The organism is Nostoc sp. NOS(2021) (assembly GCF_017115025.1).
In the GTDB taxonomy this organism is placed as follows: domain Bacteria; phylum Cyanobacteriota; class Cyanobacteriia; order Cyanobacteriales; family Nostocaceae; genus Nostoc.
On sequence record NZ_JABXKM010000130.1, the window covers coordinates 1 to 57671 of the forward strand.

Genomic DNA, 57671 nt, shown 5'->3' on the forward strand with positions numbered 1-57671 from the left:
TGCAAGAGGTGTATTGTAGAGAGGTTGCAATTGCAACGTCTCCACCAAAAGATTTGTCCGATTCATTAATTGAATCGGTATTAGTATCCAGCTTGTTTGTCTACGACATTCCGCAAGGGTTTACCAGTTTGGTAGCGTTTAAGATTGTCAATAAACAGTTGTGCTATGCGCTCTCTCAGCCGTGGTGACAGGGCTGAACAATGGGGTGTGATAAAGGCGTTTGGCAACGACCATAAGGGACTTTCCGGCGGCAGAGGTTCGGTTGCAACCGTGTCTAATCCAGCACCCGCGATCCATCCCTCACGTAGTGCAGTAAGTAATGCGGCTTCATCTACTATTGCACCACGAGCGATGTTAATTAAGTAAGCAGATTGACGCATAGAGCGCAATGCAGCTTCATCGATCAAGCCTTTAGTTTCTGGAGTTAATGGTGTAGCAATAACTACATAGTCGGCTGTTGGGAGGAGCGATCGCCACTCATCAGCACCCACAACCTTGTCAAAATTCGGTAAGGGTTCAGGATGGCGGCGACTACCCCAAACTGTAACTCCAAAGGCTTTGGCACGAGATGCGATCGCTTGACCGATATTACCAGTGCCGAGAATTAATAAAGTCGCGTCTGCCAACTCTTCGAGAAACACTCCTCTTACCCAAGTGTGTTCATCCTGCAAAGTTTGCAATTTCCGCAGATTCTTGGCGTGATAGAGCATGAATGCCAGTACAAATTCTGAAATTGGAATTGCATGAACTCCTGCGCCATTAGTGAGGATAATGTCCTTTTGCAAAAAATTTGGTGTGAGGATGTGATTCACGCCAGCACTCGGTGACTGTTGCCAACGCAGCGCGGGTGCTGCTGTCAACACTTTGTCAAGGGTAGAGGTTTTCAGGTAAAATCCGTTGACATAAACTTCTGCATCACTGACATCACCATCGAGATTACCTTCACTATCCACCTCCACAACATCTATATCAGATGGTAGGTGTGGCTCAATATCAGCAATCAGATGATCGGGTAAAATTAGTTTCACCATTTGCTACTCCCTGATTCCATTTTGGATTTTGGACTTCGGCGTGAGCGCTCAGTCGAACGCTTTTGGATTTTGCAAACCAAGGCGCAGCACCCCTTCATTTTGAATTACGAATTACTTAGTATCCTGCTTTCTTGTCTACTACATTTCGTAACGGCTGACCAGCTTGGTAACGCTTCAGATTGTCTATAAATAGTGCTATTGAACGCTGTTTACTTTTTGGTGAATGACCGGAAGTATGAGGTGTGATAAAGATATTAGGAAGTGACCACAAAGGACTTTCTGGTGGTAACGGTTCTGAATTAACTGTGTCTAATGCTGCACCTGCAATCCAACCTTCAGTGAGCGCTTTGATTAATGCCGATTCATCGACTACGCCACCGCGAGCAATATTAATTAGGTAGGCATGTTTGGGGAGCGATCGCAATACAGATTCATCAATAAATTCTTTGGTTTCTGGAGTTAGTGGTGTCGCAATAACGACATAATCAACCCCTGGCAAGAGCGATCGCCATTCATCAACACCCACTACTTTATCAAAATTTGGTAGCTCTTGGGGATGACGGCGACTGCCAATAATTCTAAAGCCGAAGGGTTTAGCACGGGCGGCGATTTCTTGACCAATACCACCAGCGCCAATAATTAGCAAGGTCGCATCTGTCAACTCTTGGATGGCAAAGCCTCTTTTCCAGTGACGTTCTGCTTGTAAAGCATATAATTCCTGTAGGTGTTTGGCATGAGCCAGTATATAAGTGATCACAAATTCTGCGATCGGAATTCCATGCACTCCGGCCCCATTTGTGAGGATAATATCTCTTTTCAAATAAGTTGGTGTCAGAATGTGATTCACCCCTGCATTGGGTGCATGATGCCAACGCAGTGCAGGTGCTGCTTCTATTATTTTATGCAGCGTCGGACTTCTGGATAAAAACCAACTGAAATAAACTTCAGCATCGCTAGCATCCCCGTCTAAATTTCCTTCAACATCTACGCTGACAACCTCTGTATCAGGCGGTAGATGAGGCTCAATATCAGCAATGAGATCAAGCGGTAATATCAGTTTCATGGTAGATTACCTCTTCTTTCTTTACAGGGCTATCTTTGGAAATTGTCTCTGTTTGATCAAAAAATTAAGTGCCATTTTTTTCTTGACATAAATTATGATATTTAGTAAGAATTCATCTCTTTTTATTTAATCTGTAAACACATCAACTCCAGATCAAAATATTGATTATTAAATTTATACGCCATTTTCTCTATTCCATATATTTGAAAGCCCAATGATAAATAAAGTTGTTTTGCTAAGAAATTACTTTTAACAATATCAAGTAATAATATTTCTACCTCGTTAATAGCTTTTGCTCTTTCAATTAATTCATTTAGTAATAATTTACCTATACCTTTTCCTCGATATTCTTGTTGAACATACATACTACTGATATATGCTTTATGCCTGAGTTTTATTCTTGATTCTTGCTGAAATGCGACTATTCCAATTAACTCTTTATCCTCAGAGCAGCCCAAAATAAAGTTATTGTTATCTACTGGTATTCTATCCCGAAATTGTTCTATCGTCTTAATTCCTTCTTCATGATACGTTGTGCCAAATGAATCTGGATTTTTATATAAAGCTTCTAATCTGATCTGTCTATAATCTTCTGCATCATACTTTGTTAATTTTCTAATTATCATTAGATTAAATATAAATAATAGATATTTATTGTTTATTTTCAATAAAGCGATATAAATTAATAATTATTATGTTCTAGTTTATCTAGGTCATGAATATAGAAAAAATCACCCAGAGCCGCAGAGGGGAGAGTTAAGAGGTATTTTGAGTGTTCATAAAAAATTTCCGATTGCTATAGCTGCTTTTTCAGAGTAAGTTTTAATCTCGAAGTAGCCTATTTACCGCAGCTACCTCAAGCATTATGTTAATTAACTAACAAAAGCTAAATCTCAACTACTTAACTGCAACAATTGGTTATTTGCCTGACTACCTTCATTGCTCATTACTCTCTGAAGAACTGCTTCTCTGATATTGATAAACACTTCGCTACTTCTATCTCGCGGGCGTGAAAGTCTCACAGGTAGATCGAGAGAAATCTGTCCTTCTTCAATCACTATCACTCGGTCTGCCAACGCCACAGCCTCTTCCACATCATGAGTAACCAAAAACGCAGTAAATCTCCGCTCTTGCCACAAATTCTCAATCAAGTGCTGCATCTCTAGGCGAGTTAGAGCATCCAATGCTCCCAAAGGTTCATCTAGCAACAACAAACGCGGCTGACTGACTAATGCTCTAGCCAATGACACCCGTTGCCGTTGTCCACCAGATAAAACATATGGCCACTCATCAGCCCGATCTTTAAGTCCGACTTTATCGAGTGCCCACAAAGCTTTTTCACGCCAATTACCTTCCAAGCCCAACCCCACGTTCTGAACAACGCGCTTCCACGGCAGCAAGCGGGGGTCTTGAAACATCACTGTTACGGAGCGGCTGAGTCTACGCAGGGGTTCTCCATTCAGTAGTATTCCGCCTGAAGTTGCTTTGTCTAATCCTGACACAAGACGCAATAAAGTACTCTTACCGCAACCACTACGTCCGACAATAGCGACAAATTCACCTGCTTCAACTTCTAAATTCAGCGACTTTAAAACAGTTTTCTTGCCAAAAGTCTTCGTCAAATCCAAAATACTTAGTTGTGTACCTTGTACATTAGAACTCACTTGCAAAACCTCCTTTTTTAGAACAATCGGGATTTAATTATTTGATGAAACATTGAAGAAAGCAAATCACACTCAAAATGAATATAAGTCAAAAGTTAAAATCAAGAATTTGAACTTTTGACTTTGATAACGTTGGCATTTATGACCTTTGATAATTGGGGTTCCAAGCCAAGAATTTTGTTTCTAATCCTCTGGCAACAGCATCTGCTAATTTACCCAGCAATGCATAGATCACAATACTCAAGACCACAACATCAGTTTGCATAAACTCACGGGCATTCATTGCCATATAACCAAGTCCAGAATCTGCCGCGATCGTTTCTGCCACAATTAGTGTCAGCCACATAATCCCCAAAGAAAAACGGACACCAACGAGAATCGAAGATAAAGCTCCTGGAAAAATGATTTGCCATAATAGCTGTGGTGTTTTCAATCCATAGACTTTTCCCATCTCAATCAGTCCAGGATCAACACTGCGGATGCCATGAAATGTATTGAGATATAACGGGAAAAATACCCCCATCGACACTAAAAATAATCTGGCTTGATCACCAATACCAAACCAGAGAATCACCAGCGGAATTAATGCCAAATTAGGGATAGTGCGGAGCATTTGCAGGGAACTATCTAATAACTTTTCTGCTAAATGGGAAAAACCATTGAGCAATCCCAAGCCGAACCCAATGCTGCCACCAACTATAAAACCAGATATCGCCCGCCCAGCACTAATTCCTATATTTTGAAACAGTTCTCCAGTTGAGCCTAGTTTAATTGCTGTAGCAATTACGCCACTAGGGGCTGGTAAAATTCTGGTTGAAAGTAGACCAGTTCTGGAAGAAAGTTCCCAAAGAACTAATACCGTAACAGGCACAATCCAAGGAACTATTTTCTGGAGTTGCGGGTTGTCTAACACCTCGCTCAAAGATATATTGTTGTTGGTTTTGGTGTGTTTAAAGGTAATAGTCACGTCGCTTCGCTCCGAATTCAAAATTCAAAATTCAAAATTCAAAATTCAAAATTAACAATCCCCAAAAATAAATTTACGGGCTTGTATCCTTTTCTGTTTCGGTCATGAAGCACTCGTTAATTGTTTAGCAAATTTTTCATTGGTGACGATTTCACCAACAGGACTCAAGACTGGTAGTGTTAAAGGTGCAGGTTCGCTCTGCAAAGGTAGGCGTGGAAATAATAATTCAGCAGTGCGATACGCTTCTTCTAAATGGGGATATCCAGAGAAAACGAAAGTTTCTACGCCCAAATTGCGATATTCCAGCATCCTAGCGGCAACGGTGTCGGGATCTCCAACTAAGGCCGTACCAGCACCACCCCGCACCAATCCAATTCCTGTCCACAGGTTGGGGCTAATTTCTAGGGTTTTTCGACTACCACTATGTAGTTGACTCATGCGCTGCTGTCCTTCAGAATCAGAACTAGCCAAGTCTTTCTGAGCTTTTGCGATCGCATCCTCATCCACATACTTAATTAGCTCATTGGCAGCATCCCAAGCCGCAGATTCGGTTTCTCGCACAATTACATGCAAGCGAATCCCAAAACGGATTGTTCTGCCTTGTTCAGCCGCCAACCTTCGGACTTCGGCAATCTTTTGCGCCACTTGTTGTGGAGGTTCGCCCCAAGTCAGATAAACATCAATGTGTTTAGCAGCAACTCGCTTGGCAGCAGCAGATGAGCCACCAAACCACAAGGGTGGATAGGGTTTTTGAACTGGTGGGAATAAGAGCTTACCGCCTTTGATATCGAGGTAGTTTCCTTTAAAATCGACTGTTTCCCCACTGACGATACCCCGCCAAACTGTAAGAAATTCATCGGTTAAATCATAGCGATCGTCATGACTAAGATGTAAGCCATCCCCAGCGAGTTGCACCGGATCGCCACCTGTTACCACATTAATCAACAATCTTCCTTTAGAAATCCGGTCAAATGTTGCTGCCATCCGTGCAGCAGCACCTGGGGAAGTAATTCCTGGACGAATTGCCACGAGAAATTTCATCTGCTTGGTGACAGAGATGAAAGCAGCAGCGGTAATCCAAGCATCTTCACAAGAACTCCCTGTGGGTAACAATGCGCCTGTGTAGCCCAAATTATCTACAGCTTGGGCAATTTGCTGCAAATAATCAGGTGTGACAACACGAGAGCCAATATCTGTGCCTAAATAGCGTCCGTCATGAGATCCAGTAGGAATAAACCAAAGAATTTGCATATTTGCCAGGGTATAAGGGCCAGATAATACGTTAAATCGACCGAATTGCCGTAGTTTATAGTCAGTATTTTACAGGAAATTATTTAAAAAACGAGTATAGATTAACGATTCATAAAGAATAACTGTCCACAAAATTGACTTGCTCGCGGATAATTCTATTAATCATGACACTTTTCCTGCAACAATGGCTGTCGTGAAGAATACAAGTTTTGTGTTAATTACCCACACTTTTGCGACTCCGAGGTGTGAGTTCCCTGTTTGACAGGAGGCAGAGCCTCCCACAAGAGCATTACAGGGCAGAGCCTTGTAACGAGAGATAATGCACATTTGGTTATATCTGTCAATGCGTAAGTCCTAAATTATATGCAAACGAATCCCAAAACGTACTGTTGTGCATTGTTCAGCAGCTAATTTTCGGACTTCGACAATCTTTTGTGCTACTTACTGTGGAGGTTTGCCCCAAGTCTGGCTATTTGCGGCTATTGCCTACGGCACGCTACGCGATCGCAGTTGGTTGAGTTAACTCATCCCCCGGCTTCAAGCCGGGGGGAAATCGAAGTCATTAGTCATTAGTACCAATGACTAATGACTAATGACTTTGGAGGCGGGCGGCTATTCCTCCCACCCCTTGAAGAGATGGGATTCCCGCCGATTTTCGTTGATTTAGAAGAATTTTGACATATTTTCCTCTCATGGGAAAATACTGGGTCTTGCATTGTAGCAAGCTCTATGCAAAGATAATTCTACCAAAAGTACGGTAACTCTATCGACTTATCGGCTTTAACTAACAATTGATGCTGTCAAAATATAGCTGATTACAAATTAGTGTTTTCAGCTAATGTTAATTGGCAAATAATAACTTGAATCCAAATCAAGCTTTAGTCAATGTCAGTAGCCATTGATGGACTTTGTACAGCATAACCAATAAAAACGGTATTAGCATGTCTCAGAAGTATCATTTCACATAGAGTGTGCTTTATTTTCCCTTAAAATAAACGAAGCCTTTGGCAATGCAATGATTGTCTCATCCAAGACGTTTATAGTATCTTTTCAAGCGTCAGAATTCCTAATTTCCTGCGACTTTTGGATTGGACATTCAACTGCTTAGTATTGGTTTCGATATATATCGGAGATTTGCACTTTTCTCATCAGTAAAACCTTTGCTAAGTCTATTAGCTAATGGTTTTGCAGAAACATTGCATCAAGGATTTCTGCTGGTTTATTTGTCCAATTTAGAGTTAGGTTATTCATTTTTAAGGTTGAGGATTAATGTCAAATTTTCGCTGGAATTATAGATGCATACTGTTCCTGCTTTCGTTGCTAGATATTCTAACTATCCTGGTTTGTTATCCAGCTAAAAGTCAGGCTGAACTGCCGAAATCTAACGCATCTACTGCTGAAGTAGAAGTTAAAAAACCTCCAGAAGCAGTTGTCAATCAAACAGTAGAAACTTCAATTGCACCGTTAAGTAGTGAAAAGGCTACAAATAATATTACGGGAGCAGTGACACCTGTCTCGCAATTGTTGGAAATTGCACCGCGAACTAGGAAAAAAGCTACAAATAATGTAGCAGGGCAAGTGACATCCGTCTCACAACTGTCAGATATTAAGCCGACAGATTGGGCATTTCAAGCATTACAGTCTCTAATTGAGCGCTACGGTGTAATTGCTGGATATACAGATAGCACATTTAAAGGGAATCGTGCCCTAACGCGCTATGAATTTGCAGCTGGTTTGAATGCAGCTTTAGATCGCCTCAATGAACTAATAGCGACTTCAACGACAGATTTAGTCAAACGGGAAGATTTGGATACCATCAAAAAACTACAAGAACAATTTTCTCCAGAACTTGCTCAATTTCGGAGACGCTTAGATACCTTGGAGACGCGAACTGCGAAGTTAGAAGCAACTCAGTTTACGACCACAACCAAACTTATAGGCCGAGGACAGATTGTTATTGGCTCAGTTCTGGAGGGCAATAATGTCCTCACCAAGAAACCAGCAGCTCACAATATCACACTTCAAGGCTCAACTTCTTTGCGGTTAAATACCAGTTTTAACGGTAAAGATTCACTAGGTATAACACTAGGAGGTGGAAATATTGAATCATTGGGACAAACAAGAGCTGGTTTATTGGGAACTTTTGAGGGGAGAACTGCTGATAATTCCAGTATTACTTTTGCACGCAATCAGATTCTTCTCAGTGGTGTTCGCTATCGCTTTCTACCTTATCCAAATACTCAAGTCAACATTTATGCCTTGTCTGATGGAGCTAGTGAGATAGGTCTTTCTGGCCCCATTAACCCATATTTTGAATCGTCTTCTGCGACTGGTGCTAATGGGATTTCACGATTTTCACGGCGGTCTTTGGTCTATAACTATGGAGATAGCGGTCCCGGAATTGCCATACTCCAAGGATTAGGCAAACAGGTTCAATTCGGGATAGCGTACAGCGCACCAAACGGTAATAATCCCACACCTAATAATGGCTTATTTACAGGCAGGTATTTAGCTTTGGCACAGTTAATATACTACTCCTCTAATAGGAATTTTCGGGTGGCGGCAACTTACGTCAATACTTATAGTCCGGCGAACACCCGAGGTCTAAGCGGAACAAACTTCGGCCCAGCAGTCGGGAGTAACCTGGTAAACAGCACCGTGGCTGGTGCGGGAACTGTAGCCAATCTTTATGGTCTACAGGCGTTCTATCAAATTAATCCCAAGTTGGCAATCAATGGGTGGGTAAGTTATGGAGCACACCGCTATTTAGGACACGGAGATGGCGAAGCTATGGATTGGGCGGTAGGACTGGCATTCCCGGATCTTTTTAGTGAAGGTGCTTTAGGGGGGTTTTTAGTTGGTATGGAGCCGAAAATCATCAGTCTCACTAAGGGTGTAAATTTGGGAGCAGGTGCAGGACAAGCAGATAAAGATACCTCCCTGCACGTTGAGGCATTTTACCAATATAAAATCGGGGATAATATTGAGGTTACGCCGGGTTTAATCTGGATTACTGCACCGGACTCTGATGTTAGCAATCCTGATAGTTTATTTGCTTGGGTTCGTACTGTCTTTAGGTTTTAACCTGTAAAAACTAGTCGTCTGTGTCATTAATCTGAGAGGTTCGTAGTCAGTTAGCGCGGGAACAGGGGGTTTCCACGCCAGTTGCTTCAATCGGACTTACGCAAAACTACACGCTAGTAGGGGCAATTCATGAATTGCCCCTAAGAAGAAAATCAGGATTTCGGCTATTGTTTGCGTAAGTCCTGTTCAAATCGGCACAAAATCACAAAATACTGTAAAAAGCAAGTCTCTTTGGAGAGATCATGAAGGTTATTTTACATAAATTTACGTTTGAATTTGTTTGCTGAAATGCTTGCTTTTTGTCGAAAACTGTGAAAAGCTTTGTGTTATGTTAGAAACTACGGTTTATCTATCAAGATAAAGTATTTCCTTGTTGTATGCCAATCTGGCAATCTGTCTTAAGGAGCCACAATTTGAGGCTACTAGTAAGCCGTCAAGTAGATAGGCAAACAGGTTTCTAAATATTATTTTGCAGCATCGATGGGGTGAAGACTTGATGCTTAAGACTTTATCGATGGGGGGAAATTGTAGATGCTGAAGACGTTAACAACCGATTTTGAACTCGACCTCCAAGCAGATGTGCTTGTGATTGGAGGTGGGCCAGCTGGAACTTGGGCGGCATGGAGTGCTGCATCAAGTGGAGCTAGGGTGATCCTCGTAGACAAAGGATATTGTGGTACGACTGGATGCGCTGCTGCATCTGGTAATGGTGTGTGGTATGTGCCACCTGACCCAGAAGCACGAGAAACAGCAAAGGCAAGTCGGGAATCTTTGGGTGGGTTTTTATCCGATCGCAACTGGATGGATCGGGTACTGAATCAGACCTATGTAAACGTCAATCAGTTAGCAGAGTGGGGTTATCCCTTTCCCACCGACGATGAAGGCAAACCCTATCGGCGATCGCTGCAAGGGCCTGAATATATGCGGCTGATGCGGCGACAAATTCAACGGGCCGGAGTCAAAATTTTAGACAACAGCCCCGCCTTAGAATTACTGGTTGATGACGATGGTGCCGTTGCGGGTGCATCAGGTGTGAACCGTCAGACTGGTGAGAAATGGGTAGTGCGATCGCAGTCCACAATTATCGCAACCGGTGGCTGTGCATTTCTCAGTAAAGCGTTAGGATGCAACGTCCTGACAGGGGATGGTTATTTAATGGCAGCCGAAGCAGGTGCTGAGATGTCGGGTATGGAATTTTCCAATGCTTACGGCATCTCTCCGGCTTTTTCTTCAGTTACCAAAACCCTGTTCTATAATTGGGCAACCTTCACCTACGAAGATGGTACTGTGATTCCGGGGGCAAGTTCTCATAGACGTTCAGTAATTGCCCAGACATTACTGCAACAGCCAGTTTACGCCATCATAGATCAAGCGGCGGAATCGATGCGGCCATCTATGCGTTTAGCACAGCCCAACTTCTTTTTACCCTTTGATCGTGCAGGTATTGATCCATTTACTCAACGTTTCCCTGTGACTCTGCGGTTAGAGGGAACTGTGCGCGGTACGGGGGGAATTCGGATTGTAGATGAGAGTTGTGGCAGTTCTGTACGGGGACTCTATGCGGCTGGAGATGCAGCTACACGCGAACTGATTTGTGGCGGATTTACTGGCGGTGGTAGCCACAACGCAGCTTGGGCAATATCTTCTGGCTATTGGTCAGGGAAATCGGCTGCTGAATATACCCACAGCTTAGGGGAAAATAAAACTCAACGCCGCGTTCATGGTGTTGGAGAGGTAGGATTAGAGAGTGGGAGCGATCGCTCTCAAACATTAGCAACTGATGAAGTGATTCAAGCAGTTCAAGCTGAAGTATTCCCCTACGAAAAGAATTATTTCCGTACAGAACAAGGCTTAACCGAGTCTTTGGGTAGACTAAATCATCTTTGGCGAGAACTCCGCAGTAGCCAGGTAAGATCAGATAAAGAGCTAATCCGGGCGCGAGAAGCTGCGGCGATGGTAGCCACAGCGCGATGGATGTACAGCAGTGCCATCGAACGTAAAGAAACTCGTGGTATGCACAGACATCTAGATTATCCTGAACTTGATGCTAACCAGCAACATTACTTGATTAGTGGCGGATTAGATCAAGTCTGGGTGAAAAGTCAGCCTTTACAGAGTGCAGAAAAGCCTTTATCTAAAATAGGAGCGTTAGTGTGATTGAGTTGGTCAGCGAGTCGCGGTGCATAAAATGTAATATCTGCGTGAACATTTGCCCGACCAACGTGTTTGACCGTGTACCTGATGCGCCGCCAACCATTGCCCGACAGAGTGACTGCCAAACCTGTTATATGTGCGAATTGTATTGCCCAGTTGATGCTCTTTATGTTGCACCAGAAAGCGATATGCAGACTTCAGTCAACGAGGCAGAATTGGCAGAAGTTGGGCTACTGGGTAGTTACCGGGAAAACATCGGTTGGGGACATAAACGCACATCAACAGCAAAAACAGATCAAACATTCCAAATTCTCAAGCAGATGAAATAGTAATGCTGTCGATCGCAGTAGGAACAGGTTCTATGAGTAAAAATAAACTTCCTTCAAGATTATCAACCTCAGTGGCTTGTGTTCTACTGCTACTGACTACAGCATGTAGCCAAGGCGAAACTAAATCGGCTCAATCCATTGATGCCAATAAAGCCAGTAATGCTAGCGCTGTAGCTGCATCTAACAATATTTCTACCCTACGAATAGGTTATGTAGGTAGTTCAGAACCTACAGGGCCACTTGGTTGGGCAAAGAAAAAGGGAATTTTAGATCGTGAGTTGCAAAAAGCGGGATTTAAAGACATTACTTTTGCAAGGTTTCCTAATGGGCCGGATCTAAATGAAGCTCTTGTCGCAGGTCAATTAGATGTTGGTTCTTTAGGCGATACACCAGCCATAGTTTTGAGAGCTAGGGGTGTTGAAACCCGACTGCTGCGGATTACTCAGTTTAATACAACCGCGTGGTTAGTGGCGAAAAAGAATGGCCCGCGATCGCTCGCTGAACTTAAAGGTCAGAAAATAGCTACCCAAAAAGGCTCTTATATGCATAGATACCTGCTGGGTCTGTTAGCTGAAGCTAAAATTGCCAAAGATGTAAAAGTTGTCCACTTGATGACTACTGAGGCAAAAGCGGCTTTAGAACGTGGTGATGTCGCAGCTTATGCAACTTCAAGTGATCTGGGGCCTTTTCTGAAATCACAAGGGTTTCCAGTGCTTGATTCTTCGGCGAATCATAAAGGTTTGTCAGGGACATCATTAGTTGTAGCGACTGAAAGCTTTCTGGCGAAACAGCCTGATTTTCCAGAGAAATTTAATGCAATTCTCACAGAAGCAACCAAGGATTTAAAAGCTAATTCTGAAGAATATTATCAGTACCATGCTCAAATTACTAAATATCCTCTCGACATTATCAAAATATCGTTACCACTCAAACAGATATCAGAAGAACCATTACCAGCTGAGGGTGTGAAACTTTTAGAGGGGACAAAGAATTTTTTAGTTTCGCAGGGTTTAGCAAAGTCGGACTTTAAATTAACTGATTGGGTTGAGAAGAAACAACAGCGTTAATTTTATCTCAATACGCTTGGGTTAAGGCTTAATTCTTTATCAAAGTCAATTTTTTTAACGAACTGCAAAGGACGCAAAGGAGAGGCAGCGCGTTGCGGGGGTTTCCCCCGTTGTAGCGACTGCCGTCGCAAAGGAAGAGAGGGAAGAGAAGGAAGAAATGTTTAACTTAACTTTTTTTATTTGGAAGTCCCCAACAGAAACAGATTTTTGTAATTAAGTCTTTCAAAAGCGCAACTTCCAGGTTAAAAGGTGCAACTCCCAGGTTAAAAGGTGCAACTCCCAGGTTAAAAGGTGCAACTTCCAGGCTCAGAGGCTCAACTTCCATGCTCAGAGGCTCAACTTCCATGCTCAGAAGCTCAACTTCCATGCTCAGAAGCTCAACTGTCAGGCTCAAAGGCTCAACTTCCATGCTCAGAGGCTCAACTGTCAGGCTCAAAGGCTCAACTTCCATGCTCAGAGGCTCAACTTCCATGCTCAAAGGCTTCCAACTTCCCTCCTCACCAATAATTCCTTGATAGTACAGAGCAAGTATCTGTTGAATCAATCCAAAATCCAAAATCTAAAATCCAAAATTGTTTAATTCATTTGAAAATTCCAGGTAAAATGCTATGACTATTGCGTTAGACCGTCTACAAAAAACTAAGTCTGCTCAAATTCGGGAAAAACTGGGTTATCCGATCATTGACACCGATGTACATACCCAAGAGTTTCCCCCAGCATTCTTGGACTATTTAGAGCAAGTTGCTGGAACTGCGATCGCAGAGCGTTTCCAAGAACACTTACCCGGTGCATCTCGCTCTAAATGGTTCAAGCAATCTTGGGATGAACGCCGTGCTAATCGCACCGCCCGCCCTCCCTTCTGGACTCGTCCCACTAACGACGCTTTAAATTTAGCTACCATTAGCTTACCGAAGTTGCTGCACGAACGCTTACAAGAAGCTGGTACAGACTTTGCCGTTGTGTACCCCAACTTGGCAACTTTGGCGCCACACATCGGGAATGAAGAAATGCGGCTGGCTGTTTGCCGTGCAGCTAACACTTACCACGCTGAGATTTTCCGCCCTTATAGCGATCGCTTAACACCCATTGCTTCCATCCCCATGAATACGCCCGAAGAGGCGATCGCAGAATTGGAATATGCGGTAAAAGTGCTGGGACTCAAAGCAATTCAAATCCCTGGACATATCCGCCGCCCGATTCCTGCCTTTGAGAAGTATGGCGAAGAAGTAGCCAACGAAGCTATCTGGATAGATACCTTTGGCTTGGATAGTAAGTATGATTACGATCCCTTCTGGGCGAAGTGCGTAGAACTGAAAGTTGTACCCACCACCCACTCTTCCGGTATGGGCTGGATCAATCGGCGTTCCATTAGCAATTACCAATACAACCATATTGGTCACTTTGCATCGGCTGCGGAAGCACTGTGTAAATCTTTATTCTTTGGTGGTGTAACTCACCGCTTCCCCACACTCAAGTTTGCCTTTTTAGAAGGAGGTTCAGCTTGGGGTGCTAGTTTGTACACCGATTTAATTTGGCACTGGGATACCCGCAATAAAGACCATTTGGTGGAAAACAACAATCCTGGCAATGTTAATTATGAAGAACTGCTAGAACTATATACCCGCTATGGTGGTGAACTAGTACATGGTCGGTTGGATCAACTAGGCAGTGGTTTAGGTTTCCACGCCGACTTAGTATCTCCCCTAGAACCAGGTGATTTGGATGAATTCGCCGTTGCAGGAGTTACGAAGCCAGAGGATATCCGCGATCGCTTCTTGAATCATTTCTACTTCGGGACAGAATCAGATGATACCCGTGTAGCTCAAGCCTTTAACCGCAAAGCTAATCCCTATGGCGATCGCGTTAAAGCCTTCTTGGGTTCCGATTCTGGTCACTGGGATGTACCTGATATTACTGCGATCGCTGCTAATACTTATTCAATGGTTGAACGCAAGATTATCACCGAAGAAGATTTGCAATATTTCCTATCAATTCATCCCTTGGAGTTGTACACCAGCCTGAATCGTGACTTCTTCAAAGGTACGGCTGTGGAGAAAACCGCAGATGAATTTTTGGCTAAAGCTGGCCGCTAATTTCATCTTCTCGTTATGTCCCTCAATCTTGATGATCCCCCCAACCCCCCTTAAAAAGCGTCTATACACAAGTCGTATTACCCCCCTTAATCCCCCCTTATAAAGGGGGGAAACCGAAAATATAGTTCCCTCCCCTTTATAAGGGGAGGCTTAGGGTGGGGTAAAACGAGAGTCTAAACCCAGATTTCAAGCTATTTTAGACTTGTGTATACACCGTAACCTTAAAAAGGGGGGCAAAAAGTGGCTCAATTCCCCCCTTTTTAAGGGGTAGCTAGGGAGGATCTAAAGATACACAAATCTTTTGAATAATTTAGGGTAAACTATCATGACGATTGCTCTAGACCGCCCCCAAAAAACCAGGTCTGCTCAAATTCGGGAAAAACTTGGCTATCCGATCATTGATACCGATGTACATACCCAAGAATTTGAACCAGCAGTCTTGGATTATTTAGAGCAAGTTGGTGGAACTGCACTTGTCGAACGTTTCAAAGAGAATTTACCAGGATCTTCCCGCTTTAAGTGGTACAAGCAAACTTGGGAAGAACGTTTTGCTTATCGCAGCAATCGCCCGAACTGGTGGGGTCGTCCGACAAAAAATACTTTGAATTTGGCTACGATTAGCTTGCCCAAGTTACTGCATGAGCGTTTGCAAGAAGCAGGTACAGACTTTGCCGTTGTCTACCCCAACTTGGCAACGATGGCCCCGAATATCGGCAACGAAGAAATGCGGCGGGCTGTTTGTCGAGCAGTTAACACCTACCATGCTGACATTTTCCGCCCTTATAGCGATCGCTTAACACCCATTGCCGCCATTCCCCTGCACACTCCCGAAGAAGGGATTGAAGAGTTGGAATATGCAGTAAATGTTCTCGGACTCAAAGCAATTCAAATTCCCGGTTACGTCCGTCGTCCAATTCCTGCCTTTGAGAAGTATGGCAAAGAAGTGGCTAACGAAGTGGTTTGGATTGATAACTTTGGCTTAGATAGCCAGTATGATTACGATCCATTCTGGGCTAAGTGCGTAGAACTGAAAGTTGTACCCACAACTCACGCTTCTAGCCAAGGTTGGACAACTCAACGATCTGTCACCAACGCCCAGTACAATCACATTAATCACTTTGCCTTTGCAGCCGAAGCATTATGCAAATCGCTGTTCTTTGGTGGAGTTACCCGCCGCTTCCCGCAATTAAAGTTTGCCTTTTTAGAAGGTGGTTCAGCTTGGGGTGCTAGTCTATACGCTGATATTATTTGGCATTGGGAAACCCGCAACAAACAACATTTGTTGACAAATAACAATCCTGCGATTATCGATAAGGAAGCACTTGTAGAGTTGTACACCCGCTACGGTGGCGAACTTGTAGATGGACGCTTAGATAAAATTGGTGACGGTTTAGGATTCCACCATCAACTATTGGCACCAGAAGATCCAGGCGAACTCGATGAATTTGAACTCGCAGGAATTGAGAAACCAGAAGATGTGCGCGATCGCTTCTTAAATCATTTCTACTTCGGTACAGAATCAGACGATACCCGTGTATCCCAAGCTTTTAATCGTGCAGCTAATCCCTTTGGCGATCGCGTTAAAGCCTTCTTAGGTTCCGATTCTGGTCACTGGGATGTGCCTGATATCACCGCCGTTACTGCCAACGCTTACTCAATGGCAGAACACGAAATCATCACCGAAGAAGACCTCCGCTACTTCCTCTCAATCCATCCTTTGGAGTTGTACACCAGTCTCAATCAAGACTTCTTCAAGGGTACAGGTGTTGAGAAAGCCGCAAACGAATATTTGGCGGCTAGGGATTAGGGACTGGGGACTAGGGACTGGCGACTAGGGGGACAAAGAGGATAATCCATGCCCACTCACCAATCCCAATACCCAATAACCAGTCCCCAATCCCCTATAACGTTCCATGTTCCATTTCCTCTGTTCACTTGTAGCGTGGGCCTTGCCCACTCTACATTTCTCTTAAATAACGAACCGCAGAGGCGCAGAGGACACAGAGAAATGAGAGTTGAAAAAATATCCTAAAACTGACGCAAAAATCCTCTTTATTTCTCCTCCCTCTGCGTCTCTGCGGTTCGTTTATTTGGATAATTTATTGCTTTGAAATTCCTAAAAGGATTATTTGATTATGGTGCTAGATATTACAAAACCAAAGGATTACATTGACCTAGCAACTTCACTATCCAAGGAACTTGCTAAATCCGCAGTTGAAAGGGATGCCAAAGCCGGAATTCCAGAAGAAGAAATTAATAAACTGCGTGAGAGTGGCTTGTTATCACTGGTTGTACCCAAGCAATATGGTGGGATTGGCGCAACTTGGATTGATGCCTTAAAAATTGTCAGAAAACTGTCAAAAGCAGATGGTTCAATTGGTCAGTTGTATGGTAATCATCTCAATTTGACGGCTTTGGGTCACGTTTCTGGCACGCCAGCCCAAAAGGAAAAATATTATAGAGAAACTGCTAAGAAGAACTTATTTTGGGCAAATGCTATTAATACGCGGGATACTAGGCTGAAAATTAACCCAGAAGGCGAAAATTTTCGTGTTAATGGTGTTAAAAGCTTTGGTACGGGTATTTCCGTTGCAGATTTCCGGGTATTCTCCGCTTTAGAAGATGGCGTAGAATTGCCTTTTATATTCATAATTCCCAAAGACAGGGAAGGGTTAATTTCCAATCAAGATTGGGACAACATCGGGCAACGTCGCACTGATAGCGGTAGTTATACATTTAACAATGTTCTAGTAGAGAAAGATGAGATTTTGGGGCCACCAAATCCCCCTGATAGTGCCTTCTCAACTTTTCTTGGTATTATTGCCCAGCTAACAAAAACCAACGTTTATCTGGGAGTTACTAAAGGAGCCTTTGCAGCCGCTCGTGAATACACTAAAACTACTACTCAACCGTGGATTACATCAGGGGTAGATAGTGCTACTCAAGACCCATATATTCTGCATCATTACGGGGACTTTTGGATTGAAATTCAAGCTGCGATCGCTCTAGCCGACCAAGCCGCCGAAAAAGTACAAGCAGCATGGGATAAAGATGCAGAACTCACTTATCAAGAAAGGGGAGAAGTAGCGATCGCAGTTTCCGCAGCGAAGGCATTAGCTACCCGTGTAGGTATAGATATTACCAACCGCATCTTTGAAGTTACAGGAACTCGCGCCACAGCAACCAAATATGGATTTGACCGTTACTGGCGCGATTTGCGAACCTTTACCCTGCATGATCCTGTGGACTACAAATTGCGAGCGATCGGCGATTGGTTACTCAACGATCAGTTACCCGTCATCACACAATATTCTTAAAACATTGGGAATGGGGCATTGGTTATTAATTATTCTCTTCTACTCCCTCATCCTCCTCATCCCCCACTCTCCCGCTCCTAAATCCAAAATCCAAAATCCAAAATTGATATGACTCAACTAAAAACACTTCCTACCTACGACCCAAGTTTATTTGAGGGAGCCGCAGAGGGCTACGCTCAATATAGAACCAAATACCCACCTGTTGTATTCGACAAACTAGCCGAAATATTTAATCTCAATGGTCAAGGACGACTTCTTGATTTAGGTACTGGCCCTGGATTAATTTCAATTCCTCTGCGAACCAGATTTGAGGAAGTTGTGGCGATCGATCCCGATCCAGAAATGATTGCCGAAGCTAAACGGCAAGCAGCAGCAGTAGGAGCAAATAATATTACTTGGTTAGAACAAGGAGCAGAGTTAATTGACTCTAGTTTAGGGACATTTAAGTTAGCCACTATTGGTAGAGCCTTCCACTGGATGGAACGCGAATTAGTGCTTGAACGCCTTGATGAATTGCTTACTGATGATGGTGGACTAGCACTGCTTAACACTGGTGACAGCCCTTGGGAAAGTAATCTACCTTGGAAACAAGCTGCTGTGGGAGTAGTCAAGAAATGGTTAGGTGAAGAGCGGCGGACTGGACAACGAGGACAAGGCACTCGTAAGCCAGTCGATCCTCCCCATGAAGTCGTAATTGCCAATTCGGCTTTTGCTCGTCAAGAAGTCTATGAAGTGCCATTTGAAAAATCTTGGACTGTCGATAGCTATCTTGGCTACTTATACACTACAGCCTTCTCTCTCAAAATTTTCTATGGCGATAACGCCCCAGCATTTGAAAGGGATCTCAAAGAAGCGCTACTAGCAGTTGAGCCGTCTGGACATTTTACAGAAGAACTCAAAGCTACAATCCTAGTCGCTTGGAAGCACTAGTACCGCAAGGCGGAATTCAAAATTCAAAATTCAAAATGAATACAGCGTAAGCGTTTTATTGATTTGGAATGGGTGGTTTATTTACGCTGTGCTGTACTAGCAAAATTCAACACGAACAACACAGAGTTTCACTCACAAATTTAAATCTTCCACTAGCACGACATTGGAGTGAGCCTTTCTCACTCCACTTCCTAAATTTTTACCTCCTCACTGTTAAATTTTCAGTTCCTCGAATCGTTGCAGGGTGGGTCATACCCACTCTATTTCCTAATCTCAGACATAAAATTTTCCAATTTACAAAAAAATGAATTATCGTTGTTTTCAAATAAATTAATAGATAAGATTTTTTGTTTTTTACATTGCAATTAATCATCATTGTTCTAACCACCTAGAGGGAAATAAATAAAACAACCTATGCCAGCTTTAAAAGGAAAGTTTGAATTCAGGAAAAGCCAGAGAACAACACGTCGTTCCTTGTTGTTTGCTCTGGGCTACTGCTTAATGCTATCGACGGCCTTATCGAGTTGTAGTGAAGCCAAAAATAACACTCAGCAGTCAGCAGCTTCCCCTGAGTCAGTCGCTTTATCTAGCACTACAGAGAAGTCAACTGAGAAGCAAGTAGTACGGATTGTACGTTCAAAACAACTTACCGCTCTAGCAGTTTTAGAAAAGCAGGGTTCCTTAGAAAAGCGATTAAAGCCTCTGGGTTTTAAAGTACAGTGGCCTGAGTTTGCAGCTGGGCCACAACAGTTAGAAGCCCTGAATGCAAATGGATTGGATATCGCATCTACAGCCGAATCACCTCCTGTATTTTCACAAGCAGCAGGAGCGCCCCTTATTTATCTAGCTACTACACACCCCAGTGGTAAAGCAATTTCACTTTTAGTTCCTGTAAACTCTCCGATTAAAAGTGTTGCCGATTTGAAGGGCAAAAAAGTGGCTTTTCAGAAAGCCTCCATTGGTCACTACCTATTAGTTAAGGCATTAGAAGATGTCGGACTGAAACTGAGCGATGTCAAATCAGTTTTTTTAGCACCGGCTGATGCAAATGCAGCATTTAGTCAGAACAAGGTAGATGCTTGGTATATTTGGGAGCCATTCGCTACCAGAAATGTACAAAATAAAATAGCTCGTGTTTTAGCAGATGGTGGTAAGTTGCGAGATACTGGCAACTTTTACTCAACCTCACGCCAGTTTTATCAGGCTCATCCTGACGTGATTAAAGTCTTTTTAGAGGAGCTACAAAAGGCAGAAATCTGGACTAAGGATCATCCCAAAGAAGTAGCACAATTACTTGCTCCTGTAACTCAGCTAGATCCACCGACTCTAGAAATAATGCATGATAAATATGACTATGGGCTGGTACCAATTACCGAGAAAGTCATCATCAAGCAACAGGAAGTTGCAGACAAGTGGTACAGCTTAGGACTTATCCCCAAGAAGGTGAATGTTAGAGAGGGATTTTTGACACCTGAAGAGTATGCCAAAATTACTCCCTCAGATGTGTTAGCGAATAAGTAGTTATCCCCAAAAAGAAACTCAAACACAGGAAAATGTTATGTCTACCTCGACTTTAAGAAAAGTTCAAATTAGGTCTATTGATGCCCCTTTGGGAGCCATAGTTACCGATCTTGATGCCAGTCAACCGATCGCACCTGAAGTCATCTTACAACTTAAACAAACTTTGCGCGATCGCCATATCTTGATCTTCAAAGACCAAAAGCTTTCTGATCAAGAACTTTTGAATTTTTCGTTATACTTTGGCGCACTATTTGTACCATCTGATCAGACTCCAGTATTGGCTTCTAAACCAGGAGAAACTCCGGTGGTGATTCCGATTTCCAACGTCGATGGTGGCTATACCGGTACTGGAGAACTCACTTTCCATTCTGATCACAAATGGACTCCCACCCCATCTAGTGGTTCGCTTCTTTATGCCTTGGAAATACCGTCTCAAGGTGGAGATACTTATTGGTTAAATACCAATTTGGCCTATGAGGCATTAGATGAAGCTACCAAAGAACGGATTGCAGATTTACAGTTAATTACCTACAACCCATTTTTGCAAGACCGCAATGCACCCCGCTCTTTGTATCGTTTAGACAAGAGTATTCCTTTAATAAGTCCGATCTTTCCCCATCCTTTAGTTAGGACACATCCAGAGAGTGGTAAAAAGCATCTTTATTTAGATATTGCTACGGAAGTGGAAATTGTCGGGTTAGAGCCGGAAGAAGGATCTAAACTGATTGAACAGTTAAGGCAACATCTAAATCAACCCAAGTTCTACTACCAACACAAATGGTCTGTAGGTGATATTGTCTACTGGGATAATCAAGCTACCTTGCACTACCGTCAAGCATTCGATCCAAATGAGCGACGGGTATTGAAGCGGGTTAGCCTTGCAGGTAGTCGTCCTTTTTAGTCTCTATATCTGAAGTAGAGATGCAAGAAATTGCGTCTCTACAAAACCAGAATAATAGGTGGGATTATCCACCCTAATTTCTAAATTAGACAGGATCTTAACAATTCAAAATTCAAAATTCAAAATTAAAGACATTTCAGACGGGGATTTAAACCCCGACTGAAATGGGTCCTATATGTAGATTGCAGTTTCTTAAACCCTTTAATTTACGATAAACTTGATTATTTATGTAAAATTATATAACTAAACTACGCTAAATGATCTATTTATTTTGTTAATAAAGAATCAAAAAATATTTGTCAAAAGTTATCTATGTAATTGTAACAAAATGTATATATAAATATTGTTATTTAGGATGAAAATAGTGTTTATAAACACTTCATTTAAATCGGATAATATATAAGATTTAGACGATAATTAATCCTAAAAAATGCTCAGGGGTTGGTTTAAAAGTAGGAATTAAATTATTTAAAACTTGATTAATTTTCTTGAGATTAGGAAATTAGGAAAGTTTAACATGGAAGTGCAAAAATGTTTAGCAATGCCGTGAAAATTAAGTTAACAATAATCAGTAAATTAACATTATTTGTAATGCCTGGTTTTTTGGCTTTATCTACCACTTTAATAAGTTGTACGTCAACCAGCGATCATACAAATAGTGCAACTGATACTAAAGCAGATCCAGCAGCAACAAAAACCATTACTTTTAAAACAAAAGTGCTGCGAATGGGGTATCAAAGCTCTGGTGATTTAGTTAGAGTGACAGGAGTTTTAGAAAAACGTTTAGAACCCTTAGGTGTCAAAGTTGAGTGGGCGCAATTTGCTCAAGGGCCGCAACTTATGGAAGCGATGAATGTCGGCAAAATTGATGTTGGATCAGTTGGAGAAACTCCTCCCATTTTTGCTCAAGCGGCTGGTGCTAGAATCGTCTATCTGGCTGGTAGGCGAATTACTGCTACTTCAGGTAAAGGGAGTGCGATCGCAGTTCCTAAAGGTTCTCCAATTAAGACTTTAGCTGATATCAAAGGACAAAAAGTTGTCTTTCAAAAAGGTTCTGCTTCTCACTATTTTATCATCAAAGCTTTAGAAGAAGTGGGTTTAAAATACAGTGATATTAAAGTTTTGAGTATGCCCAATGTCGAAGCCCGTGGTGCATTTATTCAGGGCACTATTCCAGTTTGGGTAACTGGTGATCCTCACTTAGCTTTAGTAGAGAAACTCCACGGTGCGCGTGTGCTGAGAGATGCCACAAATATTGGTACTCCAGGTGGATATTATGTAGGAACACGCGAGTTTGCTAAAGAAAATCCCGAACTACTTCGGATTATCTTGGGAGAGATTGATAAAAATGGTCAATGGGCAGAAGCAAATCGTAAAGAAGTCGCCAAACTCATAGCACCGGTACTTAAAATTGATCTCCCCATTCAAGAAATAATTTCTGGACGCGCTAATTATCGACTTAAAGGAATTACTCCAGAATTGATGAAAGCTCAACAAAATGTTGCAGATTTATTTTATCAGGAAAAAATATTACCCAAAAAGATTGATGTTCAAGAAGCTTTGCTTACACCCAAAGAATATGCAGCTATTACTCCACCAACACTCATCAGTGAAAAGTAGAAAATAATCAGATATGAAGACTGGGGACTAGAAAATAGTTTTCCAATACCAAATCTCGAATCCCTTTAAATGCTTCATACTAAACAAGCCTAATTGAGGAAAAGCCACTTTTTACAAATATCCAGACTTTATTTTTTAACAAGTTGCGTAGGTATAAGTCCCCCGCAACCGTCAAGCGGCAAGTTTTGTGTTGGGGTTAAATCCCCATCATCAAACTGTACTTCCGACTTGTTTAAAAACCAACTAGAATACCAATTTACTAAAACCAAAAAGAGATTTGTTGAATTAGTGCAATCTCAATTTATAATACTAAAATGGTGTTTTAGGAGGTTGACAGAACAACTTCCAATTATCTTACTTGCTTTTGGAAGTAAGACTTAAAACCCACATTCTGCAATTCATTTTGTAATATATGAAGATTAGGAAATATAGCGATGCCTATGTTGGGCTGTGCCTACTAAATCTGACCATAAGCATAGCCCAACTACCAATAATCGTCAGTATTAATATTTAATAACATGACCATTATTGGTAATGATTTTTGAACTATTCATAGAATACATTTTGAAGTGCAGAATATGGGTTACAACTTAAAAGCTAAAACTTACGAGGAAAATCACAACTGATGAACAAGCTATTTCAACCACAACGCCGCACAGTTTTAAAGCGTATTGTCCAATATTCAGCACTGGGACTGTTTGCTTTATTATCTCCCTTTGTGGGTAGCCTTGTGCAAAGCACTCAAGCGCAGACAAACGCCAAAGTAATTAACTTGGCCTATCAAAGTTCTGGTGATATTGTCAAAGCTAGCAAAATTGTTGAGCCACGTTTCAAAGCATTGGGTGTAACCGTAAATTGGGTTGGGCCATTTGCAGCAGGGCCGCAATTGATAGAAGCGCTGAATGCAGGTAAGGTGGATATCGGTAGTGTCGGAGAAACACCTCCAATATTTTCCCAAGCCACAATCCCAGGCGCCCCTCAATTTGTCTATATTGCTGGACGCACGCCTACCGATGGGACAAACCAAGGTATTGTAGTGAAAGCTAATTCTCCCATTAAGACAGTAGCGGATCTTAAAGGTAAGAAAATTGCTTTTCAGGTAGGGTCGAATGCACAGTATTTACTAGCAAAAGCTTTGCAAGAGGTTGGGTTACAAATTAGCGATATTCAAATCGTTGCTTTGACTCCAACTCAAGCCCGCGACGCCTTTCTTCAAGGCCAGGCTGACGCCTGGGTGGGTGGCGATCCGTTGTTAGCTGTTGTGCAAAGTACTAATACTACTCCGATTCGGATTTTGAGAAATGCAGCCGGAATTAACACTTTAGGCGGATTTTATCTTGGCAGGCGTTCATTTGTCACCCAAAATCCGGCATTGGTGCAAGTGTTTTTAGAGGAAGCAGAGACGGCAGGAGAATTTGCTGAAAAAAACCCAACCATAATTGCCAACGAGTTAGCTCCCGATCTGAAATTAGATGTATCAATTGTAGAAAAGGTGGTACGCCGTAGTGCTTATAGATTGAGAAGACTAACACCTGCGATCATTGCCCAACAGCAGAGCGTTGCCGATTTTTATTTTGCACAAAAAGCCATCCCGCGTAAGGTAGATATCAAACAAGCGATTCTTCCTACTCTACAATATCAAGCTATCACACCTGATAATATCAAGTAACGGTAAACAGGTAGAGGCAGGTTTTTCATGATCGAGCAACGGCTCTCGTGAGGGAGTCGTTGACTTTAATCCAATACGCTTGGTGTTAGCGCCAAAAACCCTTCATCTGCGTAGGTTAGGTGGAGGAACGAAACCCAACATTTTCGTGGGTTTGTTGGGTTTCACTACGTTCCACCCAACCTACAATTATCCTTAACCCAAGCGTATTGGACTTTAATCAGCGATTAAGTTGGCGATCGCATCTACTAATTCGGCTGGCTCTATTGGTTTGGCAAGATGCTTGTCAAATCCGGCTGTTAGTACTTCCTTGGCGTTCATTTCTCCAGCATAGGCGGTAAGTGCGATCGCTCGAATTTGCCCTCCCTGCTCTGGTGGCAGCATTCTCAACTGTCGCATGAACATACATCCATCCACTTCTGGCATCCCAATATCGCTTAAAATTATATCTGGCAAGGATTGGGTTAAAGCGGCTAGTGCTTCATTTGCTGATGTTACTGCTGTCACATTTGCCCCATACTGCTCTAGTAAGAAGGCAATAAATTCTCGCGTATCTGTATCATCATCCACTACTAAAATTTTGACACCATTCAAATTTGAGGATGGCTCAGAGTCGCTACTGTCCTGTTTAATCTCAGATTGATTTTGGATTAGCGGGAGTCTCACAGTAAAAGTTGCCCCCTGATCTTCGCCCCCGCTTTCTACCTGAACTGTCCCGCCATGCAGTTCGACTAAGTGACGGACGATCGCTAACCCTAACCCCAATCCACCAAATTTTCTGGTGGTGCTGCTGTTCTCTTGGCGAAAATATTCAAATACGTAAGGCAGAAAATTGGGGTCGATGCCAATGCCCGTGTCGCTGACTGTGATCTGAGCATAAAATACAGGATTTAGCATGGGAGTATTTTCTGCTCTCTGTACCCTTTCTAGTCGGATATCCACCCGTCCCCCCGCAGGGGTAAACTTAACTGCATTTGAGAGCAAATTCCAGACGATTTGCTGCAATCGGCTGGAGTCACCTAAAACTTGCCCCAGATTTGCTTCCAGGCTGATGTGCATCTCAATTGACTTAGCTTCTGCCGATAGCCGCACTGTCTCTATTGCTGCCGAAATCACAGATGTCAGATCAACTGGGTAGATATTCAAGCTGAGTTTACCTTGTAAAATCCGGGAGATATCCAGCAAGTCTTCAATCAGTTCAGCTTGTAACTTAGCATTTCGCTCAATAGTCTTCAGGGCTTGAGGGATTGTCTTTTCATCAAGTTTTTTGGTTTGGAGTAGCTTTGACCAACCTAAAATTGGGTTAAGTGGCGATCGCAATTCATGAGAAAGGACTGCCAAAAACTCGTCTTTAATCCGGTTGGCGTTTTCTGCCACTTCCCGTGCGGTTTGCTCTGCCTCGTATAGGCGGGCACGTTCCATTGCTTGAGCGCACTGCTGTGCTAGTGCCAGGATAAAGGCTTGGTCATCCTGATTAAACTCTTGAATCTCGGCAAAAGCTAGAGACATTCCACCTATGGCTCGTCCCTCGATGATCAATGGAATCGAAATCCAAGCTCCGTAGTTGTACTGAGCATAATCCTCAGCCAGATTTGAGTAACGAGTAACCCTCGCTGTTGTTGGCTCTTGCCAGATAGGCTGCTTGGTTCTTACTGCTTCTGCCAGTGGCGCGGATGCATTAATAGAGAATCGACGCCATGAATCTACCGCTTCTTGTTGATAACCTACTGCACGGACAATTTCCAGTTCAGTGCCGCTTTTAGTCAGTAATGCTACTAAGGCAGAACTAGCTCCCAAAGCTGCCATACTTTGCTCTACAATTACTTCCGCGACCTGTGCCGGAGTTAGAGATTCAGAAAGTGCAGCGGTAATGGCTTGCAGACGTGCAGTGCGAGATGCTGCCCGTAAAGCCGCCTGTTGAGATTGCTGTGCTTCTGTGTAGAGTCGAGCATTATCAACAGCGATCGCTGCACGGCGAGCTAACTCCTCAGCTAACATCAGGCTTTTGGTGTCGTAGCGACGACCTGAAGAAGATACCAAAGTCATAGCTCCCAGCACCCGTCCCCGAACTATCAGCGGTACACTCATACCAGATGTTGGATTTAGTTCTTGCAAGATTTTTAGGTGATCGGCGTTGTCGGTTGCCGCTTGCATCTGTTCATCAGAAATAAAATGAGTAATTTGTGATTTGCCTGTCCGTATTACCTCAGCAACACCTTCTGTTTGTGTCAAATCAGGCGGATAATTGTATAACTGTTCTACAAATTCTTGTTTCCCTGGATCGGCATGGGCTGCTGCAACCCGACGGACTGATTGATTGTCACAAATAATATCAACTAAGCAGCAATCAGCTATTTCAGGCACTGCCAAACGCGCCAAACCTGCTAAAGTTGTCTCGTAGTCCAATGATGCAGCCAAAATCCCACTAGCCTCAGCGAGAAAACGCTGCTCCTCTTCCACCTGCTTGCGCTCAGTAATATCTCTCGAAGACGCCTGCATCTCTAAAATTTCTCTAGTTTGGCGATCGCGAATCGCTCGAAGAGTTGTTTCCAACCAGATATAATCTCCGTCTTGGTGACGAGCACGGTGAGTAATGGTATAAATATCTGGTAAATCGGCATTGACTGGGTAATTCCTAGCAATCTCTGCCACATCGTCAGTGTGAACTACCTCACGGCTGGGACGACCTACTAGTTCCTCTGGTTGATATCCCAGTACTGTGTAGCAAGCTGGTGAAACGTACAGAAGAATTCCATCTACTGTATGGCGTGAAATAATATCAGTTGAATTCTCAGCCAGCAGCCGAAAACACGCCTCACTCTCGCGCAGTTTTGCCTCTGCCTGTTTGCGTACATTAATGTTACGGAAATAAAGTGATAACCCTGTGGGTGAAGGATAGGCACGAACCGCAAACCATGCATCAAAGGGTGGGTAATAATCTTCAAGTTCAAGCGGCATTCCTAGAGCAACCGCCCTTTGATAAAGCTGACCAAAGCTAGTAGCAGCGAGTTCTGGGAACTCTTCCCACAAATTTTTTCCCAGCAGATCCTCGCAGGAACGCCCCAGAGTACTGCTTCCCTGATGATTGAGGTAGGTGAAGCGCCACCTACTGTCAAAAGCAAGAAAGCCGTCAGTGATCCTTTCCAAAATTTGGGTAACTTGCTCTTTGGCGTCTTCAGCCTCAACACGAGCCGCTTGCTCCCGCTCAAATAATTGTTTGCGCTCGACTTCTGCTTGCTTGCGATCGGTAATATCGACGCACATTCCTACCCATTCGCGGATTTCGCCTGTTTCGTCGAGTATAGGCACACCGCGTATATTCATGTAACGGTATTCGCCATCATGCCGCAGAACACGATACTCGGCGACTGCAACGCTGCGTGTCGGAAACGCCTGTTTCCAAATTGCCACCATTGAGGAACGATCTTCTGGGTGCAGTGCCTCAACCCAACCCCATCCTTTGTATTGTTCGGGACTTTGCCCTGTAAACGCCTGCCAAGTCGGAATATCATCAACAACGTTGCCCCAAGGGGCTGCGCTCCAGATGATGGATGCGCTTGCTTCTGCCAGTGAGCGGTAGCGTGCTTCACTATCGCGCAGCGCCGCTTGCTGTTCGCTCAAATATTGCCGCAAATCTCTAACCTCTTGAGCTTTCAGGTGATCAACTAAACCTTTAACAATGGTAAAGTCTTCCTTGCCAATCGAGACACCTGGGGTTTCAATAATCCGGCGATATTCTTCCTCGCTTTCTTGCAGTAACGAGGAATTTCGCTGCTGCTCGATGAACTGACCAATTTGAGTGGCGATCGCACTGATCATTTGGAGTAAATTGGTGTCAGGCTCTAAAATTTGGCCGCTGAAAAATTCGATCACACCTAAGATTTTATTACCCAGCCGAATCGGAAATCCGATGGCCGTGGCAAAAAAATTCTCGTATTCGGCGGGTGATGAAATCCAAACAGGTTGACCACTAGCCCAAGTTTGACCGGGTAGCCCTTCATTCAAAGCAATTGTGTGCTGGTTGAATGGCTCTTTCTCCAAGTCAGATGAATACCAACTACTCATGCGGTGCAGAACATTAGCTTCATCGTCTACACTCCAAATGATTCCAGCTTGCCATCCTAAACTTTCGCACAGGGATTGTAGAATAGCTGGAACCGCATTCACCAGCGTAGTCGCTTCAGAGAGGACACGGGCGATCGCATACTGTGCAGTTAGAAGCTGTTGGCTACGTTTGCGCTCAGTAATATCTGTAATTAAGATTGATACGCCAGTTTCTGAGGGATGGACGCGGTTTTCCAACCAGCGATGCCATTTTGGATAGAAATACTCAAAATTTACTGTAACTTGTTCGGCAACCGCGCGGTGCAGTTCAGTGTAGAGTAGGCTATTAACTGTGTCAGGAAACTCCCAAATACTCTTGCCTAAGAAGTCTTCCTTATTCATCCCAGCTAGTTCAGCTAGTTTGTCATTGACGTAGGTGTAGCGCCATTCCCGATCCAATATGACAAAAGCATCGCTGATCCTAGCTAAGACCTGTTCAACGTCTTGGGTGATAGTTGCTGGAACTTCAGCAGTCACAGTCTCTGCTCCTCATTTTTGAAAGTATTTGGCTAAAAGCGCCTCACCGGGTTTTCCCATCTCGTGCAATAGTTGTTCAATTTGTTTCATCGCCAGTGGTGAAGGTCGTGTCCGTCCGTTTTCCCATCGGTTTATAGTGTGGAACGAAACCCTAACATTGTTGCCAGTTTTACTTATGTAAGTTTGAGGCACTGGCGAGTCTCACGAACCAACAGTGCAATCCTTAGCTGTTCGATTGCAGGCATAAGGTAAATATATTTTTATTTTTCTACTAGATATTGGAATATAGCAGATGCTATAACTCTGACTGCATCTATCTAGGGCTATAGAGGTTGTGATTATGCACTACATCAACTATCATGCAAGCTATTTAAGCTAGTAATAGAGTTGTTTGAATCCAGGGAATGAAAATATGAGGGTTTGGCTTGCCTGCTTTTTCGTGCTGTTTGCCTTGGCGGAACTGTTTGACTGGTTGCAAGAATTTAATCTGCCATTACCTATCTATATTTTGGGTGGCGCTTTTTTAGCTGTTGCTTCTAACTATGATAAAATTATTGGCTCCTATTTTGCTGATTCAAGCATCGAAGCATCACTCGAACAACCGCAGTTAGATTTACTAACCCCATCTACTAATCCGATTTCTTTCCCAATTACCAGTCCTGTTGAAGATGCTCAAACATCTCAAACAGATGATTAGCCGCATAGCGTTAGACAGCAATAACTATAGGACTCCTATTTGATTTTTGAAAAAAACTCAGTATATCTTTATTCCTTCTTCCCTGTTCCCTATTCCCCGTTCCCTTTCTCTACGAGTGATTCAGGAATCAAATCGGATTGCTATAACTAGCAAGTAAATTGCTACATTAATAGAAGCTTCTGGTTAACTAGCTTTTAACCTATAGTTAGAAAATTAACTTCTGCGTCTGCAAGATATACCCAATTCAGGCTAACGTCGCAACGCCGTGATTAGTGGACTATTAGAAAAACTCCGTGTCCCCTTTGTCAAAGTTCAGGATTCCCGTGAAACTTCCCAGAGCAAAAGCTGGCTGCAAATTATTTTAGTTACCAGTGTAGGAGTCACCGCCTTGATCTGGGGAGTTCGGGAACTCAAATGGTTGCAGCCTTGGGAGTTAAGAGTTTATGATCAGATGTTGCGATCGCGTCCAGCAGAAGCACCTGATCGGCGGATTTTGCTGGTAAAAATCACTGACGACGATCTCAAACGAGAGAAATGGACTCTATCAAATCGTAGAATCAATCAGCTGTTAGAGAAAATAGAGTCTTATCAACCGCGAATTGTTGGTTTATATCTTTTCCGACCAGAAGACAACAATTTGGCAGCTAAGGAGCAAAATCAAGGTAACATTATCAGCACCTGTTTGTTCAGCAGCTTGGGTAGAGATGAAATTCCACCGCCGCCTAATTTTCCTATAGATAATGTTGGCTTTAGCGATGTGGTCGCTGATAATGAAAACGACCAAATTCTCCGCCGCAGTTTGTTATTTGCTAACTCTACAGACAATAAATGTACAACATCATTTGCATTTGGTGCCCTAATTGCAATTAATTATCTGGAAAAACAAGGCATTGAATACCAGTTCACTAAGAAAGGAGAGTTTCAGTTAGGTAAAACCCTCTTCCCACGTTTAGAAGCTAATTCTGGTAGTTATCAACATCTGGATGCAAATGGCTATCAAATATTATTAAATTACCGTCACCCTAACAGCCTCGCCGACCAAGTAACCCTCACACAAGTCCTCAGTGGCCAAGTCAACCCTAATTTAGTTAAAGACCGTCTTGTAATTATTGGCACCACAGCAGCTAATCTCCCTCCAGGTGGCTTTTATACACCCTACAGCACTTTGCCAGATCAACCAGCCAGAATGCCTGCTCTGTTTATTCATGCACAGATAGCAAGTCAACTCATCAGTACAGTGTTGGATGGGCGACCTCTAATTTGGTATTGGCCCGACTGGGGGGAACTTATTTGGGTGTGGGGCTGGTCGCTCTTAGGTAGTGTTTTAGCATGGCGGTGGCAAAATCCGTTGCTGTTGCTAGTGGTAGGAGGGACAACTCTACTTGGCTTAGTATTAATCTGCGTTGCTTTGTTTTTCCAAGCCGGATGGGTGCCGTTAATCCCTTCTGCTCTTGCTTTGGTGATTAGTAGTATCTGTGTGATTGCTTATACTAGCTACCAAAATCAGAGGCAAACTCAGATAATTATTCTGCAAGTTGAAAAACAACAAGAAGCGATCGCCCAATTAAATGTACTCTTAGAAGACAAAACAGCAATTCCCGACTCCTATCTTGACTTTCCTCCCCCAATTGATTCACCAGAAATAAAATCTGGTGATTTGCTTTTGAGTGGACGTTACCAAATCTCTAAAACTCTTGGTGCTGGTGGATTTGGTCGCACTTATTTAGCACAGGATACTCAACGACCGGGTAATCCGATTTGTGTAGTTAAAAAGTTAATGCCAGCCCGTCAAGATACACGATTTTTGCAAATTGCTCGCAGGTTGTTTAATAGTGAAGCTGAAATTTTAGAATCTTTGGGTAAACATCATCAGATTCCCGAACTACTTGCTTATTTTGAAGATGACCAAGAATTCTATTTAATTCAAGAATATATTGAGGGACATACCCTAAGTGAAGAATTACCACCTGTGCAGAATCTGCAAAATGAATCATTTGTGATCGAGATGTTCAAACAAGTTTTAGAAGTTCTCGAATTTGTTCACCAGCATCGAGTTATTCATCGTGATATCAAACCGACTAATATTATTAGATGCGCTCAAGATAATCGGCTGGTGTTGATTGACTTTGGTGCTGTAAAATTGATGCAACCGCCAAGTAGTGAGCAAACAGAATTAGCCACAGTAGCCATCGGGACGCGGGGTTATGCACCTCCAGAACAATTTGCCGGTCATCCCCGCTTATGCAGTGACATTTACGCTTTAGGAATGATTGGCATTCAAGCCATCACTGGGATACCACCGCAAGAACTCCACCCAGATGCAGAAACGGGTAATGTGATGTGGCGGCAAACAGCGTCAGTCAGCGCAGAATTAGCGGCAATTTTAGATAAAATGGTTTGCTATCATTTTAGCGATCGCTACCAATCAGCCGCCGCAGTTTTACAAGATTTAAAACGGATGTGTAACCCTGGCGATTAGAAATCGCGGCTATACAAACTTTCGTCCGCGCGGACTAACAAAAAATTAATGGTTTATAACCCGCAGAGGCGGGTTTTGTCTGTAATATCAAGGGTTTACACTTATATTAGTTATTAGTGCTATTCATCTTTAGCCCATATTGACCTTGTTTTTCTATAATCTGAGTCAATATTTTGTGGCAATGACAGTCACTTCCACATTGATTTAATATGTCTTGTGGAGCAATTTTACTAGAACCTAAAGCTAGACATATTTTTCCAGTACAAGTAAGCTGGAAATAGTCTCTTAAATTGCCTTGAGAAGGCAATTCGTTAATTTGATAATTTGTTAAAGGTTCAATAAAGCCTAATACTCGTAAATGTCTCAATTGTTGCTCACAAGATTGTTCCTTTTTATATGGAAACTGTCTTTGATCTTTTTCAGCATTAAATAAATTTTCCAGAGTTGTTCTCTCTCCATCGTCTAGCAAAGAGTCAAAAAACTTTCTTTGGTTTTCATCATCTTCTATTAAAGTTCCTAATAAAGCTAAAGCTTTTGACTCCTTTTGATTAGCCTCTATATTAGCTTTAATTTTACTATGAACTAGATTTAATTCTACTCCATTGCTACCAAATTGTAATTTTTCTATCCTCTCAATAACCGAAGAATTTAACAATAATATAATGGTTAAAAGTCCTAGTTCTGTTGTCTCTAATCTTCGGTTTTTCTCAAGTCCTTTAGCTGGGATGAAAACTAAGTAACCTAAAGCCACAATACTTATTATCATCCTGAAGTCAAATGCCCCTTTATTGGCTGAATTGCGGAGGCTAGGCTGAAAAAAATTCTTAATCGATTCAACTATTTTCTGGCTCATAGTACATTTTTACATCAATAAAATTGACTTATATTTGATAGAAAGCAATTGCTCATAAGGAGGTTTAAAAAACTAAATAGCTAGTTTCATCGAAAAATTACACAGCTTATTACCCTGTTATTATCTCTGGAATACTTGAAGACATTTACCTCAACTTATTGCAGAACTGATAACATCTGAATTTTCACAGTATCTGGAAAACCTCACTTCTATTTCTCTCTCCTAAAAGGAGGAGCCACTGCGTTGGGCGGCTCTGCCGACTTGAAGCACGTGGCGTCAGAGACTTTGAATTTTCCCCCCTCCCACGTCGGGAAGGGGGTTAGGTTTTTCGTGGGTTTTTCTACATGACCTAAACCACAATGAGCAAAAAACTAACATTTATATCTACATCCTGAACCTATAGTTTTTCGGATACCTTCCCAAATTTCTGATTAACACCTATGACAATACTGCTCGGTTAAGAATATTCGTAGGTTGGGTAACGCGCATAGCGCAGGTATCGGATTAGCAACCAGCCAAATCGCATCTTTTGTGTTGGTTGCTCAATACCCACCGAATAGCAAAATACCATTTTTTCCCACAACAGCCTTCTTGTGGAGCGTTGTTGCCGGAGTGCGAACCAGTATAATATCCTGGATGTTCTTTAAAAAAATTCGCCGCTAATAACTCTTCCCTTTGCGACGGCAGTCGCTACAACGGGGGGGAACCCCCGCACCGCGCTGCCTCTCTTTAGCGTCCTTCGCGGTTCCATACCCTAACCATGTCCACCCAACCCACAATTCAAAGCATATACACCGATGGTGCTTGCACCGGGAACCCTGGCCCTGGCGGTTGGGGTGTTGTCGTTTACTTCAGCGATGGCTCAATCCACGAAATGGGCGATGCATCTCCTCATACCACTAATAATAAAATGGAAATGCAAGCTGCGATCGCCGCCCTCCAATTCCTGCAAACATCTCAACAAGCCCAAGCCATCACCCTTCATACCGATAGCGAATACCTGATTAACTGCGTTACCAAGTGGGTGAAAGGCTGGAAAAAGAAAGGCTGGAAAAAGTCAGATGGTAAACCCGTCCAAAACCAAGACCTTTTGGAAACTCTTGATGAACTTAATACCCAACAGGTGAAATGGCAACACGTCCGGGGACATTCTGGTAACATAGGTAACGAACGTTGTGATGCGATCGCTCGCACCTATGCTAGTGGCAAAATCCCTTCGCTACAACAATTATCTCCCACATATTTTTACAACTCTTTACATGATTCCAGCGAACTAAATGTAGCAAAAGTAGCTGATTATGAAAAAAACTCTAGAATAATTAACCAAAATACCCAACAAGTCAGTACTTCTGCACTAGAAATAACTGTTATGGAACTATCAACTGGGCCAGTTGCGGCCACAACCGATGAAAAAGCGGCGGAAATGAAGGTTTCGCAACTTCGCAACTTGGTCGAAACTCTGCGTATCGCTGACGAAATTTCTGAAAAAGGCTACTTAATTACGAGTTCTGAGTTAGCAGACTTGATGGATGTCCACGCCAGTGCTGTCACCAGTCGGGGAGATCAATGGCGCTGGCGAAACTGGATAGTGTCACGGGTACGCCGTGAAGGAAATCAAATTCTTTGGGAACTGGAACGCGGGGATCAAATAGGAGGTGAAGAGGAGTAGGGAGCAGAGGGAGCAGGGGGAGCAGGGGAAGAACTATTGGTTATTGACCAATGCCCAATGCCCAATGCCCCACTCATAACTCAGCACTATATTTGCGTCCCCGCCACTCGCGCGGGGTGCGGAACGCAGATAAGAAGATTCGCAGCACAGCTAAGGGATCAGCCAAAGGCGAAAGCCAGAACAACCAACTACCTTTAGCGGTTGTGCGATCGTAGGAAGGTGCGATCGCTATCAGCATAGCAAAGCGAATCACCAGGAGGAATAAATTCAGTCCCAGCAGAAGAAGTGGGGGAGTGGGTAGAGACGCGATTAATCGCGTCTGTAGCAAGTAGGAGAGTGGGGAAAAAATCAACAAAAAAGTGAGGACAATTAAAAGGGGTAGACCTTGAACAGATGTGAGTAGCCATAAATCTCCCCACAACTGAGAACGAGAAGTTGCATCTTTGAGGTCGAGACTTCGCCCCCATTCCTTCCACGTCTCCATCGCCCCTTCATACATCCGAACCTTCAGCACCTTTGCGCCATCTAAAAAGCCCACTTTATACCCTTGAGCAGCAATATTCCGTGCCAAAGTGACATCATCACAAAAAGAACTACTTGCACTGCTATAACCACCCACAGCAGCTAAAACGGAGCGACGACACAAAAAACATTGCCCATTTGCCATCACCCGTTCTGGTTGCTCTGTATTGATCCCGGCGGGGTCAAATCGGTAAAGCAGAGTCATCAACAAAGCTGGTTGTAGCCAGCACTCTCCTGGATATTTGAGGATGAACTGGGGTGAAAGGGAAACGAGGTCATAGCCTTCTGCTTCGGCCGTCTTCATTAAACCAGCAACTAAACCAGGATGCGGTTGGATATCAGCATCCAGTCCAAGAAACCACTGACTAGCCTCAGAACTATATAGAAAACCGTTATGCAACGCCCAAGGACGTCCCACCCAACCAGAGGGTAAGGGGTCATCTGTCATCAGGCGAAAGCGCGGATCTTTCTGCTGTATCGCTTTTACCAAGTCGGGAGTGCCATCACCAGATTTGCTGTCTACAACAATTATTTCCCGAACTTCGTAGCTTTGCTGACTTAAACCAGCTAACAGAGGGCTAATGCGAAGCGCCTCGTTCAATGTGGGAACGATGACACTAACCCTACCCAAAAGTTCCGGCGTCGGCTGTTGCGGTTCTATTGGGGGAAGGCGTCTTGGCCCCTTTAGCAGGCGCGAAAACAGAATCGCCGTTGCTGGTACTTGGATAAGTAGCAATAAAAGGGAGATGGCGCTTTCTACTATCAAAGCGTTGTCATTAGTCATTAGTCATTGGGCATTGGGCATTGGGCATTGGGCATTGGGCATTGGGCATTGGGCATTGGGCATGGGGCATTGGGCATGGGGCATTGGGGATTGGTTATTCTCTTTGTCCCCTTCTCCCCCACTCCCCACTCCTTAATTTCTAAACGTATTTCAAGGCAACTTCAACCTTTGCTACTGATACTTCCTCTTCCTTGCTTGCTGGTTCAACAGCAACTTGCGTGGGTGTGGTTGAACTGCTTAACCACAGTGCCACGGCGGGAGTCACACCTAACAATAAGCCAAGCAACACAGGGATGGAAAACCCAGAGGCCAAGCTTAGTCCGGCAGCGAAAGCAAAGTTAGTTAAATAAACGACTAAGGGTAGATTGAGTTGCGATCGCTCTAATTTAATCGATGTATTTCTCCACAATAATCCTGCCACACTCATAAACAGGGCGCTAGTGCCAAACCAACCTGCATAGTTCTGGTAAGGTGTCCCAAAGAAAGCTCCTGGTTGTTCCCAATACCAGAAGGGCAGAGAAGATTGACTCATAGCTGGTTCAAGGGCAAAATCCCAGCAAGTGAAGAGCAAAGCACCAACGGCTATAGCCGCAATATGGCGTCCCCAACTGGGTTTTTGAGCCACTTTCAAACCAGTTCTCGCAATTAAGTAAGACGACAGCCCAACATAGAACCAAGATAAAGGAATTGTGAAAGGAACTAACCCACCAATCTTATAGCCCAAGCCACTCAAGTAGCTATAATCGCCAAATGGAAAACCTGTGCTGGTTCCCAGTAGTTCACTTCCCAAAGAGATAAACACAGCCGGCAGCATAAATGCTAGCCAAGTTCCCAATCCCAATGTCCGGTAGGCATAAATAGAGACAGCTATTGTCCCCAAGATGATATCAACTACACCGCCACCTGCCATACTTAACTGCATGGCAGTTTCTCCAACCTGCGATAAGTTGAAAATTATTTCGGCATTAGGTATGACCAGTAGCATCCCTACCAGTCCAAAGGCTTTTGACACGATATGACCAATGAGGCATACGCGTTCAGCAATAACAAGTTGTCTCATGATAATTCCTTAACAAGATGTGACACGCGGCTACTCGGCTGCTAACAGTTTACAAATGTTTAACAACATATTTAACTACTTTGTACCGCAATTCTCTACAAACTTGTTTGGCTTTCTTGCGAACAGCATAACAGCCTATTGATTGAAGCTATAAGAAATATGATGATAAACTTACTAGTTTAAGCCATATACTCAAAATCTACATAATTTCATCTGCAAAACCTTCTGGTTTTTTGTCCCACTGAATACCCATATGATGAAAAACTCCTTCAATGCAGGGATCTTATTGAGGGGGGACAACCATCATAGATTAAGGAAGCCTTAAATTCACACTCTCAGGTCTAAAGACACGCTCGATTCTTGAATCTAAGACATAACTTGCTCAATCAGGCTTTCGCTCCTATTGAGTAGAGGTTTCATCTCCCCAAGCGTTGAAAAGCGTCTAGCGCAAAGGCGATGCCCTGAGCCTGCCGAAGGGTTCCGGTATGCCCTATTCCAATCCACGCAGTAGGATGATTCTAGCTGCGTTTTCGTCTCTATGCATTACACAACCACACTTACAAGCGTGCGTTCGAGTCGATAGCGTTTTCTTGACAATTTCACCGCAGCTAGAGCATTCAGGGCTTGTATATTGCGGGTTAACCGCAACCGTGGCTCGTTTAAAGACTTTTCCAAAGTACTCAACCCAGGCACGAAACTGATATCAAGATGCGTCATTAATAGTCTTTAGTTATACTAAAAACGGCTGATTGCTGGACTTTTGCCTGGGCAAAGAAAATTTTGCCTGTTAATCTCTTAGCGATTTTAAAAGTAAAGCTCCAACCCGTTTTTAGTATAAGTAAGTGGGCAAGAATAAATCAAACTATGTTACGCATCTAAATGACTAACAGACGCAAATTTTTAAAAGGGGTGGCAGCACTTTCTAGCTTATCTTTAGCTGGTTGTGGCTGGAGGCTGGCTGAAGTACGTGCTAATTCTAATACGAATGGTCAACGTGACCAACTTTATATCTTTACCTGGACGCAATATACTGACAACCAATTACTGAAAACTTTTAGCACCCAAACCGGGATGAAAGTGCTAGCGGATGTGTATGATTCCAATGATGTCATGCTGGCTAAGTTGCAAGCTGGAGGCGGTGGCACTTACAGCATCATCTACCCATCCGATTACATGGTGCAGAAGATGGTAAGCAAAGGTTTGTTAACAGAAATAAATCACGATCGCTTAATCGGTTTAGAGAATTTATTTCCCCGGTTTCAGAATCCTAGTTATGACCCCAATAACCGATATAGTATCCCTTTTAACTGGGGGACAACAGGTTTACTTTACAATTCCGAAAAAATCAAAGATGCACCACAAGACTGGGATTATCTTTGGCAAAACCAAGAGCAACTTAGTCAACAGATGACCTTGCTCAATGATGTTCGAGAAGTGATGGGTGCGACGTTACGGATGCTAGGTTATTCTTACAACTCCAAAAATGAACAACAAATCAAACAAGCTTATGAAAAGTTGAAGGTGCTAAAACCTGCGATCGCACGTTTTGACACCGATGCTTGGCAAAATCAAATTCTGGCAGGAGATTTACTATTGGCAATGTGTTATTCAGCAGATGCGGTGAAAATCTCTCAAGAAAACCCTAAACTAAAATATGTGATTCCCCGCAGTGGTTCTTCATTATGGACAGACACTATTGTTATTCCCAAAACAGCCCCCAACCAGGCTGGAGCCTATGCTTGGATTAACATGATTCTGCAACCAGAATTAGCAGCCCAAATCAGTCAACGCCTGAGTATTTCTACACCTAATAGTGCTGGATTCGAGCAATTGCCAAAAATCATCCAGAACAACGCTAATTTATTTCCCTCAGAGTCGGTTTTAGCAAATTGCGAACGTGTTAGTCCTGTAGGAAAATTTGAAGAGGTTTACGATCGCTATTGGACTCAATTAACTAGCGGTTAACTAAATTTTGGATTTTGGATTTTAGATTTGTAATTCAATCCAAAATCCAAAATTAAAAATTTAAAATTGACAGAGTGATAAGTGATGAATTTTGAAAAAAATCAGATTTACAAAATAGAAGATTTGCATCGCCTACGAGTAAATTGGCTTCAGCCTTTGGTATTACTTGCACCATCTGGGATTTGGTTATTACTTTTGTTGGTGCTGCCAAGTTTGATAATTTTCGAGTTAAGTTTAGTTGCAGACATCCAACCGGGAGATTTGGTTAATCCCAACGGATTTAAAAACTACATCCGAATATTTGACCCCCTTTACTTGCAAGTAATCGTGCGATCGCTATTTTTTGCGTTTGGCACCACCATCATTTGTTTAATTTTGGGCTTCCCCGTCGCTTATTGGATTGCTCAAATAGCGCCGCAACGTTGGCGGAATTTGCTGCTATTAGGCTTTATATTACCTTTGTGGACTTCCTCGTTACTTCGCTCCTATGCTTGGATTACGATTCTTCGTCCTACTGGTTTATTGAACAGTTTACTCAGCAATTTAGGTCTGCCTACTTTGGAATTACTTAACCAAAGTCAAGCTGTATTTATTGGCATGAGTTACAGCTTGTTACCCTATATGGTTTTGATTTTATATGCTTCTCTCGAAAAGCTAGACAAGCGCTTGCTAGAAGCAGCAGCTGATTTAGGTGCAAATCCGATGGAAACTTTTTGGCAAGTAACCGTACCGCAAATTTTTCCGGGAATTGCGGCTGCTTCCATGCTTGTATTCATCACAGGTTTGGGGGATTTTGTCGATCCAGAATTACTTGGTGGTGCTTCTAGTATGACGGCGGCGCGGTTAGTTTATAACCAGTTTCTGGGAGCAACGCAAAATTGGGGATTTGGTTCAGCTTTGAGTATGACGTTAATTTTGCTTGTTAGTATTGCGATCGCGCTTTTGATTAAGTTTGGTGAAACTACACCCCAACGCTAAACTTTTCGTCACTCACTTATAATAAAGGCATCAAACGCCAGCGAGACAACGGTTATGCTCTCACCTGATCTCAAAAATGCGTTACCAACTACTGATGAACTTCCCTGTTCGGACGATACACCAGTGGATAACGAAGACCAAAACTTTTTGCCCAATATTTTACTTTTCTTACTCAACTCCATTTGGGCAAATCGCATGGATTGGTACTTCGGAGTAGATATGGGTGTATATCACACCACAGGAGTAAATCCCAGAGTACCTGTAGTGCCAGATGCTTTTTTGAGTGTGGGAGTAGAACGGAAAAAGGGTGGCAAATCACGCAAAAGTTACGCGGTTTGGGAAGAAAATGGGATAGTTCCAATATTCACATTAGAAATGGTATCCCACACGCCAGGAGGTGAATACGACGAGAAGCTAGATATATACAGAAAACTCGGTGTATTCTACTACGTAATTTATAACCCAGAGTTTTGGCGACGCGACCAACATCAACCCTTTGAAGTGTATAAGTTGATAGATGAAAACTACCAACTACAAATAGGTGAACCCTATTTAATGCCAGAGGTAGGGTTAGGTATTGGGCGACACCAAGCTGTAATTGCCGGGATACAACAGGAGTTTTTATGTTGGTATGATCAGCAAGGAAACCGCTATTTGACAGATGCAGAACAAGCACAAGAGCAGCGATCGCGGGCTGAACAAGAACGGCAAAGGGCTGAACAGTTAGCGCAGTATTTACGTTCTCTAGGTGTAGATCCCAATAATCTACCTGGTAATTAAGCAAGGCTATTTCGTTCTACATATAAACCGCCCAGAACTGAACTTCCGCAGCTTATAACTAAAGTCCGTTTTAACGGACTTTAACGTTTTCTGAGTCGTCTTAAGACGACTTCCGCTATTAGACTCAGAATTCATTCTGAGACGGGTTAGATGAGAATAAAATAGCACTGGGTAATTAAGGCGATCGCATTTCCAAAAATATCGATGATATCATGTCCGCTTGATTGCTTATTAAACCCGAAGAACCCCACCCCCGCCAAAGCTATGCTTTGTCTCCCCTCCCGAAGAGCGGGGAGGGGCTGGGGGTGGCGTATATTGACTGTGGTTAGCATAACTAATTATGCGGACATGATATGATTTGTCACCATTTTTAAATGCTTGGAATCATTTGTATTACTGTTAATTAACCCCTGAATTGTAGAAATAAACTCATTCTCTAAATAAGGCTTGGTCAAATAAGCCTTTGCACCCAATTCTTGGGCAAGCCTGCGGTGTTTTTCAGCGCTGCGAGAAGTGAGAATCACTACAGGTATTTTTGCTAAATTGGGGTATTGACGAAAATTGCTCAACAACTCAAAACCATTCATTCGTGGCATCTCTAAATCGGAGATGACAACTTGTATTTCTGGATGTAGCTGCAACTTTTCTAGAGCTTCTATACCATTTTGAGCTTGTATTACTTGATAGCCAGATTTTTGCAGAGTCAGAGAGAGAGTTTGCCGGAGACTAATTGCATCATCTACTACTAAAACAACTTTTGGTGATTTATTATCTGGCTGTTGAGAATAACTGGGTTGGGTTTCTATAGTTGTTGTGGAAGTAGATGCAGCTTTTGGTGATTTATTATCTGGCTGTTGAGAATAACTGGGTTGGGTTTCTATAGTTGTTGTGGAAGTAGATGCAGCTTTTGGTGATTTATTATCTGGCTGTTGAGAATAACTGGGTTGGGTTTCTATAGTTGTTGTGGAAGTAGATGCAGTAAGTAATGGTGTAGATGAAAAATTATGTCCTGATATCGGCAAGGCTTTTTTATTTGACGAAGAAGCTACTGGTAGCGCCCTGATATCAAGTGTTGTTTGTTGGTTATCTCTAGATTTTACCAGCAACAAAGCATCAATAACTAAGATGAGATTACCATTGGCTAAACTACTACAACCGTAAATGTATTTTGGCGGTGCGATCGCATTTCCTAAAGGTCTAATTACCAGTTCTTGTTCACCAATGATTTGGTCAACTTCTAAAGCAAACATTCCCTGATTTCGTCGTAGCAAAAGCACCGGATTTTTCGCTATGTTTGGGTCGTGAGTATTTGATGTGTTGTATAGAGTAGCACTATTAATGAATGAACTATTATAATCAATCAAGTTTGAAAGTTGACGGATGCTGACCATAGTATCATCATTGTCTGTGTTCCAATGCAAGACTTTTTTCCCTTCAATTTCTTTAATCTGTTGTTCAGATGGAATCAATATTTTTTCGATACTGTCCAAAAGAAGGGCATAAACAACACCTTTGGCTTGAACTAGCATTAACTTTTCTGTAGTCATAGAAAAAGGGATTTTGAGTATGAATGTTGTTCCTTGGTTGGGCAAAGATTGGACTGAAATTGAACCATTAAGTGCGTGCATCTGAGTACGCACAATATCTAAACCCATACCGCGCCCAGAAATTTCGCTCACTTTATTAGCAGTAGAAAATCCCGGCGAAAATATCAAATCTAAAAGTTCAGGATCAGCCAGATTAGAAGCATAGCTTCTAGTTTTTTCTTCAGTTTGTATGGGATAAAATTCAGCAGCTTTTCTGCGAATTCTGTCTAAATTCAATCCCTGACCATCATCCCGAACTTCGATAACAGTTTGGCTACCCTGATGATAGGCGGAGATTTCGATTAAACCTTGTTCTGGTTTACCATGCTCTCGGCGAACTTGCGGAGTTTCAATACCGTGGTCAAAAGCATTACGCACTAAGTGTAATAAAGGATCGTAGAGCTTTTCTGCGATCGCTTTATCCACTAGCACCGCAGTACCAGTAAGTTTCAATTCTACAAGTTTGGCATAAACATTCCCCAACTTATTTACCATGTGGGGGAAGCGATTCAGGATATTGCCCAAAGGCGACATTCGTGCTTCTACTAAGCTATCTATAATATTAAGAGTTAAATTCTCTTGTTTGTCACTAATTTGAGCAGCTTGCGTCACGAGCAAGTCAAGAGACTCTGTGGTTTCTTGTAGTTGCAGTATCTCTTCTATTGCTTCATGCAATGTCATATGAAATTCTGTATATACATCCATTTCCAGAGAGTCAAAATTCACTGCAAAATCTTGCGTTTGTTGTGAGGTAATATTTTGTATTTGTAATGGTAAATCACGTAATTCATTTAAACTTGTTTGGTGTCTAGTGAGTTGCTGTATTAATTGCTCAATTATTTCTTTGACTTGTTCATCTTGCAAACTACGCCGTTTTTGGTAAATCAGCAATTCTCCTGCTAGATAATTGAGGTGTTGCAGTCTCTCTGTATCTACTCGAATAAATGAAGGTTGGCGCAAATTTTTAGTTTGAACATACTGTGATTTATCTTCTATTTCTTTATTGATTTGTGTAGCTAAATCAGGCATGACTTCAATAGTTGTTTCAGAAACTACTGGCTCACTGACAGTTAAGGAATCAAGCTTTTCTGAAGAATCATCAGTCTGGCTCATCACCACTTCAGCAGGAATGTTTTCGCTAGCTTCTTCTCCCCATATTGCTTCTACTAAGTTATCAGCTGCTTGAGGAGATACCGATTTAGATATTTCTTTAAAAACTAACAGTGTTTGTAACTTGGGACTATCAAGCCAATTTTTCTCTTTGCCATTAACAGGAGGATAATTTTTATATTCTTGTGCTAATGTATGAATTTGCTTTTGTAATATTTTAATTACTGAGAGATAGCTATCAGATGGTTTAATAGAATATTGAAATTTTGTAACTACAAATAGGATGATTAAGATGATCCCACGTCGATAAATACAAAGACTTTGACTATCTCCTTCATCTTGGACAAAATCAAGAAATTTTTTCAGCCAGGTTTGGATATAACTAAGTAGACTTATTTTTTCTAATGTGGGAATCAGTAAAGTCAAGCTGAGTTCTGGCTCTGGTATTTCTATCTGGTGATTAAACCAGCCAAAAATGTAGCGAATTACTTTTAAATAAAACTTGGCAGTTGTTGGGTTGACAGGTTGGTTTTTATTGTTATCAGATGTAGTTATAAAGTGGTAAAATTGTTCTTCATTGATGATAGATATGCCATGAGATGAATTATTTTGCAATTCTCCAGATAACTGATTATTTGCCACTGTCGTGAGTTTTCGCAAACCTGGGGAAGGTTCTCCACCAGATGTGCGATCGCCTTCTAATACGATTTTTTGTGCTTGTTGCAAATCTGCAAGGGCAATTTCTGCAATTTGTTGCACCTGGGTGGGATTTGCTTGCAGTGCTGACAGAATTGTTTGGGCAATTTCTCCCAATCCAGGTAAATTTAGAGATTCTGCCAAGCCGAAAAAAACTTCAGCTTGAGAGTGTAAAAACTCGATAAATTCGTCATTATTTGGTGGATTATTAACAGCGTCAGCAATACTGTTTAGACGTTGTTCTACTCCCACTTCAAAAACGGACTGCACAATATCAAATCCCAATTCTTCAGAAGTGGGAATATGAGATTCAGCACCAAATGCATCACCCAGTTTTTCTTGCAACTGTGCAAACACTGAAGTTGCTCGATTTAGCAGTTCTTCATCATTAATAGTGCTGCCGATTAGCTCGGTATTTAATGCTATGCTAAGACACTCATAAGCTTGTAACAAAAGTGTTTGTAATTCGGCATCAACTACTACTTTTGGATTATATAGAGCCTTAAATACATCTTCTAAAAAATGGGCTATCATCTTAATTACTTCTAGCCCAACATTAGCAGCGCCACCTTTAAGTGTATGAGTAGCCCGCATTAAGTTGTGAACTTTGGCAATGCTATAACCTTCCGATAAGCTAAATAGTTCTTGTTCAATAATTTGGATTAATTCTGGGGCTTCAGCCAGAAAGTAGATGTATCCTTGTTCGCGGATTTCGTTATCTGTGATCATATTTTAAATTTTTGATTTTAAATTTTTGATTTTTGATTTGTTGCGTAAATTTTTGATTTTTGCAACTGTCCTGGCCAGAATTTCGGTGTTTTCTGACATCAAATTGCTCACTTTTTCCAGTGGTAATAAACCAACCTCAACAATAAGGGACTTCCAATAAAGACTTTCATCGCCTTCTTCCTCTACCAAGCTGAGTTTAGCAATGACATCGGCGGTTGACTTACCACGACAAGCTGACCGATAGTTAGCTCCCACAGATGTTGCTGAACGGATTAGCTGCTTGCCAATGACCTCTGCCGTTCGGCTCTGTGGACTGGCTCTCTACTAAACGTATTACTCGCAATGCTAGCTGCTTTGTTCTTTGCTTAAAATCCTCCTCATTCATAATCCCTTCTCCCAAGGGGAGACGACTCGCTCTAAACGAAGCTAAGGCTTTACGCTACGCTAACAGCAGTCGCTCATGGGGGAAACCACGCCAGATGCTTCTCCCTTGGCGCTAGCCTCTCCCTTTGGGAGAAGGGGAGACGCTGCGCGAACAAGTCGGCCGAGCCGTCCAACACACTCGCTCCCCAAGACCGCGCTGCTTCACCAAAATCCAAAATCCAAAATTTAGTTGACTTTAAACTTACCAGCAGTTGTTAATAAGTCTTTTGCCATCCCTGATAAATCTTGGAACACAGTAGCAATTTCTTGAGATTCAGCAAAAGTTTTATTGGCAATTTCTGCTACATCTTGCATTGATTTAGTTACTGTTACAGATTGCGTCATTTGTTTTTGAGTCGCTGCGGTAATTCGCTCGATTAGCTGACTAATTTCGGCAGTTGCAGAAACGATCGCATTTAAGTTTTGGCGAGTGTCATTGACAAGATTTGTGCCTTCTACCACCTGTTGAATACCAGTTTCCATCGCTACTGCAACTTCCCCAGTTTCTGCTTGAATCTCCTGGACTAATTTTTCAATTTCGATGCTGGCTGCTGCTGACTGGCGAGATAAAGAACGGACTTCATCAGCTACAACTGCAAAGCCTTTGCCATATTCACCGGCACGGGTGGCTTCAATGGCTGCATTCAAAGCCAGTACGTTTGTCTGTGTAGCAAAATTACCAATCAAATTCACCACTTTGGAGATTTTTTGTGAGGATTCACTGAGGCGTTTAATCTTTTTGCTGGTTTGAGCAACAGTTTCGCGAATTCCTTGGATTGCTTTTACAGTCAGGTTCATGGCGGTATCGCCAGACTCTACAGTTTGATTGGCTTGTTGCAGTGCTAGTTGCACTAACTCAGCATTCGCCACTACAGCTTGAGTAGAGTCCACCATCAGTTGAATTTCGCCTAAAGCTGCGGTAATTTCCTCAGATTGTTGTTGCGCCAGATTGGTCAATCCTGCCAGTGAAGCGTCGCTATTGCTAGAAGTTTGGGCAACTTGTTGAGCAGCCCCCTGTACCTGAATAACGATTTGTCGCAGTGCTTGCAGAGTACTATTGTAAGCATCAGCGATCGTGCCTAGCTCGTCTTCTGTAATCGGTGCGCGTACCGTTAAGTCGCCGTTGAGAGCGGGTCTAAGGGCTATTAGGAGTTGAATAGATCGTTGTTGTAGTAATTCCTTGGCTGCCTTTTCCCGTGCTGCTGCTTCTGCTAATTTTGCTGACTGCGCTTGTACTTGTTGCAAATATTCGGTCTGTTGTAATGTCAGCCCTAACTGATTGCCAATGCGTGCTAACAAACTGACTTGAGATTCGTCCCAATCACGAGTTCCCGAATTTTGATAAGCTGCCAGCAAACCCCACAATTGTTCCCCAGCAAATACAGGAACAACTACATAAGCTTTGACTTCAAACTGTTCTAATATTTCAAGATGGCAGGGTAAATGACCCATCTTATAGATGTCATTTACAACAAAGGTTTCACCTTGGGCATATCGACCTCCCTGAGTTTCTTGTAAGTGGGTATCTTCCCAGACAGTTTTAACATCAGGTCCTACCAGTTTCACCCAACTCTGACCTACTGACTCAGACACAAATTCGCCACTCCAGTCAGGATTGAAGCGATAGACAGAGACGCGATCACATCGCAATAATTGTCGCACTTCTTGAGTGGTTATCTTGAAAATATCTTCCACATCTAAAGATTGCCGGATGCGGTTGCTGATCTTTGTAACAGCTTTCTCTTGTTCGGCTAACTGAGCTAGTTTGTCAGATTTTACCCGAACTAATTCCAAATAGTCTATCTGTGATTTAGCTAGGCTAAATTGCAAGCTAGTCTGAACCAAAAAGTTAAGTTCCCAGCTTTGCCATTCACGGGTGCTGGAATTTTGATACGCTGCCAGCAAGCCCCACAATTTCTCCCCGAAGAATATAGGAACAATTATGTAAGCTTTGGCTTCAAACTGCTCTAAAATCTCAATGTGGCAGGGAGCAAGCCCTGCTTTATAGATGTCATGAACGATAAAGTTTTCACCTTTGACATATCTACCTCCCTGAGTTTCTTGCAAGTAGGTATCGTCTAAAAAGGTTCTAAGATCAGGGCCTACCAGTTTTGTCCAAGCATTACCCACAGACTCAGAGACAAATTCGCCACCCCAGTCAGGGTTAAAGCGATAGACGGCGACGCGATCGCATTTTAGTGATTGACGCACTTCATGAGTGGTTGTTTTGAAGACACTATCTACATCTACAGATTGGCGGATGCGGTTGACTATCTTAGTGAAAGCTTTCTCTTGTTCCGCTAACTGAGCTAGTTGTGTATTTCTAATTCGCACTTGTTCCAGATATTCTGCCTGTGATACAGCTACACCAAATTGAGAGCCAATTTGAATCAAAAAGCTGACTTCCCAAGGTTGCCAATCACGAGCTACAAAGTTTTGATAAATTGCTAATAATCCCCACAATTTATCACCAGAAAATACAGGTACAATCACATAGGCTCTAATTTCCAACTCCTCTAACATATTAACATGGCAGGGAGAATGACCTACTTCATGGATGTCATTAGCGATGAAGCTTTCACCTTGGACATATCGACCCCCTTTATTTTCTTGGATGTAGGTATCTGCCCAGACGGTTTTAATATCAGGTCCTACCAGTTTTATCGAATTACTAACTACTGACTCAGCAACAAATTCACCACTCCAGTCGGGATTGAAGCGAAAAACTACGACGCGATCGCATTTTAGTAATTGCCGTACTTCTTGAGTGGTTATTTTGAAGACATTATCTACATCTAAGGTTTGTCGGATGCGATCGACTATCTTAGTTAAAGCTTTCTCCTGTTCAAGTATCTGAGCTAGTTGATCAGATTTCTTCTGCACTTCCTCGACATATTCTCTTTGTGATATGGCCACACCAAATTGCAAGCCAATCTGAGTTAAAAAGCTTTCTTCCCAAGATTGCCAATCACGCGCCCCAGAATTTTGATAAGCTCCCAGCAAGCCCCATAATTTCTCTCCACTGAATATTGGCGCAATGATATAAGCCTTCATTTCAAACTGCTCTAAAATATCAATGTGACATTGAACATGGCCCATTTGATAAATGTCGTTGACCACATAGGTTTCACCCTTGCCATAACGTCCTCCTTGAGTGTCTTGTAAGTAAGTATCTTCCCAGACCATGTTAAAATCAGGCCCGACCATTTTTGTCCAATTATTACCCACTGTCTCCGCGATAAACTCGCCACTCCAGTCAGGTTTGAAGCGATAAACAGCTACGCGATCGCATTTTAGTAATTGACGTACTTCTTGAGTGGTTGTTTGGAAAATCTTATCTACATTTGATACTGATGTGCGGAGAATTTTATCGATGACTTTCGCTACTGATTTCTTTGCCTGTGTTTGATTTTGTTGTTCTTTGTGAAATTCAAAGCTCTGCAATCTGTAGACCAGTTCTGTTGTAATTTGAGATAGTAGACTAATTTCTACCTCCTGCCAGTGCTGCGTTGATTGGCAATTATTTACTGCCAGTAACCCCCATACTTTACCTTCCACTACAATCGGTAAACTCAAACTAGCCTTAATTTGAAATTTATCTAGCAGCTGCTTTTGATAAGGGGTAAGTTGAATCTGATTAATATCGCCAATAACTACAGGTTCTATATAGTCTTTACTGCTATATAAGCCAAAAATAATTCCGGGAATATTTTCGCCTAACGTCGGTGTCCAACCTAGTGTTCTGGATTCTGCTAAAACATTACCTGATTCTAGGGAAGTAAACTGATAAATCAAGGCGCGATCGCAGCCAATCTTTTGTCTAATTTGCGCTACAGTGATTTTGAATAGCGTATCAATATCTGGGGCTTGGCGCAAATGAGTTGTGATGTCTTGCAACTGTCGCCGCCAAGTTTTAAATTCCTGAGCGATCGCATTTAATAAAGATATTTCATTACTGGCAATATTCGCTATATTTGGATCACCATTAATATTTTCCACTTCCGAGATTATATTCTCATTTTCTTGGCTATTTTTATACAAAAATGTCATTTGATTCCCCTCAACACTTGTAATTGGTAATAACTTGATATCTGGCAGGTAACAATGAACTGGTATTTGGTTATTAAGGATTAGGAATTGTCAAAATACTATGCCTAATCACCCCTTCTCAAACGTTCAATTATGAATCCCCCACATGGGAGCTTGGATAATCGTTATGGCATCCAAATTAAAAATCATCTCCTCTGAATCATTAATAAAGTATCCCTGTAAGAAAGGTGAGCTTTTAGGATAAAATAATTCAGTAGTTGCGGATTTCATTTGTTTAGTATCCAGCCATTCAATATCTATAAGCTGTCGCACCAATAGTCCCAAATACTTACCCTTGTTTTCCAGAACAATCCCCATCATTATTGAAAGTAAATTTGATCCTTGCGAAATTGGAGGATAACCTAACATTGCCTCTAAATCTACCAACCAAAGCATCTCACCGCGCCAGTTATAAATACCCAAGACGCTACTAGGCATCTCAGGAACGCCACATATTTCTGGTAATGATACTTGCAAAACTTCTGTGATGTGTTGTAACGAAATTACGGCTGTATCCATTACTCCCAAATTAAAACTCAAAAACTTTTCCTTGGTTTCCAAAGTTATTAATCCTTTGTCCTTGATGATTTATCTTTAGCCACTATTTGCAATTATTATTTAATTTATAATTAGTGACTTTGATTGACTATTTATTGCATTCTCACTTATTAATCAATCGGTTCAAAATTACCAGTAATTCCTCTCGTTCAATCGGTTTTGATAGATAACCATCAGCGCCCAACATATTACCCCAAATTTTATCTACATCAGTATTTTTAGTAGAGCAAAAAACCACAGGTATTTTGCTAGTGTTGGGATTGCTTTTCAGTTCTCGGCAAATTTCAAAGCCACTTTTACCCGGTAAAATTACGTCGAGTAATATTAGGTCTGGCTTATTTTTATCTATTTTGTCTTGAGCCTCTTCACTACTTGTGGCGCTAATCACAGAATAACCTGCCTGTTGCAAGTAACGGCTGATTATTTCCATATCTGTTAAGCCATCTTCAACAACTAAAACAGTATTCATCGCAATTACTCGTGAAAATTTTCTCAGAATGTAAACAAATTAGACATACAAACCCTAAATTATTCGTGAACAAAGACATGCAAGGGAATAGAGACTAGCCCTAACTCCTTTGCCCTAAGCAATATTTCACAAATCAAATAGGACTGCTATAAATACAAATTTTTGTATTTGTCTAATCTTGATTCAAACTTTACGTATCAACCTCAGAAAAAATACGTACTAAACATAACTTAATATAGGAATCGTAAATTGTTTTTTAAAAATCTAAGTAGTCTTGTAGGGAGTGTAGACGAGAGTACAACACTAAAAGCCTGGAATGGTGTCGTACTTTCTGCGCTAATTAGTTGCAGTATCAACGTAGCGCCGCCACATACCCTATACTTAATATTTTGTTTATAAACGCCGTCGCCGTGTGTAACTTTGACTCAAACCTAACCTCCCAGCCCCCTTTCCTCATCTACGGTGTACACACAAGTCGAATTACCCCCCTTAATCCCCCCGATAGATTGGGGGGAAACAGGAAATTTAGTTCCCTCCCCAATCTATCGGAGAGGGTTAGGGTGGGATAAAACCTTGGTTAGTCAGCTATTTCAGACTTGTGTGTACACCGTAGCTTTTCTCATAGGGAAGTGAGGTCAGAATATTAAGTTGCATATCACGTTTATAAATAGACATCTGGTGAAATTAATTATGCGTTGCCCGAAATCCTTGGTAGGCACAATTCATGAATTGTGCCTACCAAGGATTTCGGAGATGTCTAATAAGTAAGTCGGCGTGAATAATTAAAGGCTCTTAGTAAGGGCTGGAGCTGCTTACTAAGAGCCAATTTAATGAATTTTATATTGCGTAACATAGTTTGATTTATTCTTGCCCACTTACTTAATCTCTAATTCCCTAATTAAAAACCTCTAAATTAGATTTATTCTTGTCGATGGATACACTCGATGTAGGTAAATACTTACGTACTATAGCCATTACCCTATCAGTGACTACGGGTTTAGTGAGAAAATCTGTAGAACCAACTACCTTGGCACGAACTCTATCTAAAAAACCATCATTGCCTGTTAATATAATTATTGGTATGTTGGCAAAGGTAGATATTCGTCGCAACTGAGTGCAAATTTCGTAACCACTGGCAACTGGCATAATCAAATCCAAGAAAATCAGGTCTGGTTTCTCCTGAATGAGGGTTGGTAGAGCTTGTACAGCATCTTGAATCTTGATAAACCTCAATCCATTGGAAGTGATAATATCCTCTAGCATTTTACATACCTGAGGGCTATCATCGACGCAAGCCACTAGTGGGGCAGTCCGCTTCTTTGCTTGTGTGGTGGTAGAGTTATTGTTGACTTCAGTAACTGCTAAGGGCAAGTCAGGTACTTCCACCAATTCAATGATTCCTTTAAGGATATAGGGAAGCAACGAACGGGTGAGTGGCAGTACACTCTGCTTCATTTTCATGGCTAAATCTCGCAGAGTCAATTTGCCGTTGATTAAATTCACAAAGTTTTTGTAGACAGATGGACTTACCATCTGCTGGAGTTGTTCTGGTCGCCGCAGGACAGGTGCCAAGTCAGGAGCAAAATTTGCTAAACCTGCTTCTGACCAAATTTTCCACGAGTCTTGCATATGCTTTACAGACATTTCTGCATTTGTGAAGCTCATTGGTGCTTCTAAGATAACTTCTTGACTGCGATTGCAACTTATAGAAGCAAAATTTCCTTGCAGAGCTACGTCAAATAATACTTCTGCTATCGTGTTATCGACAATAGAGTTAATCTGTTCCCGCTGGATTTTCTGTTTTTTATAGAAGATTTCTAAAAGGTGATAATCCCAGTAGTCGATTGATAGGTCTTGCAAACGCAACTGTAACTTATCAACATCAATCTGGGGACAACTTTGAGCCATATGTCTACGCCAGCGGCGGAAGGGATGAGTTCCCCCTGTTGCCCAAACTATTCGTCCCAGCCGATAGTAAAAAGTCCATTGGCTCCCCTTTGAACTCTTAATATTTAATTTGCCATTATATTGCAACTGAGTACAAGTTTGAAATTCATTTACTAGATTATTGGAAATAACTTCCCGGTCGGACATACTTTGTTCCTTTTGTTAAAAAGCCAACCCTTGAAAAACCCATACTAGCTAGATAGTGGTCAGCAAATACGTCAATAAGTGCAAATACATTTGGTAGATAGCAGTCTAAATCAAGATTATTAAAAGCAAAAAAGACAGGAAGATAACAAAATTCTTGCTAGTAAATAAGTCATCTAGTACAGAGTTGATTCTTGGCATACTTGACTTTTATGCTAATCTTTTATCACTCCATTAGGTTACTATAGTCCACATGATGATAAATTTACTATTAATATATTATTGTACTAATTTCCATACGGAATTATATCCGTATAAGTCCGGAATTTTTGTTTAAAAAATATTAGCAAGTCTCTAGATATTTTTGCTTTAGTTATTGAGATTGACAATAAAGGGTAAAAATATTGATTTAAATATACATTTCTTAATGTATATTTGTTTTAGTGAACTTTTCTAGGGAATATTATCCTTAAAAAAAAGGCGTGCTACTAAGACAAGTAGCAGCCAGATATAAAGTATTTATTTAGGAAAATTTCTTTAAGGTTGGTTGTGGTTTTGATAGCTCACAACAGCTGCTCTGAGATTACTTTGGTGTTCTGAAAGAAGCCGATCGCCCTCGTCTTTTTCTAAACCAGTCCAGTGCATCAATAGCGCTAGCTTAACCCACTTGCCACTACGTTCTAGTAAAAAACCAGCAGCTTCCCGACTTAAACCTGTGAGGTCTTGCAAAATTCGCAAAGCGCGATCGCGTAACTTTTGATTTGTTACCGCCACATCCACCATGCGATTGCCATAGACTTTGCCTAGCTTCACCATTACCCCAGTCGAAAGGATATTTAAAGCTAACTTCGTGGCTGTACCAGCTTTCAGGCGAGTTGAGCCGGCGATTATTTCTGGCCCTGTCAATAGGCGAATGTCAATATCGGCATCACAGCTAACTTGTTCAGCCGGAACACAGGCGATAAAAATGGTAGTGGCTCCCCGCTGACGAGCAGCATGAAGGGCACCGTGGACATAAGGCGTTGTCCCACCGGCGGTAATGCCAACTACTACATCTAGTTGAGTAATGTGTCGCCCAGCGATCGCAGCCTCGCCATCTTCGATGCTGTCTTCTAAATCTTCGGAACTGCGTACCAGCGCACCCGCACCACCAGCAATAATCCCCTGTACTAACTCTGGAGGCGTACAAAAAGTAGGTGGACACTCAGCAGCATCTAACACCCCTAACCTGCCACTTGTGCCCGCACCGATATAAAATAGGCGTCCTCCGTGGCGCAAACACTCTGCGGTGCTATCAATTGCTTGTGCCAACTGAATTTTTGCCGCCGCAACCGCCGCAACTGCCTTTTGGTCTTCGTTATTAAACAGTTCCACCAATTCCAGAGAACTAAGCTGGTCTAAGTTCAGACTGTTAGGATTTACCAACTCGGTTAAAAGATGTCCGCGTTCCTGCAAATTTGTCATTTGTCCTCTGTCATTTGTCCTTAATCTTTTGTCCTACCCTACGGGTTCGCCTTTGGCGTTCTCATAGAGTAGCCGCCTTTTGGGCGTCTATGTCATTAGTCAAGTGACCAATGGCTAATGACCAATGACCCTTTGGGTTCACCAGTTGCTCATGGGGAAAACCCCCTTGGCGCTAGCCTCTCCCTTTGGGAGAAGACCGCACTGGCTCACCAATGACTAATGACTAATGACTAATTACAACAATCCTTCCAATTTACGACGCATCTTCTCTAGTTCAGAATCAGACAATTCTGGTTCTTCTAGTGGCTGTTGATTAAGAGGGAAGGTGTCTTCAACAGTATCCTCCTTCTGGGCATCTGCTTGCCAGTCGGTATCTTCCACGTTAAGTTCTGGGGGAGTGACAACTAAATTGCTGTTTTCTGGGATGATTTCCCATTCATATCCAGCACTTTCGCAAAATTCCTTGATTTCCTCAGCATCGATCGGCTCCGGTGTAGGTGCGGGGAAATCCTGAGCTTCCAGCATTAGGGCAAAGCGCGTGGCATCGTCTTCTGACTCGAACATCAGAATTTTATTGCGATCGCCCTCCCGAATCGTGTGAATCCCCTCATTTTCCGTTCGAGCATTAAAAATTAACACAAAAACACGCATTGGTGTAATCATTTGTCTTTTTTAAGGTCTATTCATATTAAAGTTCTAGGTTGTGCATCAGGGAAAGTCACAGGAAAAATTTTCACTCTATTCAGCTCAGATTTTCCTGAAAACGCCAATATTATTAAGCATAAGTGTTAGATCAAGCAAATACCGTAACTTAACCAATGAGGTCTTGGGTTTAGTTGGCGTATCCTGGAAATGGCATAGTGAATCAATGTGCCAGTTAATGCTTGTGTGTGCCAGCGACATCCGGCAATTAATACTGTGAAAGCAAATGACTAACCCTTCCAATCAAGATCATCACTCCCTTTCCCCTATCCGCAAACGTCTGTGGTTGCTGGTGTTGAGTCGGGGTAGCATTGCCTTGAGCGGACTTTTACTGTTAGGAATTGTTGTCGGTATTTGGCGATTGTGGACTTTTGTCCAAACAGAGTTAACACCTTTAGCACAACAAAGTCTCACTACTACACTCAACCGTCCGGTAAAACTGGGAAGAGTCACACAATTTTCGTTGACGGGAGTGCAGTTTGGGGCTTCAGCTATCCCAGCGACACCCACAGATCCAGATCGCGCCGCAGTCGAATCTGTGGAGGTGGGTTTTGACCTGTTACAACTAATCTTTAACCACCACCTAAAGCTAGATGTCACCTTAGTCAACCCAGATATTTACATTGAACAGGATGACCAAGGGCGCTGGGTTTCCACTAAAATAGCGTCGTCAGGTGAAGGCGGCGCAATTAAAACCGATTTGGACAACCTGCGGTTTCGCAATGCCAAGCTGGCGTTGATGCCACAGAAGAGAGCAGGGGGAGAAATAAATTCAAAATTCAAAATTCAAAATTCAAAATTGAAAGAAAAGACTGGGGGAGATGAGGGAGTAGCGGGAGCAACATCTTTATCTCCCTCATACCCCGTAACATTTTCTCAAATAAATGGATCTGCCCAACTTTTAGCAAACAACCAGTTCATCAGGTTTGAAGTGGGGGGTCAAGCAGACAGTGGTGGCAGTATTTCCATTCAGGGAGAGACACGTTCCAAGATATTAGCAGGGAAGTTTCAGTTGCGATCGCAAGACTTGCTGGCTGCGGATATTACTCGGTTGATTAAGTTACCAGTGAACTTACAGGCGGGTCGAGCCAATGGCGACTTGTTGGTTCAGTTGATACCAGGACAGCCGACTTTATTGTTTGGCAGCGCTGCTGTGCAAGGGGTAACAGTTCAAATTCCCAAAGTCCCGCAACTATTGAGCAATACCCAAGGAAACCTCGGCTTCCAGGGAACGGAGTTGCAGTTAAATAATGTTACTACCAACTACGGCAAAATTCCCCTAGTGGCTACGGGAATCATCGACACTAAAGCAGGCTTTAAGTTGGCAGGGCATGTAAATTCGGTGAGTTTGGCTAATGCCCAGGAGACTCTCAAGGTAAAACTACCTGTGCCGATCGCTGGACAAGTACAAGCTTCTTTGCAGATTACCGGATCAACAAAAGAGCCAATTCTCTCAGGTACAGTTACCACAATCCAAACTGCTCGAATTGACAAAGTTGATTTTAATAGCATCAGTAGTAAGTTTGAGCTTGTTACTAGTTCCTCTTTAATTACCCTAAAAGATATTCAAGGTAAAGCCAAAGTTGGTGGTGAAATTACGGGCGCTGGCACAATTAAACTTGGTAAAAACCCCCGACTGGATTTAAATTTCGCTGCCCAGAATGTTCCAGGGGATGCGATCGCAAAAGTTTATGAAACAACACCCAATTTCCAAATCGGTAATATCTCAGCTACAGCCGAACTAACAGGCGCTCCTACCAATGCCCAAACTGTGGTACAATTTCAAGCTCCTAACGGAACTTACCCCGGAACAGGTGAAGTTGCGATCGCTAGCGATCGCACCGTCTCTTTCCGCAATGTAGCTCTGAATGTCAGTGGTGGTACGGTACGGGCAACTGGTAGTTATGCCAATCAGCATTGGCAAGCTGTGGCTGTTGCCTCTGGGGTGAAGTTGGAACCCTTTGTAGACAAAAGTCAACTACAAAATGTCTCTTTGGCGGGGGCACTGTTCAATGGTCGTCTCATTCTCTCAGGAAACACAGCACCATTTAAAATTGCCACGATTCGCAGTGATGGTGCAGGAGTTCAAATTGGTGGCGGTACAGTTGCAGTTTCTAATATCCAACTGCAAGACCAAAGCTTTTCTGCTCAACTTGTAGCTAATGGTGTGCGGTTGGGACAAATATTGAAACAGTCTCCCCCAGTTTTAAATAATCCATTGGCGGGTACGTTCCAAATCGCAGGCAACAGAGATAATTTCAGCCTGAAAACTCTACGTGGCAGTGGTGAGGGTCGCCTTGCTATTGGCGGTGGTACGGTTACAGCCTCTAATATTCAAGTGGCTAATGGTGTATATCAGGCGCAAGTTCATGCTAAGAATGTGCCTGTGCAGCAGTTGGCAACAGTACCAAAGCAGTTCCAAGGAGCGTTAACTGGTCAGTTCAACGTCGCGGGTTCTGTTGATTCTTTTAAACTGCAAAATATTCAAGCTAGCGGTCAGGCGCAGGTAAATGTTGCGGGTGGAACGATCGCAGCCTCTAATATTCAAGTAGCTAATGGTCTATATCAGGCGCAAGTCCAGGCAAATAATGTACCTGTGCGGCAGTTGGCAGCAGTACCAAAGCAGTTCCAGGGAGTGTTAACTGGTCAGTTCAACGTCGCGGGTGCTGTTGATCCTTTTCAACCGCAAACTATTCAAGCCAGCGGTCAGGCGCGGGTAAATGTTGCG

Annotated in this window: 43 protein-coding genes and 1 pseudogene (1 of these 44 running past the window's edge); 20 read left to right on the forward strand and 24 right to left on the reverse strand. The window is 42.5% G+C overall.

All coding sequences use genetic code 11. The annotated features are described in order from the left end of the window. Positions 1-80 precede the first annotated feature (80 nt). The 6 genes from HWQ41_RS16760 to ssuD all read right to left on the reverse strand — a co-directional run bounded on the left by HWQ41_RS16760 (position 81) and on the right by ssuD (position 5976). Positions 81-1031 carry a D-2-hydroxyacid dehydrogenase gene (locus HWQ41_RS16760; protein ID WP_292764929.1) on the reverse strand — a complete coding sequence of 317 codons (951 nt, stop codon included), beginning with the start codon at positions 1029-1031 and terminating at the stop codon, positions 81-83. A gap of 115 nt (positions 1032-1146) precedes the next feature. Then, complete coding sequence (locus tag HWQ41_RS16765; RefSeq protein WP_292764931.1) at positions 1147-2094, reverse strand: D-2-hydroxyacid dehydrogenase; 948 nt, start codon at positions 2092-2094, stop codon at positions 1147-1149. Positions 2095-2216: 122 nt separating this feature from the next. After that, positions 2217-2720 (reverse strand): N-acetyltransferase, encoded by a 504-nt coding sequence (locus HWQ41_RS16770; RefSeq protein ID WP_292764933.1) that lies wholly within the window; start codon positions 2718-2720, stop codon positions 2217-2219. Positions 2721-2987: 267 nt separating this feature from the next. After that, a complete protein-coding gene (locus tag HWQ41_RS16775; RefSeq protein ID WP_292764936.1) occupies positions 2988-3758 on the reverse strand; it encodes an ATP-binding cassette domain-containing protein in 771 nt (256 codons plus the stop codon). A gap of 139 nt (positions 3759-3897) precedes the next feature. Then, positions 3898-4725 carry an ABC transporter permease subunit gene (locus HWQ41_RS16780; RefSeq protein ID WP_292764939.1) on the reverse strand — a complete coding sequence of 276 codons (828 nt, stop codon included), beginning with the start codon at positions 4723-4725 and terminating at the stop codon, positions 3898-3900. A 102-nt stretch (positions 4726-4827) separates the two neighbouring features. Then, on the reverse strand, positions 4828-5976 hold the full coding sequence (gene ssuD, locus HWQ41_RS16785) for an FMNH2-dependent alkanesulfonate monooxygenase (protein WP_292764941.1): 1149 nt from the start codon (positions 5974-5976) through the stop codon (positions 4828-4830). Between the two features lie 391 nt (positions 5977-6367). On the opposite strand from ssuD, the gene HWQ41_RS16790 reads away from it, so the two are divergent. The 5 genes from HWQ41_RS16790 to HWQ41_RS16810 all read left to right on the forward strand — a co-directional run bounded on the left by HWQ41_RS16790 (position 6368) and on the right by HWQ41_RS16810 (position 12610). Continuing rightward, entirely contained in the window at positions 6368-6499 is a 132-nt protein-coding gene (locus tag HWQ41_RS16790) for a hypothetical protein (protein WP_292764944.1), read from the forward strand. Between the two features lie 746 nt (positions 6500-7245). Next, positions 7246-9060 (forward strand): iron uptake porin, encoded by a 1815-nt coding sequence (locus HWQ41_RS16795; RefSeq protein WP_292764946.1) that lies wholly within the window; start codon positions 7246-7248, stop codon positions 9058-9060. A 531-nt stretch (positions 9061-9591) separates the two neighbouring features. Next, complete coding sequence (locus HWQ41_RS16800; RefSeq protein WP_292764948.1) at positions 9592-11217, forward strand: FAD-binding protein; 1626 nt, start codon at positions 9592-9594, stop codon at positions 11215-11217. Next, a complete protein-coding gene (locus HWQ41_RS16805; RefSeq protein WP_292764951.1) occupies positions 11214-11543 on the forward strand; it encodes a ferredoxin family protein in 330 nt (109 codons plus the stop codon). Before HWQ41_RS16800 ends, HWQ41_RS16805 begins: the two co-directional genes overlap by 4 nt. A gap of 32 nt (positions 11544-11575) precedes the next feature. Continuing rightward, positions 11576-12610, forward strand: coding sequence for an ABC transporter substrate-binding protein (locus tag HWQ41_RS16810; RefSeq protein ID WP_292764954.1), 1035 nt, complete (start codon positions 11576-11578; stop codon positions 12608-12610). A gap of 166 nt (positions 12611-12776) precedes the next feature. Here the strand turns inward: HWQ41_RS16810 and HWQ41_RS16815 are convergent, their stop codons facing one another. Then, positions 12777-13166, reverse strand: coding sequence for a hypothetical protein (locus HWQ41_RS16815; RefSeq protein WP_292764956.1), 390 nt, complete (start codon positions 13164-13166; stop codon positions 12777-12779). A 52-nt stretch (positions 13167-13218) separates the two neighbouring features. Here HWQ41_RS16815 and HWQ41_RS16820 point away from each other — a divergent pair, with 52 nt between their 5' ends. The 8 genes from HWQ41_RS16820 to HWQ41_RS16855 all read left to right on the forward strand — a co-directional run bounded on the left by HWQ41_RS16820 (position 13219) and on the right by HWQ41_RS16855 (position 24661). Continuing rightward, a complete protein-coding gene (locus HWQ41_RS16820) occupies positions 13219-14703 on the forward strand; it encodes an amidohydrolase family protein (RefSeq protein ID WP_292764958.1) in 1485 nt (494 codons plus the stop codon). 325 nt (positions 14704-15028) lie between these two features. Then, positions 15029-16510, forward strand: a complete 1482-nt coding sequence (locus HWQ41_RS16825; protein WP_292764960.1) for an amidohydrolase family protein — start codon at positions 15029-15031, stop codon at positions 16508-16510. Between the two features lie 328 nt (positions 16511-16838). Beyond that, positions 16839-18020: an acyl-CoA dehydrogenase family protein gene (locus tag HWQ41_RS16830; RefSeq protein ID WP_292764962.1), complete on the forward strand. Its 1182-nt coding sequence runs from the start codon at positions 16839-16841 to the stop codon at positions 18018-18020. 108 nt (positions 18021-18128) lie between these two features. Continuing rightward, the gene (locus HWQ41_RS16835) at positions 18129-18950 is read left to right on the forward strand and encodes a class I SAM-dependent methyltransferase (RefSeq protein WP_292764964.1); all 822 of its coding nucleotides are present in this window, start codon (positions 18129-18131) and stop codon (positions 18948-18950) included. 414 nt (positions 18951-19364) lie between these two features. Beyond that, on the forward strand, positions 19365-20471 hold the full coding sequence (locus HWQ41_RS16840; protein WP_292764966.1) for an aliphatic sulfonate ABC transporter substrate-binding protein: 1107 nt from the start codon (positions 19365-19367) through the stop codon (positions 20469-20471). 37 nt (positions 20472-20508) lie between these two features. Further along, positions 20509-21372, forward strand: coding sequence for a TauD/TfdA family dioxygenase (locus tag HWQ41_RS16845; protein ID WP_292764969.1), 864 nt, complete (start codon positions 20509-20511; stop codon positions 21370-21372). 531 nt (positions 21373-21903) lie between these two features. Then, a complete protein-coding gene (locus tag HWQ41_RS16850) occupies positions 21904-22992 on the forward strand; it encodes a sulfonate ABC transporter substrate-binding protein (protein WP_292764972.1) in 1089 nt (362 codons plus the stop codon). A 625-nt stretch (positions 22993-23617) separates the two neighbouring features. Next, positions 23618-24661 carry an aliphatic sulfonate ABC transporter substrate-binding protein gene (locus HWQ41_RS16855; protein WP_292764974.1) on the forward strand — a complete coding sequence of 348 codons (1044 nt, stop codon included), beginning with the start codon at positions 23618-23620 and terminating at the stop codon, positions 24659-24661. Positions 24662-24874: 213 nt separating this feature from the next. Here HWQ41_RS16855 and HWQ41_RS16860 read toward each other — a convergent pair whose 3' ends face one another. Continuing rightward, a complete protein-coding gene (locus HWQ41_RS16860) occupies positions 24875-29239 on the reverse strand; it encodes a PAS domain S-box protein (RefSeq protein WP_292764977.1) in 4365 nt (1454 codons plus the stop codon). Between the two features lie 12 nt (positions 29240-29251). After that, positions 29252-29431: a helix-turn-helix domain-containing protein gene (locus HWQ41_RS16865; RefSeq protein WP_366931678.1), complete on the reverse strand. Its 180-nt coding sequence runs from the start codon at positions 29429-29431 to the stop codon at positions 29252-29254. A gap of 220 nt (positions 29432-29651) precedes the next feature. Between HWQ41_RS16865 and HWQ41_RS16870 the strand changes: the two genes are divergently transcribed. Both HWQ41_RS16870 and HWQ41_RS16875 read left to right on the forward strand, forming a co-directional pair. Beyond that, a complete protein-coding gene (locus HWQ41_RS16870; protein WP_292764980.1) occupies positions 29652-29936 on the forward strand; it encodes a hypothetical protein in 285 nt (94 codons plus the stop codon). A 265-nt stretch (positions 29937-30201) separates the two neighbouring features. Further along, positions 30202-32415, forward strand: coding sequence for a CHASE2 domain-containing serine/threonine-protein kinase (locus HWQ41_RS16875; protein ID WP_292764983.1), 2214 nt, complete (start codon positions 30202-30204; stop codon positions 32413-32415). A 106-nt stretch (positions 32416-32521) separates the two neighbouring features. On the opposite strand, the gene HWQ41_RS16880 is transcribed toward HWQ41_RS16875, so the two are convergent. Beyond that, complete coding sequence (locus HWQ41_RS16880; RefSeq protein ID WP_292764986.1) at positions 32522-33268, reverse strand: hypothetical protein; 747 nt, start codon at positions 33266-33268, stop codon at positions 32522-32524. Positions 33269-34028: 760 nt separating this feature from the next. Between HWQ41_RS16880 and rnhA the strand changes: the two genes are divergently transcribed. Beyond that, complete coding sequence (gene rnhA, locus HWQ41_RS16885) at positions 34029-34937, forward strand: ribonuclease HI (protein WP_292764989.1); 909 nt, start codon at positions 34029-34031, stop codon at positions 34935-34937. Positions 34938-35010: 73 nt separating this feature from the next. On the opposite strand, the gene cruG is transcribed toward rnhA, so the two are convergent. The 4 genes and pseudogenes from cruG to HWQ41_RS16905 form a co-directional block, all read right to left on the reverse strand. After that, entirely contained in the window at positions 35011-36243 is a 1233-nt protein-coding gene (gene cruG, locus HWQ41_RS16890; protein ID WP_292764992.1) for a 2'-O-glycosyltransferase CruG, read from the reverse strand. A 3-nt stretch (positions 36244-36246) separates the two neighbouring features. Further along, positions 36247-36372, reverse strand: coding sequence for a histidine kinase (locus tag HWQ41_RS16895; protein WP_292764994.1), 126 nt, complete (start codon positions 36370-36372; stop codon positions 36247-36249). 10 nt (positions 36373-36382) lie between these two features. After that, positions 36383-37303 (reverse strand): gamma-carotene 1'-hydroxylase CruF, encoded by a 921-nt coding sequence (gene cruF / locus HWQ41_RS16900; RefSeq protein WP_292764996.1) that lies wholly within the window; start codon positions 37301-37303, stop codon positions 36383-36385. 416 nt (positions 37304-37719) lie between these two features. Continuing rightward, positions 37720-38030 (reverse strand): annotated as a pseudogene (locus tag HWQ41_RS16905) (transposase); the annotation flags it as partial. A gap of 152 nt (positions 38031-38182) precedes the next feature. Here HWQ41_RS16905 and HWQ41_RS16910 point away from each other — a divergent pair. The 3 genes from HWQ41_RS16910 (at position 38183) to HWQ41_RS16920 (ending at position 41026) form a co-directional block, all read left to right on the forward strand. Beyond that, the gene (locus HWQ41_RS16910) at positions 38183-39268 is read left to right on the forward strand and encodes a spermidine/putrescine ABC transporter substrate-binding protein (protein ID WP_292764998.1); all 1086 of its coding nucleotides are present in this window, start codon (positions 38183-38185) and stop codon (positions 39266-39268) included. A gap of 84 nt (positions 39269-39352) precedes the next feature. Further along, positions 39353-40246, forward strand: coding sequence for an ABC transporter permease (locus tag HWQ41_RS16915; RefSeq protein ID WP_292765001.1), 894 nt, complete (start codon positions 39353-39355; stop codon positions 40244-40246). 54 nt (positions 40247-40300) lie between these two features. After that, positions 40301-41026: a Uma2 family endonuclease gene (locus HWQ41_RS16920; RefSeq protein ID WP_292765004.1), complete on the forward strand. Its 726-nt coding sequence runs from the start codon at positions 40301-40303 to the stop codon at positions 41024-41026. Positions 41027-41172: 146 nt separating this feature from the next. On the opposite strand, the gene HWQ41_RS16925 is transcribed toward HWQ41_RS16920, so the two are convergent. From HWQ41_RS16925 to HWQ41_RS16970, 10 genes are all read right to left on the reverse strand, one after another. Further along, complete coding sequence (locus HWQ41_RS16925) at positions 41173-41358, reverse strand: hypothetical protein (protein WP_292765006.1); 186 nt, start codon at positions 41356-41358, stop codon at positions 41173-41175. Positions 41359-41364: 6 nt separating this feature from the next. Continuing rightward, complete coding sequence (locus tag HWQ41_RS16930) at positions 41365-45147, reverse strand: response regulator (RefSeq protein WP_292765009.1); 3783 nt, start codon at positions 45145-45147, stop codon at positions 41365-41367. Positions 45148-45150: 3 nt separating this feature from the next. Continuing rightward, positions 45151-45402 (reverse strand): four helix bundle protein, encoded by a 252-nt coding sequence (locus HWQ41_RS16935; RefSeq protein WP_292765012.1) that lies wholly within the window; start codon positions 45400-45402, stop codon positions 45151-45153. Beyond that, positions 45392-45532 carry a hypothetical protein gene (locus HWQ41_RS16940; protein WP_292765015.1) on the reverse strand — a complete coding sequence of 47 codons (141 nt, stop codon included), beginning with the start codon at positions 45530-45532 and terminating at the stop codon, positions 45392-45394. The genes HWQ41_RS16935 and HWQ41_RS16940 overlap by 11 nt, the downstream gene beginning before the upstream one ends. A 224-nt stretch (positions 45533-45756) precedes the next feature. Further along, positions 45757-49620: a GAF domain-containing protein gene (locus HWQ41_RS16945; protein ID WP_292765017.1), complete on the reverse strand. Its 3864-nt coding sequence runs from the start codon at positions 49618-49620 to the stop codon at positions 45757-45759. Positions 49621-49746: 126 nt separating this feature from the next. Continuing rightward, positions 49747-50220 (reverse strand): chemotaxis protein CheW, encoded by a 474-nt coding sequence (locus tag HWQ41_RS16950; RefSeq protein WP_292765020.1) that lies wholly within the window; start codon positions 50218-50220, stop codon positions 49747-49749. Positions 50221-50320: 100 nt separating this feature from the next. Next, entirely contained in the window at positions 50321-50686 is a 366-nt protein-coding gene (locus HWQ41_RS16955) for a response regulator (protein ID WP_292765023.1), read from the reverse strand. 894 nt (positions 50687-51580) lie between these two features. Further along, positions 51581-52780, reverse strand: a complete 1200-nt coding sequence (locus tag HWQ41_RS16960; RefSeq protein ID WP_292765026.1) for a response regulator — start codon at positions 52778-52780, stop codon at positions 51581-51583. A gap of 534 nt (positions 52781-53314) precedes the next feature. Beyond that, complete coding sequence (gene murQ / locus HWQ41_RS16965) at positions 53315-54241, reverse strand: N-acetylmuramic acid 6-phosphate etherase (RefSeq protein ID WP_292765028.1); 927 nt, start codon at positions 54239-54241, stop codon at positions 53315-53317. A gap of 234 nt (positions 54242-54475) precedes the next feature. Then, positions 54476-54904 (reverse strand): DUF3110 domain-containing protein, encoded by a 429-nt coding sequence (locus tag HWQ41_RS16970; RefSeq protein WP_292765030.1) that lies wholly within the window; start codon positions 54902-54904, stop codon positions 54476-54478. Between the two features lie 265 nt (positions 54905-55169). Here HWQ41_RS16970 and HWQ41_RS16975 point away from each other — a divergent pair, with 265 nt between their 5' ends. Then, positions 55170-57671: the 5' end (the start) of a translocation/assembly module TamB domain-containing protein gene (locus HWQ41_RS16975; protein WP_292765033.1), read on the forward strand. 3483 nt of this gene lie beyond the right edge of the window; the window shows 2502 of its 5985 coding nt (coding positions 1-2502); its start codon is at positions 55170-55172; its stop codon lies beyond the right edge, outside the window.

Coding starts and splice junctions, on each gene's coding strand:
- HWQ41_RS16760 (WP_292764929.1), bottom strand. CDS start 1,031: ATGGTGAAACTAATTTTACCCGATCATCTGATTGCTGATATTGAGCCA.
- HWQ41_RS16765 (WP_292764931.1), bottom strand. CDS start 2,094: ATGAAACTGATATTACCGCTTGATCTCATTGCTGATATTGAGCCTCAT.
- HWQ41_RS16770 (WP_292764933.1), bottom strand. CDS start 2,720: ATGATAATTAGAAAATTAACAAAGTATGATGCAGAAGATTATAGACAG.
- ssuD (WP_292764941.1), bottom strand. CDS start 5,976: ATGCAAATTCTTTGGTTTATTCCTACTGGATCTCATGACGGACGCTAT.
- HWQ41_RS16795 (WP_292764946.1), top strand. CDS start 7,246: ATGTCAAATTTTCGCTGGAATTATAGATGCATACTGTTCCTGCTTTCG.
- HWQ41_RS16800 (WP_292764948.1), top strand. CDS start 9,592: ATGCTGAAGACGTTAACAACCGATTTTGAACTCGACCTCCAAGCAGAT.
- HWQ41_RS16810 (WP_292764954.1), top strand. CDS start 11,576: ATGAGTAAAAATAAACTTCCTTCAAGATTATCAACCTCAGTGGCTTGT.
- HWQ41_RS16820 (WP_292764958.1), top strand. CDS start 13,219: ATGACTATTGCGTTAGACCGTCTACAAAAAACTAAGTCTGCTCAAATT.
- HWQ41_RS16825 (WP_292764960.1), top strand. CDS start 15,029: ATGACGATTGCTCTAGACCGCCCCCAAAAAACCAGGTCTGCTCAAATT.
- HWQ41_RS16830 (WP_292764962.1), top strand. CDS start 16,839: ATGGTGCTAGATATTACAAAACCAAAGGATTACATTGACCTAGCAACT.
- HWQ41_RS16835 (WP_292764964.1), top strand. CDS start 18,129: ATGACTCAACTAAAAACACTTCCTACCTACGACCCAAGTTTATTTGAG.
- HWQ41_RS16840 (WP_292764966.1), top strand. CDS start 19,365: ATGCCAGCTTTAAAAGGAAAGTTTGAATTCAGGAAAAGCCAGAGAACA.
- HWQ41_RS16845 (WP_292764969.1), top strand. CDS start 20,509: ATGTCTACCTCGACTTTAAGAAAAGTTCAAATTAGGTCTATTGATGCC.
- HWQ41_RS16850 (WP_292764972.1), top strand. CDS start 21,904: ATGTTTAGCAATGCCGTGAAAATTAAGTTAACAATAATCAGTAAATTA.
- HWQ41_RS16855 (WP_292764974.1), top strand. CDS start 23,618: ATGAACAAGCTATTTCAACCACAACGCCGCACAGTTTTAAAGCGTATT.
- HWQ41_RS16870 (WP_292764980.1), top strand. CDS start 29,652: ATGAGGGTTTGGCTTGCCTGCTTTTTCGTGCTGTTTGCCTTGGCGGAA.
- HWQ41_RS16880 (WP_292764986.1), bottom strand. CDS start 33,268: ATGAGCCAGAAAATAGTTGAATCGATTAAGAATTTTTTTCAGCCTAGC.
- rnhA (WP_292764989.1), top strand. CDS start 34,029: ATGTCCACCCAACCCACAATTCAAAGCATATACACCGATGGTGCTTGC.
- cruG (WP_292764992.1), bottom strand. CDS start 36,243: ATGACTAATGACAACGCTTTGATAGTAGAAAGCGCCATCTCCCTTTTA.
- cruF (WP_292764996.1), bottom strand. CDS start 37,303: ATGAGACAACTTGTTATTGCTGAACGCGTATGCCTCATTGGTCATATC.
- HWQ41_RS16910 (WP_292764998.1), top strand. CDS start 38,183: ATGACTAACAGACGCAAATTTTTAAAAGGGGTGGCAGCACTTTCTAGC.
- HWQ41_RS16915 (WP_292765001.1), top strand. CDS start 39,353: ATGAATTTTGAAAAAAATCAGATTTACAAAATAGAAGATTTGCATCGC.
- HWQ41_RS16920 (WP_292765004.1), top strand. CDS start 40,301: ATGCTCTCACCTGATCTCAAAAATGCGTTACCAACTACTGATGAACTT.
- HWQ41_RS16925 (WP_292765006.1), bottom strand. CDS start 41,358: ATGCTAACCACAGTCAATATACGCCACCCCCAGCCCCTCCCCGCTCTT.
- HWQ41_RS16930 (WP_292765009.1), bottom strand. CDS start 45,147: ATGATCACAGATAACGAAATCCGCGAACAAGGATACATCTACTTTCTG.
- HWQ41_RS16940 (WP_292765015.1), bottom strand. CDS start 45,532: ATGAATGAGGAGGATTTTAAGCAAAGAACAAAGCAGCTAGCATTGCGA.
- HWQ41_RS16945 (WP_292765017.1), bottom strand. CDS start 49,620: ATGACATTTTTGTATAAAAATAGCCAAGAAAATGAGAATATAATCTCG.
- HWQ41_RS16955 (WP_292765023.1), bottom strand. CDS start 50,686: ATGAATACTGTTTTAGTTGTTGAAGATGGCTTAACAGATATGGAAATA.
- HWQ41_RS16960 (WP_292765026.1), bottom strand. CDS start 52,780: ATGTCCGACCGGGAAGTTATTTCCAATAATCTAGTAAATGAATTTCAA.
- murQ (WP_292765028.1), bottom strand. CDS start 54,241: ATGACAAATTTGCAGGAACGCGGACATCTTTTAACCGAGTTGGTAAAT.
- HWQ41_RS16970 (WP_292765030.1), bottom strand. CDS start 54,904: ATGATTACACCAATGCGTGTTTTTGTGTTAATTTTTAATGCTCGAACG.